The 57671-nt window shown below is 70.3% G+C and carries 50 protein-coding genes (2 of these 50 cut by a window edge); 21 read left to right on the plus strand and 29 right to left on the minus strand.

The window, feature by feature from the left end; genetic code table 11:
• Positions 1 to 1384: the 3' portion of a Xaa-Pro dipeptidyl-peptidase gene (locus OHA25_RS27520; RefSeq protein ID WP_327590346.1), read on the plus strand. Its footprint begins 539 nt before the window's first position; the window shows 1384 of its 1923 coding nt (coding positions 540-1923); its start codon lies beyond the left edge, outside the window; the stop codon is at positions 1382 to 1384.
• A gap of 39 nt (positions 1385 to 1423) precedes the next feature.
• Here the strand turns inward: OHA25_RS27520 and OHA25_RS27525 are convergent, their stop codons facing one another.
• Genes OHA25_RS27525 through OHA25_RS27550 form a run of 6 tightly spaced genes read right to left on the minus strand, consistent with a single transcriptional unit; the run spans position 1424 to position 6334 of the window.
• Positions 1424 to 2839 (minus strand): RNA polymerase sigma factor, encoded by a 1416-nt coding sequence (locus tag OHA25_RS27525; RefSeq protein WP_327590347.1) that lies wholly within the window; start codon positions 2837 to 2839, stop codon positions 1424 to 1426.
• A 15-nt stretch (positions 2840 to 2854) separates the two neighbouring features.
• Complete coding sequence (locus OHA25_RS27530) at positions 2855 to 4024, minus strand: FAD-dependent oxidoreductase (RefSeq protein ID WP_305922267.1); 1170 nt, start codon at positions 4022 to 4024, stop codon at positions 2855 to 2857.
• A complete protein-coding gene (locus tag OHA25_RS27535) occupies positions 4021 to 4773 on the minus strand; it encodes a maleate cis-trans isomerase family protein (RefSeq protein WP_327590348.1) in 753 nt (250 codons plus the stop codon). Before OHA25_RS27535 ends, OHA25_RS27530 begins: the two co-directional genes overlap by 4 nt.
• Positions 4774 to 4796: 23 nt before the next feature.
• Positions 4797 to 4985, minus strand: coding sequence for a hypothetical protein (locus tag OHA25_RS27540; RefSeq protein ID WP_327590349.1), 189 nt, complete (start codon positions 4983 to 4985; stop codon positions 4797 to 4799).
• A gap of 12 nt (positions 4986 to 4997) precedes the next feature.
• Positions 4998 to 5630, minus strand: a complete 633-nt coding sequence (locus OHA25_RS27545) for a hypothetical protein (protein WP_327590350.1) — start codon at positions 5628 to 5630, stop codon at positions 4998 to 5000.
• On the minus strand, positions 5627 to 6334 hold the full coding sequence (locus OHA25_RS27550) for a hypothetical protein (RefSeq protein WP_327590351.1): 708 nt from the start codon (positions 6332 to 6334) through the stop codon (positions 5627 to 5629). The genes OHA25_RS27545 and OHA25_RS27550 overlap by 4 nt, the downstream gene beginning before the upstream one ends.
• 220 nt (positions 6335 to 6554) lie before the next feature.
• Here OHA25_RS27550 and OHA25_RS27555 point away from each other — a divergent pair, with 220 nt between their 5' ends.
• Together OHA25_RS27555 and OHA25_RS27560 are read left to right on the plus strand one after the other, a co-directional pair.
• Positions 6555 to 7811 carry a Scr1 family TA system antitoxin-like transcriptional regulator gene (locus tag OHA25_RS27555; RefSeq protein ID WP_327590352.1) on the plus strand — a complete coding sequence of 419 codons (1257 nt, stop codon included), beginning with the start codon at positions 6555 to 6557 and terminating at the stop codon, positions 7809 to 7811.
• Between the two features lie 183 nt (positions 7812 to 7994).
• On the plus strand, positions 7995 to 8840 hold the full coding sequence (locus OHA25_RS27560) for an SAM-dependent methyltransferase (RefSeq protein ID WP_327590353.1): 846 nt from the start codon (positions 7995 to 7997) through the stop codon (positions 8838 to 8840).
• Between the two features lie 302 nt (positions 8841 to 9142).
• Here OHA25_RS27560 and OHA25_RS27565 read toward each other — a convergent pair whose 3' ends face one another.
• From OHA25_RS27565 to OHA25_RS27575, 3 genes are read right to left on the minus strand one after another with little or no spacing between them, the layout of a single operon-like run.
• Positions 9143 to 9562, minus strand: a complete 420-nt coding sequence (locus OHA25_RS27565; protein WP_305922276.1) for a hypothetical protein — start codon at positions 9560 to 9562, stop codon at positions 9143 to 9145.
• Positions 9559 to 11076, minus strand: coding sequence for a hypothetical protein (locus OHA25_RS27570; RefSeq protein WP_327590354.1), 1518 nt, complete (start codon positions 11074 to 11076; stop codon positions 9559 to 9561). Before OHA25_RS27570 ends, OHA25_RS27565 begins: the two co-directional genes overlap by 4 nt.
• A 30-nt stretch (positions 11077 to 11106) precedes the next feature.
• On the minus strand, positions 11107 to 11925 hold the full coding sequence (locus OHA25_RS27575; RefSeq protein WP_327590355.1) for a DUF4253 domain-containing protein: 819 nt from the start codon (positions 11923 to 11925) through the stop codon (positions 11107 to 11109).
• 108 nt (positions 11926 to 12033) lie between these two features.
• On the opposite strand from OHA25_RS27575, the gene OHA25_RS27580 reads away from it, so the two are divergent.
• Positions 12034 to 12612, plus strand: coding sequence for an HAD family hydrolase (locus OHA25_RS27580; protein WP_327590356.1), 579 nt, complete (start codon positions 12034 to 12036; stop codon positions 12610 to 12612).
• Between the two features lie 136 nt (positions 12613 to 12748).
• Here OHA25_RS27580 and OHA25_RS27585 read toward each other — a convergent pair whose 3' ends face one another.
• Positions 12749 to 13903: a TIGR03118 family protein gene (locus OHA25_RS27585; RefSeq protein WP_327590357.1), complete on the minus strand. Its 1155-nt coding sequence runs from the start codon at positions 13901 to 13903 to the stop codon at positions 12749 to 12751.
• Positions 13904 to 14025: 122 nt separating this feature from the next.
• Between OHA25_RS27585 and ppgK the strand changes: the two genes are divergently transcribed.
• Positions 14026 to 14742 (plus strand): polyphosphate--glucose phosphotransferase, encoded by a 717-nt coding sequence (gene ppgK / locus OHA25_RS27590; protein ID WP_327590358.1) that lies wholly within the window; start codon positions 14026 to 14028, stop codon positions 14740 to 14742.
• A gap of 5 nt (positions 14743 to 14747) precedes the next feature.
• Here the strand turns inward: ppgK and OHA25_RS27595 are convergent, their stop codons facing one another.
• Both OHA25_RS27595 and OHA25_RS27600 read right to left on the minus strand, forming a co-directional pair.
• Positions 14748 to 15434, minus strand: coding sequence for a hypothetical protein (locus OHA25_RS27595; RefSeq protein WP_327590359.1), 687 nt, complete (start codon positions 15432 to 15434; stop codon positions 14748 to 14750).
• 77 nt (positions 15435 to 15511) lie between these two features.
• The gene (locus OHA25_RS27600) at positions 15512 to 15817 is read right to left on the minus strand and encodes a hypothetical protein (RefSeq protein ID WP_327590360.1); all 306 of its coding nucleotides are present in this window, start codon (positions 15815 to 15817) and stop codon (positions 15512 to 15514) included.
• Between the two features lie 164 nt (positions 15818 to 15981).
• On the opposite strand from OHA25_RS27600, the gene OHA25_RS27605 reads away from it, so the two are divergent.
• Together OHA25_RS27605 and hrpA are read left to right on the plus strand one after the other, a co-directional pair.
• Entirely contained in the window at positions 15982 to 16386 is a 405-nt protein-coding gene (locus OHA25_RS27605) for a YbaB/EbfC family nucleoid-associated protein (protein ID WP_327590361.1), read from the plus strand.
• A 127-nt stretch (positions 16387 to 16513) separates the two neighbouring features.
• Complete coding sequence (gene hrpA / locus OHA25_RS27610) at positions 16514 to 20389, plus strand: ATP-dependent RNA helicase HrpA (protein ID WP_327590362.1); 3876 nt, start codon at positions 16514 to 16516, stop codon at positions 20387 to 20389.
• A gap of 94 nt (positions 20390 to 20483) precedes the next feature.
• Here hrpA and OHA25_RS27615 read toward each other — a convergent pair whose 3' ends face one another.
• A complete protein-coding gene (locus OHA25_RS27615) occupies positions 20484 to 22493 on the minus strand; it encodes a catalase (protein ID WP_327590363.1) in 2010 nt (669 codons plus the stop codon).
• A gap of 85 nt (positions 22494 to 22578) precedes the next feature.
• On the opposite strand from OHA25_RS27615, the gene OHA25_RS27620 reads away from it, so the two are divergent.
• Positions 22579 to 23232, plus strand: coding sequence for an HAD family hydrolase (locus OHA25_RS27620; RefSeq protein ID WP_327590364.1), 654 nt, complete (start codon positions 22579 to 22581; stop codon positions 23230 to 23232).
• Here the strand turns inward: OHA25_RS27620 and OHA25_RS27625 are convergent.
• The 3 genes from OHA25_RS27625 to OHA25_RS27635 form a co-directional block, all read right to left on the minus strand.
• Entirely contained in the window at positions 23225 to 23548 is a 324-nt protein-coding gene (locus OHA25_RS27625; protein ID WP_305922288.1) for a DUF5709 domain-containing protein, read from the minus strand. The genes OHA25_RS27620 and OHA25_RS27625 overlap by 8 nt on opposite strands.
• 107 nt (positions 23549 to 23655) lie before the next feature.
• Complete coding sequence (locus tag OHA25_RS27630; protein WP_327590365.1) at positions 23656 to 24924, minus strand: MFS transporter; 1269 nt, start codon at positions 24922 to 24924, stop codon at positions 23656 to 23658.
• 104 nt (positions 24925 to 25028) lie between these two features.
• Positions 25029 to 26762, minus strand: coding sequence for an ABC transporter ATP-binding protein (locus OHA25_RS27635; RefSeq protein ID WP_327590366.1), 1734 nt, complete (start codon positions 26760 to 26762; stop codon positions 25029 to 25031).
• Between the two features lie 68 nt (positions 26763 to 26830).
• On the opposite strand from OHA25_RS27635, the gene OHA25_RS27640 reads away from it, so the two are divergent.
• Positions 26831 to 27256 carry a MarR family winged helix-turn-helix transcriptional regulator gene (locus OHA25_RS27640; protein WP_327590367.1) on the plus strand — a complete coding sequence of 142 codons (426 nt, stop codon included), beginning with the start codon at positions 26831 to 26833 and terminating at the stop codon, positions 27254 to 27256.
• Positions 27257 to 27279: 23 nt separating this feature from the next.
• On the opposite strand, the gene OHA25_RS27645 is transcribed toward OHA25_RS27640, so the two are convergent.
• Together OHA25_RS27645 and OHA25_RS27650 are read right to left on the minus strand one after the other, a co-directional pair.
• Positions 27280 to 28245 carry an amidohydrolase family protein gene (locus OHA25_RS27645; protein ID WP_327590368.1) on the minus strand — a complete coding sequence of 322 codons (966 nt, stop codon included), beginning with the start codon at positions 28243 to 28245 and terminating at the stop codon, positions 27280 to 27282.
• A gap of 139 nt (positions 28246 to 28384) precedes the next feature.
• Positions 28385 to 29542, minus strand: a complete 1158-nt coding sequence (locus OHA25_RS27650; RefSeq protein WP_327590369.1) for a PucR family transcriptional regulator — start codon at positions 29540 to 29542, stop codon at positions 28385 to 28387.
• A 106-nt stretch (positions 29543 to 29648) separates the two neighbouring features.
• On the opposite strand from OHA25_RS27650, the gene OHA25_RS27655 reads away from it, so the two are divergent.
• Both OHA25_RS27655 and OHA25_RS27660 read left to right on the plus strand, forming a co-directional pair.
• A complete protein-coding gene (locus OHA25_RS27655; protein WP_327590370.1) occupies positions 29649 to 31745 on the plus strand; it encodes a M6 family metalloprotease domain-containing protein in 2097 nt (698 codons plus the stop codon).
• Positions 31746 to 31885: 140 nt separating this feature from the next.
• On the plus strand, positions 31886 to 34372 hold the full coding sequence (locus tag OHA25_RS27660; RefSeq protein WP_327590371.1) for an ATP-binding protein: 2487 nt from the start codon (positions 31886 to 31888) through the stop codon (positions 34370 to 34372).
• A 6-nt stretch (positions 34373 to 34378) separates the two neighbouring features.
• On the opposite strand, the gene OHA25_RS27665 is transcribed toward OHA25_RS27660, so the two are convergent.
• Positions 34379 to 35251, minus strand: a complete 873-nt coding sequence (locus tag OHA25_RS27665) for a hypothetical protein (RefSeq protein WP_327590372.1) — start codon at positions 35249 to 35251, stop codon at positions 34379 to 34381.
• Between the two features lie 73 nt (positions 35252 to 35324).
• On the opposite strand from OHA25_RS27665, the gene OHA25_RS27670 reads away from it, so the two are divergent.
• Entirely contained in the window at positions 35325 to 36119 is a 795-nt protein-coding gene (locus OHA25_RS27670; protein WP_327590373.1) for a tyrosine-protein phosphatase, read from the plus strand.
• A 37-nt stretch (positions 36120 to 36156) separates the two neighbouring features.
• Here OHA25_RS27670 and OHA25_RS27675 read toward each other — a convergent pair whose 3' ends face one another.
• Together OHA25_RS27675 and OHA25_RS27680 are read right to left on the minus strand one after the other, a co-directional pair.
• A complete protein-coding gene (locus OHA25_RS27675) occupies positions 36157 to 37197 on the minus strand; it encodes a Gfo/Idh/MocA family oxidoreductase (RefSeq protein ID WP_327590374.1) in 1041 nt (346 codons plus the stop codon).
• Positions 37198 to 37648: 451 nt separating this feature from the next.
• Positions 37649 to 38557, minus strand: a complete 909-nt coding sequence (locus OHA25_RS27680; protein ID WP_327590375.1) for a proteasome assembly chaperone family protein — start codon at positions 38555 to 38557, stop codon at positions 37649 to 37651.
• A gap of 114 nt (positions 38558 to 38671) precedes the next feature.
• Between OHA25_RS27680 and OHA25_RS27685 the strand changes: the two genes are divergently transcribed.
• Positions 38672 to 39052, plus strand: a complete 381-nt coding sequence (locus OHA25_RS27685) for an ankyrin repeat domain-containing protein (protein WP_442942143.1) — start codon at positions 38672 to 38674, stop codon at positions 39050 to 39052.
• Positions 39053 to 39066: 14 nt separating this feature from the next.
• Here OHA25_RS27685 and OHA25_RS27690 read toward each other — a convergent pair whose 3' ends face one another.
• Together OHA25_RS27690 and OHA25_RS27695 are read right to left on the minus strand one after the other, a co-directional pair.
• Positions 39067 to 40083, minus strand: a complete 1017-nt coding sequence (locus OHA25_RS27690; RefSeq protein WP_327590377.1) for a terpene synthase family protein — start codon at positions 40081 to 40083, stop codon at positions 39067 to 39069.
• Between the two features lie 116 nt (positions 40084 to 40199).
• Positions 40200 to 42212 (minus strand): ATP-binding protein, encoded by a 2013-nt coding sequence (locus OHA25_RS27695; RefSeq protein WP_327590378.1) that lies wholly within the window; start codon positions 42210 to 42212, stop codon positions 40200 to 40202.
• A gap of 362 nt (positions 42213 to 42574) precedes the next feature.
• Between OHA25_RS27695 and OHA25_RS27700 the strand changes: the two genes are divergently transcribed.
• A complete protein-coding gene (locus OHA25_RS27700) occupies positions 42575 to 43024 on the plus strand; it encodes a GNAT family N-acetyltransferase (protein ID WP_327590379.1) in 450 nt (149 codons plus the stop codon).
• 73 nt (positions 43025 to 43097) lie between these two features.
• Here the strand turns inward: OHA25_RS27700 and OHA25_RS27705 are convergent, their stop codons facing one another.
• A complete protein-coding gene (locus OHA25_RS27705) occupies positions 43098 to 43790 on the minus strand; it encodes a hypothetical protein (RefSeq protein ID WP_327590380.1) in 693 nt (230 codons plus the stop codon).
• A gap of 185 nt (positions 43791 to 43975) precedes the next feature.
• Between OHA25_RS27705 and OHA25_RS27710 the strand changes: the two genes are divergently transcribed.
• The 3 genes from OHA25_RS27710 to OHA25_RS27720 are packed head-to-tail and all read left to right on the plus strand — an operon-like array spanning position 43976 to position 47743.
• Positions 43976 to 45943 (plus strand): sensor histidine kinase, encoded by a 1968-nt coding sequence (locus OHA25_RS27710; protein ID WP_327590381.1) that lies wholly within the window; start codon positions 43976 to 43978, stop codon positions 45941 to 45943.
• Complete coding sequence (locus OHA25_RS27715) at positions 45940 to 46584, plus strand: response regulator transcription factor (protein WP_327590382.1); 645 nt, start codon at positions 45940 to 45942, stop codon at positions 46582 to 46584. The genes OHA25_RS27710 and OHA25_RS27715 overlap by 4 nt, the downstream gene beginning before the upstream one ends.
• Positions 46585 to 46639: 55 nt before the next feature.
• Positions 46640 to 47743: a serine hydrolase domain-containing protein gene (locus OHA25_RS27720; RefSeq protein WP_327590383.1), complete on the plus strand. Its 1104-nt coding sequence runs from the start codon at positions 46640 to 46642 to the stop codon at positions 47741 to 47743.
• Here the strand turns inward: OHA25_RS27720 and OHA25_RS27725 are convergent.
• Together OHA25_RS27725 and OHA25_RS27730 are read right to left on the minus strand one after the other, a co-directional pair.
• Positions 47736 to 48584, minus strand: coding sequence for an ABC transporter permease (locus OHA25_RS27725; protein ID WP_327590384.1), 849 nt, complete (start codon positions 48582 to 48584; stop codon positions 47736 to 47738). The genes OHA25_RS27720 and OHA25_RS27725 overlap by 8 nt on opposite strands.
• Entirely contained in the window at positions 48581 to 51283 is a 2703-nt protein-coding gene (locus tag OHA25_RS27730) for an alpha/beta fold hydrolase (RefSeq protein WP_327590385.1), read from the minus strand. Before OHA25_RS27730 ends, OHA25_RS27725 begins: the two co-directional genes overlap by 4 nt.
• 171 nt (positions 51284 to 51454) lie before the next feature.
• On the opposite strand from OHA25_RS27730, the gene OHA25_RS27735 reads away from it, so the two are divergent.
• Genes OHA25_RS27735 through OHA25_RS27745 form a run of 3 tightly spaced genes read left to right on the plus strand, consistent with a single transcriptional unit; the run spans position 51455 to position 54819 of the window.
• The gene (locus OHA25_RS27735; RefSeq protein WP_327590386.1) at positions 51455 to 52738 is read left to right on the plus strand and encodes a cytochrome P450; all 1284 of its coding nucleotides are present in this window, start codon (positions 51455 to 51457) and stop codon (positions 52736 to 52738) included.
• Positions 52739 to 52797: 59 nt separating this feature from the next.
• Positions 52798 to 53592: a class I SAM-dependent methyltransferase gene (locus tag OHA25_RS27740; protein WP_327590387.1), complete on the plus strand. Its 795-nt coding sequence runs from the start codon at positions 52798 to 52800 to the stop codon at positions 53590 to 53592.
• A gap of 48 nt (positions 53593 to 53640) precedes the next feature.
• Entirely contained in the window at positions 53641 to 54819 is a 1179-nt protein-coding gene (locus OHA25_RS27745; RefSeq protein WP_327590388.1) for a hypothetical protein, read from the plus strand.
• On the opposite strand, the gene OHA25_RS27750 is transcribed toward OHA25_RS27745, so the two are convergent.
• Positions 54777 to 55808, minus strand: coding sequence for a copper resistance D family protein (locus OHA25_RS27750; protein ID WP_327590389.1), 1032 nt, complete (start codon positions 55806 to 55808; stop codon positions 54777 to 54779). The two genes, OHA25_RS27745 and OHA25_RS27750, sit on opposite strands and share 43 nt — an antisense overlap.
• The gene (locus OHA25_RS27755; protein ID WP_327590390.1) at positions 55805 to 56518 is read right to left on the minus strand and encodes a copper resistance CopC family protein; all 714 of its coding nucleotides are present in this window, start codon (positions 56516 to 56518) and stop codon (positions 55805 to 55807) included. Before OHA25_RS27755 ends, OHA25_RS27750 begins: the two co-directional genes overlap by 4 nt.
• 83 nt (positions 56519 to 56601) lie before the next feature.
• On the opposite strand from OHA25_RS27755, the gene OHA25_RS27760 reads away from it, so the two are divergent.
• On the plus strand, positions 56602 to 57366 hold the full coding sequence (locus OHA25_RS27760; protein WP_327590391.1) for a class I SAM-dependent methyltransferase: 765 nt from the start codon (positions 56602 to 56604) through the stop codon (positions 57364 to 57366).
• A 6-nt stretch (positions 57367 to 57372) separates the two neighbouring features.
• Here OHA25_RS27760 and OHA25_RS27765 read toward each other — a convergent pair whose 3' ends face one another.
• Positions 57373 to 57671 carry the end of an AurF N-oxygenase family protein gene (locus OHA25_RS27765; protein ID WP_327590392.1) on the minus strand. Its footprint extends 676 nt past the window's final position, so the window shows 299 of its 975 coding nt (coding positions 677-975); its start codon lies beyond the right edge, outside the window — the gene reads right to left on this strand; its stop codon occupies positions 57373 to 57375.

Below are 57671 nucleotides of genomic sequence, written 5' to 3' on the forward strand. Positions count from 1 at the left end.
CGACTGGACGACCGGCAACGCCGCCATGATCGGCAAGTCGTACGACGGCACCCTGGCCAACGCCGTCGCCGCCACCGGCGTCGAGGGCCTGAAGACCATCGTGCCGATCTCGGCGATCAGCTCCTGGTACAAGTACCAGCGCTCGAACGGCGTGATCTACAACTACGACTACGCCTCCTGGCTGGCCAACTACGTCGACACCGACCCCGAGGCCAAGTGCAAGCCGGTCCGCGACAAGATGGACGCCGAGGACGGCGACGACACGGGCAACTACAACCCGTTCTGGGCCGAGCGCGACTACATCAAGGGCCTGCTCGGCGACGCCTCCAAGGTCAAGGCCAGCGTCTTCGTCATCCACACCGTCAACGACCTCAACGTCAAGCCGGACAACTTCTCCGCCTGGTGGAAGGCCCTGGCCGACCGGGACGTGCCGCGCAAGATCTGGGTCGGCCAGACCCAGCACGTGGACCCGTTCGACTTCGAAGGCCGCAGAGGGCTCTGGGTGGACACCCTGCACCGCTGGTTCGACCGCTGGCTGCACGGCGTCGACAACGGGATCATGAGGGAGTCCCGCGCCGACGTCGAGGTCGGGCCGGCGAAGTGGATCACTCAGCGCGACTGGCCGGCGCCGTTCGCGATGAAGGCGACGCTGCGTCCCGCGCCCGACGGCTCGCTCGGGCTCAAGCCCGCCGCCAAGAACAGCACCGCCTCGTTCACCGACGTCGCCATGAGCGAGACCGCCATGGTGGCCGACGTGGGCACCCCGAATCCGGGACGGGTGGCGTTCACCACCGGCGCGCTCCCGCTCGACCTGCGCCTGTCCGGCACACCCACCGCCGACCTGCGGGTCAAGCTGGACAAGCCCACCTCTAACCTGACCGCCCTGCTCGTCGACTTCGGCGAGGACACCCGCGTCGACTGGCGCCGCGGCCAGGGCATCACCACGCTCACCGAGGAGGACTGCCACGGCGAGAGCACCGCGGCCGACGACGCCTGCTACAAGAAGGTCGTCACGAACGTGGCCACCCGTCCGCTGGAGATCGTCGCCCGCGGCTGGATAGACGTGCAGAACCGCTTCTCGCTCAGCCAGGCCGCGCCGCTGCCCGTCGGCACGTACGGCACGGTGAAGTGGCTGACGTTGCCGCAGGACTACATCTTCAAGAAGGGCCACAGGATCGGCCTGGTGATCGCGGGCACCGACTCCACCTACAGCGGTGAGACCGGAACCGGCGCCGGCGTCACCGTCGACCTGGCCCAGAGCAGTGTCGTCGTGCCGTTCGCGCTGACCACGCCGCTGGCCGACGTGCCGCAGGACAAGGCCAGGTTCCACGGACCCGACCGGATCGAGCTGCCCAAGCCCGAATCCGCGTTCCAGTTCTTCTAAACCGCTCGCGGCCCCGGGCTCTGCGGAGCCCGGGGCCCCTTACCGCCAGTTGCTCCAACGCACGCTCGTCAGGCTGGACTGCGCGGCGGTGGTGACCTGGGGCACCCCCGGAGCTCGGGGGTCCTCGAGCAGCACGCTCGGCTGCGAGGCGGCCCTGGTGATCGTGGCCGGGTGCTCGCGGGCGTTCAGCATCGCCCACACCAGCCCGGCCGCCAGCAGACCCACGCCCAGGATCAGCGCGAGCCTGGCCACCGCCCTGATGGGCGCCCCGGCCTCGGGGTCGTCGTCGCCGGAGCGGTCACGCCAGTATTCCTGCCACTGCCGGCTCTGGAGATCGGCCAGCTCGTCGCTCAGGGTGATCCCGCCGTACCGGATGATCTCGCCCTCAGGCTTGTGGAACCCGTTGCTCTCGCCCTTCAGCGCGGCGCTGTAGACCAGCTTGTCGCCGTTGACACCGCCGCGGAAGGCCCGCGTGCGGCTGGGCGGCGTGAACGGGTGCCGGCCGCGCACGGGGGGTGCGGCGGGTTGCTCCTGGTCGGCGGCAGCCGCGCCCGCCGCCGACCAGGGCTCTCCCGGAGTCGCCGTCGTGGGGTCGGCGACCGGGACGTGCGAGGTGGAGCCGGGAACCGGGACGTGCGGCGTGGAGCCGGGAACCGGTGGGACCGCCGCCGCGCCCGTCTGCATGGGGCCGGGCTCCTTGGGACCGGTCTCCACCAGCGTGCGGGCCTGCACAGGAAAGCCGTCCCTCCGCCAGACAGGCCCCTCGCCAGGCAGCGGCTGGGCCGAGGCCAGCCGGTTGGGAAGCGTGCCGGGCAACGTCGTGATCGGCAGCCGGCGCAGGAGCGCGCCCGCCGTCATGGTCCTGGGCGCGGCCCGGCAGATCGCGCAGGACTGGATGTGGCGGCCGATCCTGGCCCTGGCCCGTCGCCCGGGCGCCGCGACCCACTCCGCCATCCGCGCCGTCAGATCCGGGCAGCCGCCACTGCCGCGGGCGGCCATGATCGCGGCGAACCACCCCTCGAGGCCGGCCGCGGCCTGCGTCACGACGGCCCGTACGTCGGCCGCGCCGAGCTCGAAGATCACGGCCAGCTCGGCGTCGGACAGGCCGTGCCGCACCGACAGGTCGAGCAGCTCCCGCTGCGGGCGGTCCAGGGACAGCAGGGCCTCGGGGAGCAACTCCGACATGCGTCCTGGGCGTGACCAGGAGCCGATGCTCGCGGGCTTGGCCACGATCGCGCGGTGTGCCCTGGCCACCCCGTACAACCAGGGCCGGCGCAGGGCCGGGTCCATGACGCGGTCGGCGTACAGGTGCGCCGTCAGCAGCGCGCCGGCGACGGCCTGCTCGGCGTCGCCCGCGGCGAGCTCGGTGCGGCAGTAGTCATAGAGCCGGGCTCCATGTTTGTCGCACAGGTCGCGAATGGCCTGGCGAGCGTCGTCCGACAGGGTTCGCCACATCCGGCGCACCTCCTCTCACGTCTTCCCCGGCACCGTCATGTCCAGGAGGGATGCCTGCGCCAGATAGGCCCGGGTCGCGTCGGGGTCGCCGGCGATCGCCCGCAATCCCGCCATGGCCGCGGCCAGCCTGGCGCTGTCGTGCTCGCGCACGCCTGCCAGCCGCGTCTCCCCGCGCGGCACCACTCGCTGCATCAGCACCGAGCGCCGCCGCCAGGCCCACGCCTCCAGCGCCGCGGGCGGGGCGAAGCCGCCCAGCACCGCCGCGATCACCTGACCGACCTCGGCCGCGTCGTGGATTCCCGCGTTCATGTTCAGGCCGCCGACGGTGGAGGTCAGGTGCGCGGCGTCGCCGACGAACATGACCCGCCCGCACCGGTACGAGGTCAGCACGCCCCTCGACAGGCCGAACCGGTCCGCGCCCGTCACATGGATCGGCCCACTGGCCCCCGGCAGGGACCGGCGCACCAGCAGCGACAGGTTCGCCGGGGACAGCGGCTCGTGCGAGTCGACGGGGATCTTGAAGATGATCCGCCAGTGGTCCGGCAGCGCGAGCAGCGTGCACGACTGCTGCACGTCCCGCACGTACGTCAACGGCGCCAAGCTGGGCAGCAGCCGGTCCAGCGGCGAGTCGGTGAACACCCGCAACGCCTGCGTCGGGTACCCGGACCTGGGAAACGGCAGCCCCAGGGACCCGCGCACCGTGCTGTGCGCGCCGTCGGCGGCGATCATGTACCGGGCCCGCGCCCAGGTGTGGCCGACGCGGACCCGGATCCCTGTGCCGCCTTCCGCCACACCGTCCACGCGGGTGCCGAACCGCACGTCGACGCCGGGGTAGACGTTGAGCGCCGCCAGGAGCAGCGGCGTGAGCGCGGTCTGGTCGGCGTGGATCCTGAACGGATGCCTGGTCAGCCCGTCCAGCCGGTTCATGCCCATCTCGGCCAGCACGATCCCCGACCGGTCCCGCCACTGCACCCGGTCGACCACGCGGCCCTTGGCGACGAGCTGCGCGGCCACGCCGAGCTCGTCGAGCAGGTCCAAAGTGGCCGGATGGAAGGTGCAGGCCCGCGGCTGCCGGATCGGCTCGCTCTCGCGTTCCAGGACGGTGACCGGGATCCCCGCCCTGGCCAGGGAGAGCGCCGCGGTCAGCCCCGCCGGCCCCGCTCCCACCACGATGACGCCGTTCATGCCGGCCGCCTCCCTTGCGCCGCCATCGGGCGGCGGTAAGGCACGCGGCCGAGCTTCACGTGCTGCCCGACGGCGTGGGACAGGGCCCACCAGGCCGTGCAGAGGTTGGAGGTGAGCAGCAGCCGGTCGTTGCCGGCGCTGAGCGGGCCGAGCACGGGCAGCGTGGCCATGCCGGTGCCGGTGAACAGCAGCACCGCGTCCCCCGGCACCTCGGCCAGCTCGACCTGGTTGATCAGCTCGGCCGGGGTGACCGCGTACGAGGAGTAGCCGTCCTTGGCCCGTACCTGGACCACCCGGGTGACGTTCAGGCCGGCGGACTTCCAGAACCGCTCGGCCAGCTCGGTCAGCCACGGCTGGTACGGCGACACCAGCACGATGTCGCCCACCACGACGTGATCCAGCGCCTCACGCGTGGCCAGCGTGGCCGAGGCGAACGGCACCCCGGCCATGGCGCTCAGCTCGGCGCACTGATCGCGGTCCGCGTCGGGGCCGAGCAGGTAGCGAGGTTCGCTGCAGGCCATGACCATGGCGCTGAGCGGCAGGCCGTCGAACGCGGAGACCATGAGGGGCAGGTCGTCGTTGTAACCCTCCAGCCGTTCGGCCAGGGGCAGCCTGCGCCGTACGGGAAGGCGGGCGACATGCATGTCGGCCCGCGACCCGAGCAGGCGGGTCAGCTCTGGCTCCGCCGACGGGTTCGCGGGCGCGACGATCACGCCCACCCGGCCGCGGCGCGCCGAACCGGTGCGCATAGGGGTGTCCTCCAGAGGGGGTATCAGGAGGCGCGGTGCCGCAGCGCCTGGTCGATCTCGGTGATGGCCTGGACGGACACTTGGCGGATGCGGCGCAGCCGATGCACGGTACGCGCTGATGTCTGCTCGTCCCGGTCCTGCGGCGTGCCGGCCCGGGCACCGCGCGTGGGGACTTCGTGTGGTTGTGACCTGTGCATCTCGTCGGCGAGCATCTTCGCTCCTGTCTATCGCGGGTTGACGACTCGGGAGTCGCTTGCGGATCGTCCGCACTGCCCGGCGAGGAGCCGGCCGGACATCGCCGGCTCCTCTTCCGCCGCGCGTTGAGATCGATGACCGGTCTCACGTCCCGACGCCCCGGCGACCCGCACCAGCGCCGTGGCGGCGAGCAGAACGGCGGCCGGGAAGGCCACCAGCACAGCGGCGTGCACAGGCGCCGGCCCCTTAAGGAGCCGGCCGATCAGCACCGTGGCGCCTGTCACGCCGATCGCCCCACCTAGCACCACCCCTGTGCCGATGGCTCCGATCGTGGAGGCGCGCCGAGCCGGCGGCACGCCTCCACCCAGGGCATAAAGCCGGCCCCAGGCGCTACCCCTCGAGTTGGCCAGCACGCCAGCCGCTACCGCGCTGGCCAACAGCACCGCACCGACTAGGTCGGGCACGTGCCGCACGGTGCCGGGGGGGCGGGGAAGCGCCGGGGCCAGCGCCAAGGGCGCCGCCGCCAGTCCCGCGCAGGGGACGAGCAGACCGCGCCGGCCATGGTCAGCCGGCGGCGGCGCGTACATCATCGCGGCACCCTGAACCGGCCGCGGCGGCCGTGCCGCCGAGGTCGAGTGCTCGCGAAGGAGGGTCGGCGTCATGGCGCCGTTCCCGCGCTCATGGCCATGTTGGGCACGCTGACGCAGACCATGCGCTCCGTCAGCCCGGCTCGTGGTCCGCTCGCGCGTGACCTGGCCGGCACCGCACCGCCGGCGACCGTCCGCGCGACCTTCGACGCGAGTGCGAGATGCGCGCCGCAGCAGCGGCCCACCTTGGCCTCCAGTCCGGCCACCTGGGCCAGCCTGAGCCTCAGCGGTTCCAGCGACGACCTGCGTTCGAGGCCGTCGAGGTCGGCCAGCCGGGCAGGCCAGCGCAACGCGTCGCCGCAGCGGGCTTCCACCTCGGCCGGGAGCTCCTCCACCGGGAACCCCTGGTGACGCAGCCGGGTGGCGATCATGACGGCCATGAACGCCGTCTTGTCGAAATGGGCCAGCCGTCCCGCGAGGGCCGCGCCCAGCATTCTGGCGCGGTGGCTCAGGCACACCGAGCTCCACCCGAGCAACAGCAGCCGATCCGGGCCCGTCTCCGTGTGCCAGCCGGCCAGCCGCAACTCGCGGGCCATCCGGTGGTAGAAGCGCCAACGGTGACGGGGGCTCTCCAGCCAGACCTGGACTCCGCCCAGCGGCAGGCTCGCGACGTGCACATCCGGTCCGATCACCGGACCGGCCACGCGGGAGCAGATGCGCTGGACCACTTGCTCCTGTCCGGGGACCGGATCGCTGAGGAACCAGGAATCCATGGTCATGTCCGGCCACCTCCTCGACGGGAACTCTCCAGAACCGCCATGCTGTTAAGCCTCAGTTACCACACGCTCCGATAGTCCCCTTCTCCATGGGACTATGTCAACTGACAGTTTCCGCATAAGTTGATAGCTGCCCGCGTGGCAGAGCTTGCCCGCATGGCAGGGGACAGTGGGGCTCGCGTCCCTTACGCTGGAAAAGTTCACGGGCAGTAGGAGGTGTGCCGTGGCGAACTTCGCCGAGCGGCTCGATCTCGCGCTGACCAAGCGCGGCTTCACCGGCGCGCAGGTCGCCTCCGCCCTGACGGAGGCAGGCATCCCCATCACCCGTGCCTACGTCAGCCAGTTGCGCACCGGCAAGCAGACCAACCCGACGCTCCAAGTGCTCCGCGCGCTGGCCTCCTGCCTGCAGGTGAGCGTCGGCTGGCTGGTCGGCGACGACCACCTGGAGTCGGGCGCCGTTGAGGACCTGCAGCTGCGGGCGGCGACCATCGGATTGTCCGCCTCCGGCCTGTCGGAGAGCTCCCTGGCCGTCCTGCGCGGTGTGGTCGAGCTCGCCCGCAAGGCCGAGGGCCTTCCCGACGAGCCCGAGCCCACCCCCGACATCCCCGACGCCGCCACGCCGCTGAGCGGGCCGCAGCGCCGGGCGCTCGGCCGTCGGCTGCACGGCCTGCGCCTGTCCGCGCAGCTGTCGGAGGAGCAGGTCGAGACCGCGATCGGCAAGGGCGCGGCGGCCATCCCCGCCGTCGAGGAAGGCCGCATCGCCCCCGCGCCGATCACCGTGGAGCGCCTGCTCACCCTCTATGGCATCGCCTCGCCGCCCATCCGCGAATACGTGTTGTCGCTGGCCAGGGGCGAACGCGAGGCCGCCTGGTACGATGCGCAGTCCATCCCGGTGTGGCTGGCCACCACCTACGCGCTGGAGCAGCGGGCCACGCTCATCCGCACCTTCCACACCCAGTTCGTCCCTCCGCTGCTGCAGACCGAGGACTACGCCAGGGCCGCGATCACAGCGGCCGGACCCGCGACTTTGGGACAGCCGACGGTCGAGGAGGCGCTGGCCCTCGTGCTGGCCCGGCAGGAGGCCGTGGCCAGGGACACCGGAGTCGTGGTGTGGGCGGTGATCGACGAGAGCGTGCTGATGCGCTCGATCGTCGGCGGGCACGTGCAGCTACGGCAGCTGGAGGTGTTGCTGGAGCACGCCAAGCGGCCCAACGTCTCGCTGCACGTGGTGCCGATGGAAGACCCGGCCTACGTGCCGCGCACCGGCCCGTTCACGCTCTGGCGCTTCGCCGAGGCGTTCGAGCCCGACATCGCGTGCAGGCACGGCATCGAGGGCGACGAGCTGGTCACCGACACCGGCGCGGTGGAGGCCTACCATCAGGCGTTCACGAGATTGTCGGTGACGACGACCACCCGCGAGGAGACCGTCGAGGTCTTGAATTGCCACCGCGAAAGGCTCTCGCGTTCACTCGGAAAGTGATCTCTTTCCCTCGTAAATGATCGTTATGCGCGAACGCCGGTGACGCACATATACCCAAAACTAATGGCTTTTCGTGTTGTCTTCTCGTGAGTAGCGAGGATCATATGGTCTGGGTCATCGAGTGGGGTCCGCAAGGATCAGCTTTTCCCGAGATAGTGGGCGAGGGGAAAGGGGCAACACTCAATGCGTCAGCGTGCCATCCGAAACCTGGCGAAGCTGGAGATGACCCAAGCAAGTGTCACCCGGATTCTCGACGCCGCGGCGGGTGGAAAGAACAACTTCGTAGCGGACAGAGAGGTGATGCGCCGCTACGATCAGGCCGCCCCCATCACGACGACGGCCGCACGGGCCGTGCTCCAATATCTCTGCCGTGTGGTCCGTCACCTGGCGACCGAGGGTGTGGATCAGTTCGTGATCGTCGGCAGTGGCGTCCCCAGCGGCCTGCCCGCGGGCGGGCAACTGCATGACGTGGCCCGTGACGCCCTGGGCGCCTCCGTGCCCCGGGTGGTCCCGCGAGTCGTTTACGTGGAGAGCGACCCCATGGTGCTGGCCGGGGCGCGGGCGACCATCGAGCCCGTCACCGACCTCGTACGCGTCGTAGAGGGCGACGTGCGCGAGATCGACGACGTTCTCGACGACAGGGTCGTCCAGACGTTCCTGGAGTGGGACCGGCCCATGGCGGTGCTGCTGCTGTCGGCCCACAGCCTCAACGACGACGAGTATTTCCATTACGTGATCAAGCGGATCAGGCAGGCGGTGCCGGAAGGAAGCTACCTGTCATTACTGCAGACCACGTTCGACGCCATTCCCCCGGAGTTGTTGCCGGCCATTCACGACCTGCTGGCGATGACGCTGCCCGGGCAGGCGATTCGCACCCGGGAGGAGGTTGAGGCGTTGCTCGAGGGTCTGGTGCTGGTGGATCCGGGATTGGTGTGGGTCCCGGAATGGCAGCCGAACGGCCACGACACCGCATGCCTTGAAGATCCGGGCTCGTCCGGCAATTACGGCGCCGTGGCCTGTATTCCGTGAATCGGGTCAGGTCGCGGCAGGGAGCCTGGCCGGCTCGCCGGCCGGGCTCTGCGCCGGCTCGACGCCGAACGCCAGCACCGCGGGCACGGCCAGCACGAGGGGCACCGCCCCCGCAACGCGGTCGTGCCGATGGAGGGCGCTGCGGCGCCTGCGACCAGCACGCCGGTGACGGCCACGCCGCCGAACTTGCCGACGCCCGCGGACAGCCCCGAGCCGCGCGAGCGGACCCGGGTCGCGTGCCCAGCCAGAAGTACAGCGGCCGGGCTAACGCGACCCCGCCCATGAGTTCCCCCTTCGATCGATCACACCAAGCGACCCCCCCGAAGCCGCCACTTGACGAACAGCACCCGCATGGGCCCGTTCACGAACAGCCACTGGCCCAGCCAGACGAAGGCGAACATCACCGCGAACGCCCACCAGGACACCGGCCCCTGGACGCCCGGGACAAGCCCGCCGTCCAGCAGCATCCACATGACCAGACCCTCCGGCACGGCCGTGAGCAGGCCGAACATCGTCGGCCAGTCCTTGTCCCAGCGGAACTGCATGAGCAGGTGGTAGAGCAGCTCCCAGCCGACCCCGGTGACGGCGACGGCCAGCAGCACGAGATAGGCCTCTGGGAAGGACATCGGCAGCAACGGCGTGATCAGCGCGGTCAGCACCGCGCCCACCGTGGCCAGCACGAACAGGCGGGTCTGCACCCGCCCGGCCAGTGTGGGGATCAAGCAGGCCTCCTGTTCGCCGCCCACTTCACCCACTGGGACACCGACCTGAGCGGGCCGAGCCCCTCGCAGAACCCGCGCCTGGTCAGGTCGTCGGCGATGTCGAGGGCGGCGGTCTGCAGGCCGAGGAAGCTGTCCACGGCCAGGAAGTGGTTGCCGGCGGTGGCCGCGCCCGAGGCGTAGAGCGCGCCGTGACCGCTTTCCGCGCCGAGCACCTCGAAGTTCCGGCCCACGGTCAGCCGCCCCGCCTTGTTGGGCTGCGCGCCGCCGTGCTTGAGCAGGTCGTCGAGCACCCGGTGCTCGGGCATGTCGGCCTCGAGCCCGGTGCAGTCGATGATGAAGTCGGAGACGTACTGCATGCCCGCCGAGTTCGCGCTGCGCGTGTAGGTGACCAGGCGGCCGTCGGGATGCTGGTCGATGCGGTCGACCACGCCTTGCACGGGGTGATACCAGCGGCCCTGTCTGGCGCGGTGCATCTGGTCCTGCCAGCGGGCGAGCTTAGGGGTGGTGGTGCCGGCGACCAGCGCGGCCAGCTTGGCCCGCCGCTCGGGGGACGCCTTGCGGAACTGGGCCTTCAGCTGCCCGCCGAACGCCGACTTCGGCATGGTGAACGCCTGGTAGGCCCACCCGTCGCCGCCCTTGCGCCGCATGAACACATGCGGCCCGTGCGGCCCGGTGACGTAGGTGCGGAGGAGGTGGACGATCTGCGTCCCCAGGTTGTAGCGCTCCCTGTCGTCCATGAGCCGCTGCAGCACGCGCGAGGCCACGATCCCGGCGCCGCGCACGACCACCACGCCGGGCCGCTTCCGCAGCTGGTCATAGACGTGCTCGTGCGGCTCGTAGGCGTTGACGACGCGATAGCGCTCCCCCTGCCGCTGCCGGAACTCCTGCAGGTCGTCCAGGAACTTCAACCCCGGATAGCCGACGGCCAGGTGCACGTAATGGGAGCGCAGCACCACCCTCTTCGTCTGCGCGGTGCCCGACGGCGGCGTCAGCACGGTGAAATAGCCGCCGCCCAGCCGCTTCCTGACCATGCGTACCTGGCCCTTGGCCACCATCTCCCAGTAGCCGATGCGGTCGGCCTCACGCCGCACGCTCGCTATGACCGTCCCGGCCTTCGGCGCGTAGAAGTCGGCCAGGACCGGCTCGGTGAGGACCTGGAGCAACGGCTTGACCGAGCGCTCTGTCCACGCCTCCTGCACCGCGTACGACGGGAAGCCCCAGACGTTGTCGGGCCGCGCGCCCGCGTCGGATCGGATGCGCTCGTGGGCCGGCAGCTGCGAGACGCGGGTGAGGTATTCCCAGGTCTGCCAGGGCGCGTCGCTGGTCGACAACACCCGCATGGCCGCCGCCGCGACACCGCGGATGCGCAGCACGTCCACCAGTGTGAACGAGCCCAGCCCACCGCCTACGGACACCAGCGGCATGTCATAGACGGGGATGCCCGCCGACTCCACCAGCCCGTCGGCCCAGACGGAGGAGTGGAGTAACTCGGGCGTCAGATCTCCCCAGGACACGAAAGCTAAAGGTAGCGTAAAACACGATATTCAGTCCCACCAGAAGGACCAGGCGTGTCCGCCGATGATCTGCTCGGCGTAGCCTTGGAGATCGCCGGGTCCCTGGACGACGTTGTCGGGGCAGAACGCCCAGTGCTCGGCCGCCACGTGTAACGCGTGCTCGAGGTCGACCGGCGGCGCGGCCACGCTCATTTCCAGTGTGTTGAACCCGACGCACACCACGCGCGCCCCGAACCTGTCCTCCCAGCTGCGCACCACGGCGGCCATCGGCACCATCCACTCGTTGTGGTGCAGCGCGCCCTGCCAGCCCATGACCGCCAGCGCGTCGGCGCCCCTGGCGGCCGCGACCAGGCCGAGCGGCATGCCTCTGGCGGCCAGCTCGCCCGCGTACCAGTCGGAGACCGCCGCAGGGTCGGCCTTCGGCACGCCGGGTGGCGCGAGGCCCGGGCAGATCGCGCCGTACGGCTCCAGTTCGGCCAGCGCGTCCTGCGGCATCCGCGCCACCCACTCCTGCCACACCTCGGTCATGAAACCCTCGGCGGTGAAGTGGTCGATCTGGCGTGGATCGTCCGGCACGACCTGCCCGACCGCCCAGGGCTGCGCCGACTCGTCCAGCAGCACCGGCCACAACCCGCTGTGCGGATGCCACTCCCGCAGGCGTGCCCAGTCGGCGCCGCCGACCGGCTCAGCGCTCATCCAGAACGCCGGCCTGGGCGCCTCGCCCTGCCGCGCGTACCCGGGATCGGGCCAGACCACGTCGCCCGCGGGCAGGGCGGCGGGCAGGACGCGGTCCCTGCCGCCGTCGGGGAACAGCTGGCACAGCTCACGTGGCAGCCGGTGATCGTTCATGCCCTACCGTTCCGATACCGAATCCTGTCTCGGAGATGGTAGTGCGGCCGATCGCCCCGGCACCGTCAGCAGTACACGAAACATTCGTTGCTGCGAGAATGTGGGGCTGTGATCCCCTTTGCCGCGGTTCTGACTGACCTCGATGGCGTGCTGCGCCACTTCGACCACGCCGTCCAGGCCGACATCGAGGCTCGCTACGGACTGCCTCTCATGAAAACCGCTTTCGACCCCGAGCTGATCCTGCCTCCCACCCTCGGCCAGGCCACCGAGGCGCAGTGGGCGGAGGCGATCGTCGCCGCCCTCGGCGGGGACGATCGCGCACGTCAGGCCGTCGCCGAGTTCATGGAGGTGCCGTTCTGGGTGGACGAGCAGGTCAAGGAACTGCTGGCCAGGGCCCAGCAGCACGTGCCCGTGATCATCGTGACGAACGCCATGGACACGGTGGAGGAGCACCTCGACCGGCTGGGGCTCACCTACTTCGCCGACGACCTGGTCAGCAGCGCCAGGGTCGGCGTGGCCAAGCCGGACCGGCGGATCTACGAGATCGCCGCGGAGCGCGCCGGGGTTGCGGCCGAGCGCTGCCTGTTCGTCGACGACCGGCTCCCGAACGTGGAGGCGGCCAGGGCGCTCGGCATGACCGGCGTCCACTACCGGACGATTCAGGACCTGGCGGCGGTGCTGGGCTGACGTGATGCGCACGTGGTTGTTTCCGGCGCGGCTCGCGCCAACCGCGCCGGAAACGTCGGGTGGACCGCCGCCCCCGGCCTGCTGTCGGCGAGCTGCGCTCCTCGCCTGGCCGGGGGCGGCGGCGCGAGAGCGCCGGTCAGTACCCGCCGTACGGATTGTTCTGGGAGGGCGGCTGAGTAGCTGGGGCGCTCGACTTGTGGCCGGCCGGGTGCGTCGGCGAGGCCGACGGGCTGGCTCCGGTTCCCGTCCCGGTGGACGTCGGCTTCGTGCCCTGCGGGGCGATGACGCCGATCAGGCCGTGCTTGGTGCCGTCGATGCCGGCGGAGAACCACAGGGCCTTCTCGCCGCCGGTGGCCGCGGTGCCCGGCTCCAGGTCCCACAGGCCCGGCAGCACGATCGGCTTGCCGCTGGAGTCGCGCAACGAGCCCAGGTGCCGGCCCTGCTTGTACGCGTGCACGGTGCCGTCGCCGAAGTTGCCGACCAGCAGCGAGCCGGCGTACGGGCCCCAGCCCTGCGGCGCGGCCGTCAGGCCCCAAGGGGCGTTGAGCCCGGTGCGGGAGATGCGGCCCGTCAGGCGGCCGGAGGCGTTGAAGCGGCTGACGAAGCCCTTGCCCCTGCCGAAGACCGGCTTGCCGGTGGCCGGGTCACGCAGCGCGTAGGACACCCAAATGTTGCCGTTGGCCACCGCGACGTTGTACGGGTGGTAGCCGTCGGGGAGGGCCCCGTCCTGGAACTGCCAGCGGGCCAGGCGGATGCGCCGGAAGTCCTCGTCGAAGGCGTGGATGCGGCCGCCGGCGAAGTCGGGGGCCAGCAGGAATGCCTCGTCCTCGGTCTGGACGAGCTCCAGGCCCTTGTAGTCGGCCCCGCGGGTGAACGCCGCTATGATCGCGTTCTTCGGGTCGACCTCGGCGTTCCATCCGGTGATGGCGCCGCTCGGGCTGGAGAAGATGAATGTGGCGGGCTTGCCCTTCACGGTGAAGCCCTCGCCGGGGTTGAACACCTGGCCGGTGGGGGCTCCGCCGGGGATCCACACCTCGGTCTGCTCCTTCTTGCCGGTGCCGGAGTAGACGGTGGCGGTGCCGGTGCCCGTGTTGGAGACCCACAGAGTCTTGCCCATGGCCAGGCCCCACGGGTTGACGACCTTGGGGTCGGTGACCGGGGCTTTGCCCTGAACGTCCGACACAAGGTTGATGACGTCGAAACGAGTCCTGGTGGTGGCGTGTGCGGGAGTGGTGAGAGTCGCTCCCAAGACGACCGCAACAGCGCAGAGTGTGATGATGCGTGGCCGCATCCGTTGCCTCCTAGTTAGCGCTTGTGACGCGAGATACGCGGAGGGCGGGAGGCCGGTTCAGCCGGGTGTCGGAAATATCGGTACACGAGTTTCCCCGCGACATGCGGGGGAGAGGGAAAAGCATGAACGTGTTGGGCATCGACATCGGCGGTTCGGGCATCAAGGGCGCCCCTGTGGACACCGAGGCGGGCCGGCTGGCCGAGGAGCGTCTGCGCATCCCCACGCCGCAGCCGTCCAAGCCCGATGACGTGGCTCATGTGGTGTCGTCGATCGTCGAGCATTTCCACTGGAGCGGTCCTGTCGGCGTGACGTTCCCCGGCGTCGTCGTGGACGGCGTCGTGCGTTCGGCCGCCAACGTGGCCCGTTCCTGGATCGGCGTGGACGCGGCCGCGTTGTTCGGCGGCGCGACCGTGCTCAACGACGCCGACGCGGCCGGCATGGCCGAGATGACCTTCGGCGAGGGCCGCGGGAGGCGGGGGACCGTGCTCGTGCTGACGTTCGGCACGGGGATCGGCAGCGCGCTGTTCACCGACGGGACGCTGGTGCGCAACACCGAGCTGGGGCACCTGGAGCTGCACGGCAAGGACGCCGAGCACCGGGCCTCGGACCGGGCCCGCCAGGAGCACGACCTGAGCTGGGAGCATTGGGCCGAGCGGGTGCAGCAATACCTGGAGCACGTCGAGATGCTCTTTTCGCCCTCGCTGATCGTGATCGGCGGGGGAGCGAGCAAGAAGGCGGACAGGTTCCTGCCGCACATCACGCTCGACACGCCCGTGGTGCCCGCCGCGCTCCAGAACGAGGCGGGCATCATCGGGGCGGCTCTCGCGGCGGCCTCCTGACCGGTTCAGTCCTCGGACGGCTCGGCAGCCGGCTTGGCCGGGGCGACCCACGCGAAGTCCTTCGCCGCGTCAGGCAGCTCGTCGCCTCGGTCAGGGGGCTGGAAGGTGGGGAACTTCCTGGCGTCGATCTTCACGTGGGCGAAGTCCACGTCCTGCAGCCTCGAGCTGGGCACGCCGTCGGGGAAGTGGAAGTCGGCCAGCTGGTCCAGCTGCCGCTGCTCCCACTTCATGATGCCGATCGCGGCCAGCTGCGCCGCGACGGACGCCCAGAGCGCCCCGATCATCACGGTCACCGCCTTGTCCGCGGCGTACGCCAGCCACCTCAGCGACGCATGGGCCTGCGCGGCGGTCGCGGGCACCAGCGCCATCGGGACAAGGGCTGTGATCGGCGGGATGAGCACAGCGCCGAGGGTCACCATCGCCCCCTTGAAGAGCCGGAAGGCGAACACCACGGCTTCGAGGCTGTCTCCCACCTTGTCGAGCGAGTCGCGCAGGGCCTCGGTGCCGGCGTGCATCTCGCCCGTCACCCGGGAGAACTCCCGCTGGTCGTCGGCGATCCAGCCCTGCCTCGACGCGGCGGGAATGCGGTCAAGCAGCTCGACGGGGGTGTCGAGGTCCCTGGCCAGTTGCTTCCAGATCTTGGCGACCTCCGAGACCTTGTCGTCGTCCATCCCGAGGGTCAACAGGTACATGAGCCCCACCATGGGAACGCCCCCCAACACCTCCAGGTGCCTGAGTGTCATGAGGGTCTGCGGGGGCACGCCGGCCATTACCGGTAGTCCACGATGCTGGCCTGCTCGGCCGTGCGCCAGTTATGGGCGCAGGTGGCCAGGCTCTCGGAGATGCCATGAGAGGCGATGGCGCCGTCCCGAAGGGCATCCTGGCAGCCCATCTGCGCCTTGTAGTAAGTCTGGGAGAGTATGTCCCGGAACATCTCGCCGAACGCTTCGATGAGGTCGGTGTCCCAGGCGCGGTCAGCGCTCCTCTTGAAGTCGTCCCCGATGTCCTTGTAGCGCTCGCTCATCGTGTCGATGGTGCGAGAGGTGATGAACCTTGTGTCCTGCGGGCTGGACATGTCGCTCCTTCAGCAATATTGCGTCGAAAGCCATCTTTGTCGCCGAAGAGGCGATGATCGTCGGGTTCATCGGATGTTCACCGGCGAGAAACCGTTCGCTGGCGGCCGGTTCAGTGAGTCTTGATCGACTCCCAGGTCATATCGACGAACAGGGAGGTCATGGCATGTCCGACTTCGATCCGGCCGCTGTCACGCCAGAGGAGCTGGAGAAGATCGCCCGGCGCGCGGACGAGGCCATGGCGACGTTGGTGCAGGCGATGAACGGGCTCGAAGAGGTCACTGGGGAGGGAACGTCCGCCGGCGGGAAGATCCGGGCCGCGGTGGAGTCCGACGGTCTCCTGCGCGAGATCCGCCTGGATCCGCGCCTGCTGCGCTCGATGGGCAGCGACGAGCTGGCCGAGGCGGTCGTGGCGGCGGTGCGTGCGGCCCAGCTCTCGGCCCGCGGGCAACTGGAGGAGCGGCTCGCGGCGGCCCAGGGCGGGGTGCGGCCCTCCTTCGACATCCGCGACGTCGGCCGTGGCCTGGACGCCATCCAGTCGGCGTTCCTCTCCTCCCTCCCGCCGCGCTGATCCAGGGGAGGTCCCCGACCGGCTGATCGGCGCTCCGACGGGATATTGGGATGCGCGCGGGCGGCGCGATCGGGCACCATGGGCGGTTGGCTCCGGGGAAGCCGGGCTCAAATATCCTGAAAGCAGTATGGGAACGCCTTCCTTGTCCTCGTCCTCTTCACTCGCCGAGCTTCAGTCCCGCCTGCCCGAGCTCATGCCGCGCGACCAGCGGCGGCTGCGGCGCAGGCTCGACGGCATGCGCCGGGTGCGCTCCCGCGACGCCCGCGACAAGATCGCTGCGGAGATCCTCGCCGACGTGGAGCGGGCCGAGCAGCGACTGATACGCCGCCGCGAAGCCGTGCCGCAGGTGAGATATCCGGAAAACCTGCCGGTCTCACAGCGTAAGGACGACATCCTCGCGGCCATCCGCGACCACCAGGTCGTGATCATCGCCGGTGAGACGGGGTCCGGCAAGACCACCCAGATCCCCAAGATCTGCCTGGAGCTGGGCCGGGGCGTACGCGGGCTGATCGGCCACACGCAGCCCCGCCGCATCGCCGCCCGCACGGTCGCCGAGCGCATCGCCGAAGAGCTCGGCACCGGCCTGGGCGAGGTGGTCGGCTACAAGGTCCGCTTCACCGACCAGGCGAGCGAGCGCACCCTGGTCAAGCTGATGACCGACGGCATCCTGCTGGCCGAGCTGCAGAACGACCGCATGCTCGACCAATATGACACGCTGATCATCGACGAGGCCCACGAGCGCAGCCTCAACATCGACTTCATCCTCGGCTACCTGAAACAGCTCCTGCCCCAACGGCCGGACCTCAAGGTCATCATCACCAGCGCCACGATCGACCCCGAGCGGTTCTCCCGCCACTTCGGCGACGCGCCGATCGTCGAGGTCTCCGGCCGCACCTATCCCGTCGAGGTGCGTTACCGGCCGCTCGACGAGGACGACGACCAGACGCAGGGCATCGTGAACGCCTGTCAGGAGCTCATCTCCGAGGGCCCCGGCGACATCCTCGTGTTCCTCTCCGGCGAGCGGGAGATCCGAGACGCCGCCGACGCCCTGACCAAGGCCGACTTCCGCAACACCGAGATCCTCCCGCTCTACGCCCGCCTCAGCGCCGCCGAGCAGCACCGCGTCTTCCAGCGCCACACCGGCCGGCGCATCGTCCTGGCCACCAACGTGGCCGAGACCTCGCTCACGGTGCCTGGCATCAAATACGTCGTCGATCCGGGTTACGCGCGCATCTCCCGCTACAGTCACCGCACCAAGGTGCAGCGCCTCCCCATCGAGGCCATCTCCCAGGCCAGCGCCAACCAGCGCAAGGGCCGCTCCGGGCGCACCTCCGACGGCATCTGCATCCGGCTCTACGAGGAGGAGGACTTCCTCAGCCGGCCCGAGTTCACCGACCCGGAGATCCTGCGAACCAACCTGGCCTCCGTCATCCTGCAGATGACCTCCATCGGGCTCGGCGACATCGAGGCGTTCCCGTTCGTCGAGCCGCCGGACCGCCGCCAGGTCAAGGACGGCGTCAGCCTGCTGCATGAGCTGGGCGCCTTCGACGCGCACAGCAAGCTCACCCCCGTCGGCCGCAAGCTGGCGAACCTGCCGGTGGACCCCCGCCTGGGCCGCATGGTGCTGGAGGCGGAGAAGAACGGCTGCCTGCGCGAGGTCATGGTGATCGCCGCCGCCCTGTCCATCCAGGACCCGCGCGAGCGCCCTGCCGACAAGCAGCAGCAGGCCGACGAGAAGCACCGCCGCTTCGCCGACCCCGAGTCGGACTTCCTGGCCTACCTCAACCTGTGGAACTACCTGCGCGACAAGCAGGAGGAGCTGTCCTCCAGCGCCTTCAGGCGGCTCTGCAAGGCGGAGTTCCTCAACTACCTGCGCGTGCGCGAGTGGCAGGACATCTACAGCCAGCTGCGCCAGACGCTGGGCGCCCAGCTCAACAGCGGCCCGGCCGACCCTCGCCACGTGCACGCGTCCCTGCTGGTCGGGCTGCTGTCGCACATCGGCGTCAAGGACGTCATGGAAAAGCGCGGCGCCGACGGCCGCCGGCCGATCCAGGAATACATCGGCGCCCGCAACGCCCGCTTCGCCATCTTCCCCGGCTCCACGCTGGCCAAGAAGCAGCCGCAGTGGGTCATGTCGGCCGAGCTGGTCGAGACCTCCCGCCTCTGGGCCCGGGTCAACGCCAAGATCGAGCCCGACTGGGTCGAGCCGCTCGCCCAGCACCTGGTCAAACGCACCTACTCCGAGCCGCACTGGGAGAAGAACCAGGGCGCGGTGATCGCGCTGGAGAAGGTCACTCTCTACGGCGTGCCGCTCGTCGTCGGCCGCAAGGTCAACTACGGCCGCATCGACCCCGACCTGTCGCGCGAGCTGTTCATCCGGCACGCGCTGGTCGAGGGCGACTGGGACACCCACCACCGCTTCCTCAAGGACAACCGCAGGCTCCTGGAGGAGGTCGAGGAGCTGGAAAACCGCGCCCGCCGCCGGGACATCCTGGTGGACGACGAGGCGCTGTTCGACTTCTACGACCAGCGGGTGCCCGCCGACGTGGTCTCCGCCCGGCACTTCGACTCCTGGTGGAAGAAGGCCGGGCGGGAGACGCCGGACCTGCTGACGTTCTCGCCGGAGATGCTGGTCAACGAGGGCGCCGACATCAGCGCCCGCGACTACCCCGACACCTGGAAACAACTGGGCCAGCGGATGAAGCTGACCTACCAGTTCGAGCCGGGAGCAAACGCCGACGGCGTGACCGTGCACGTGCCGCTCCAGGTGCTCAACCAGGTCAACTCCGACGGCTTCGACTGGCAGATCCCGGGACTGCGCGAAGAGCTGATCACCGCGCTGATCCGGTCGCTGCCGAAAAACCTGCGCCGCAACTTCGTGCCTGCCCCCAACTACGCCAAGCAGGTGCTGGCCGGGGTCCAGCAGGGCGGGGAGCCGCTGCTGGCGGCCGTGGAGCGCGAGCTGCTGCGGCTCACGGGCGTACGCGTGCCGCGCGAGGCCTGGCAGCTGGACCAGGTGCCGGACCACCTGCGCATCACGTACCGGGTGATCGACGAGCGCAAGCGCACGGTGGCCGAGGACAAGGACCTCGACGCGCTCAAGCGCCGCCTCGCGCCGCGCCTGCGCCAGACGTTGTCCCAGGCCGGCGACGACCTGGAGCAGACGGGACTGCACACGTGGAGCTTCGGCCGCCTGCCGAAGGTCTTCGAGCAGGGCCGGATGAAGGGCTATCCGGCGCTGGTGGACGCGGGCGACTCGGTCTCGATCAAGATCTTCGAGACGGAGGCCGAGCAGCGCCGCTCCCACTGGCCCGGCGTCCGCCGCCTGCTGCTCCTCAACGTCACCAACCCGGCCAAGTCCCTGCTCGGCGGCCTGTCCAACCAGGCCAAGCTGGCCCTGTCACGCAGCCCGCACGGCGGGGCGGTGGCGCTGTTCGACGACGTGATCAACGCGGCCGTGGACAAGCTCATGCTCGACGTCGGCGGTCCCGCCTGGGACCCGGTCGCCTTCGACCGCCTCTACCAGCATGTGCGCGCTCATGTGTACGACGCGGCAGCGGACGTGCTCGGCAGGGTGGAGCAGATCCTGGCGGTCTGGCACGAGGCCGGCGCCCGCCTCGACGCGTTGCGCGCGAGCGCCTCCACCGACGACATCCGGGACCAGTTGGGCAAGCTCGTCTACCCGGGTTTCGTCACGGCCACCGGCTACCGGCGGCTCTCCGACCTCCTTCGCTACATCCGAGCGATCGACCGCCGCCTGACCAAGCTCCCCGAGGAGCCCTGGCGTGACCAGGAATGGATGGACCGGGTGCACAAGGTCGAGGACGACTACCACGACCTGCTGGAGAAGCTGCATCCGGCGCGGCGGGGGGATCCGGACGTGGTGGAGATCCGGTGGATGATCGAGGAGCTGAGGGTGAGCTTCTTCGCGCAGACGCTGGGGACGCCTACGCCGGTGTCGGAGAAGCGGATCACTAAGGCGATGGAGAAGCTCACACCATGAAGATCGAGGTGTCGAGCTCGAAGTCGGCGGCCATCGACGATCGCCTCCGATAGATCGCGTGCCGTGCGCGGGCCGTGAGCCCGCGCCACGGATTTCACGCCGGCACGCTGAACACGTCCCGCGTGTAGAAGCGATGCCCCGCCACCGCCTCCGCGAACTCCTTCGCGATGTCGTTCCCGTCCCCCATCACGACCCCGACCTCGTTGGGCAGGTGCGCCGCCTCGATGAGCAGGCGGCCCGAGCCCACCGCCCCGATGGCCTTCTTGTGCCTGAACGCCTCCTTGACGAAGAACTGCGCCCGCCCGACCGTGGCCAGGTTCGCCCCGTCGGCGGCCACCACCGCGTCGTACAGCACCGAGTTCGCCGCGCTGAGCTGCCGGTCCACCGGCAGGCCGCCGACGCTGCCCTCGAAGGGGGCCACCACCTCGCAGATCGCCCCCTGATCCTCGAGCTCCCGCCGCAGGCTCGTGACCGCCGCCGCGTCCGTGCCGTCGGCCATAAGGATGGCGATCTTGCGGGTGGCGACGCTGCGCGGCTGGTTCGTCATGCTGAGGGCGGGGGAGGCGTTGGCATGGACCGCGGACACGGCGGGCGCGGGGAGGCCGAGGCCGTCGGCGACCTGGGTGGCCAGGTCCGGGTGGATCTTGCCCAGATGGTTCACCACGGCTTCCTTGATGGGGGAGCGCTCCACGTGGCCCAGCTCGAACAGGAAGGCCGCCACGATGTGCTGCTTCTCCCAGCCGGCCATGCTGTTCCAGAACAGGGTGGCCTGGCTGTAGTGGTCCTGGAAGCTGGGGCTGCGCATCCGGATCTTGCTGCCTTCCACCTTCTCCTGGTAGTGCCGGTAACCGTCGGCGGCGCCCGGGTGGCCGCCGCTGATGGAGTTGGGCGCGTAGCTCGTCTGGGACTCGTGGATCATGTGCTGGTGGAAGCCGTCGCGCTGGTCGTTGCGGACCGCGGCCAGAGGACGGTTGATGGGGATCTGCGGGAAGTTGGGACCGGCCAGCCGCAGGAGCTGGGTGTCGAGGTAGGAGAAGTTCCTGGCCTGCAGCAGCGGGTCGTTGCTGAAGTCGATGCCGGGCACGACGTTGGCGGTGTGGAAGGCGACCTGCTCGGTCTCGGCGAAGAAGTTCTGCGGGTTGCGGTTGAGCGTCATCTTGCCGATGGGCCGCAGCGGCACCACCTCCTCAGGAATGATCTTGGTGGGGTCGAGCAGGTCGAAGTCGAAGTCGTGCTCGCGCGACTCGGGGACGAGCTGCACGCACAGCTCGTACTCGGGATAGGCGCCGCGCTCGATCGCCTCCCACAGGTCGCGGCGGTTGTAGTCGGGGTCGTTGCCCTGGATGCGCAGCACCTCGTCCCACACCAGCGAGTACGTCCCCAGCACCGGCCGCCAGTGAAACTTGACGAACGTGCCCTGCCCCGAGGCGTTCACCAGCCGGAACGTATGCACCCCGAACCCCTGCATCATCCGGAAGCTGCGCGGGATCGCCCGATCGGACATCAGCCACATGACCATGTGCAGCGACTCGGGCTGGAGCTGCACGAAGTCCCAGAACGTGTCGTGCGCCGACTGCGCCTGCGGGATCTCGTTGTGCGGCTCGGGCTTGACCGCGTGCACGAAGTCGGGGAACTTGACGCCGTCCTGGATGAAGAAGACCGGGAAGTTGTTGCCGACGAGGTCGTAGTTGCCCTGTGTGGTGTAGAACTTGGTGGCGAACCCGCGCACGTCCCTGACGGTGTCGGCCGAGCCGCGCGAGCCGGCCACGGTGGAGAAGCGCACGAAGGTCGGCGTCTTGGCCGAGGTGTCGTTGAGGAATGCGGCCGTGGTCAGGTCGCCGAGCGGCTCGTACAGCTCGAAGATCCCATACGCGCCGGCGCCCCTGGCGTGGACCACGCGCTCGGGGATGCGCTCGTGGTCGAAGCGGGTGATCTTCTCGCGGAAGTGGAAGTCCTCCATGAGCGTGGGACCGCGGGTGCCCGCCTTCAGCGAGTTGTCGGTGTCGTCGACCGGGATGCCCTGGTCCGTGGTCAGATTGCGGTCGTCCAGCGGCACACGGGTGGCGTCGAGCTGGCGGTCCTTCGCGTCACGCTCCGGTTGCATGAAAAATCCCCCTTAAGGTTGTTTTGTCGGGCCTTCACCAAGTGCCCGGATGACTGAGCTGAAACAGGGTCGAGCGGGGGGATTGATGATCAAGGCTGTGGTGTTCGACGTCGGGGAGACGCTCATCGACGAGACGCGCATCTGGTCGCGCTGGGCCGAGCGGCTGGGTGTGAGCAGCTTTGTGCTCATGGGCGCGCTCGGCGGCATGGCCGCGCTCGACCGCCCGCACGCCGAGGCGTTCCAGCTCATCCGGCCCGGCTTCGACCTGGACGCGGAGGAGGCCGCCTGGGAGCGTGACGACCCCGACGGCCTGCGTAACCACTTCGACGCCGACGACCTCTATCCCGACGTGCGCGGGGCGCTGGCCGCTCTTCAGGCGGCCGGTTACCAGGTGATCATCGCGGGCAACCAGCCGCGCCGGGCTTACGGGGCGCTGCTCGCGATGGACCTGCCGGCCGACTCCGTGCACACCTCTGAGGGCTGGGGCGTGGAGAAGCCCCAGCCGGAGTTCTTCGCCAAGGTGGCCGCGGTCGCGGGCAGGGAGCCCGGTGAGATCCTGTACGTGGGGGACCGCATCGACAACGACGTGCTCCCGGCGGCGCAGGCGGGCATGCGCACCGCGTTGCTGCGCCGCGGCCCGTGGGGCTATCTGCACGCCGCGCGCCCGGAAGCGGCGGCCGCCGACCTGGTCGTCGATGACCTGCACGCCGTCCTGCCCGCCGCGCGCCGGCTCACCTGAGGCCTTCGCCGGGATCGATGCGGACCGCCCGCTCCTCGGCCGACAGGTCCGAGTCGTCATCGCCCCAGTCCTCGCCGAGCTCCTCGTCCTCCGTGTCCGGCTCCAAGCCCTCGTCCGGCTGGGTCAGCCGGTGTTTGGGACGGGGCTCATGGAGCCGTTCGGGGGCCTCCCTGCGCAGCCGCTCGTCGAGGGTGTCCCTGCGCCGCGGGTCGTCCTCCACGACCTCGTGATGGAGCCCGAGATCGTCGGTCCACTCACTGACCTCGATCGCCTGCTCATCGCTCATGCCGTGCCGGTTCGGAGGTTTTTCGGTCATACGCGCCCCCTACCCAAGGAGCGGCCCGGAATCCTCTGACTTGGCGGGCCTTAGGGTGTCGGCCAACTCTTCCTTGACGGGATGCGCCGAGGCGCGCACGCCTGAGGTCAGGCCTGCTCGAGGCGGGGGCGCAGCCGGGCGGCCTGCCTGATCGTCCGGCCGGAGAGCCTGGCCAGCGCCATGGCCGCGAGCAGCGCCGCCGCCACGCAGGCCACGCCGCCGAGCTCCAGCGCGAGCCGCGGACTGAGCGTGTCGCTGAGCCAGCCCAGCAGCGGCCCGCCGAGCGCGCCCGAGCCCGCGCTGACGATGGACAGCGCGGCGATGACCCGGCCGCGCATCGGCTCTGGGCTGTCGAGTTGCGCGCGGGCCGAGACGGTGGTGTCGACGGCCACCGCGCCCGCCGCGATCGGCACCATCAACGCCGCGAACGACCACAGCTCCGGCATCAGCCCGCTCAGCGCCTGCGCCACCCCGATCGCGAACGCGGTGATCAGCAGCAGCCGGATCGTCAGCTCCGGCCGGGCGGCGACCAGGAAGCCGCCGAGCACCGTGCCGACGGCGAACGCCGTGGACAGCAGGCCGTACCCGCCGGCGCCCGCCTCCAGGGGGCCGGCGCTCATGGCGGCCATGGTGACCTGGTAGTTGCGGCCTACGCTGCCCGAGACGAACCACAAGGCCAGTACGACGAGCAGCCAGGGGGTGCGCATGACGTACCGCAGCCCTTCGAGCACGGCGCCCCGCTGCCGCTCGGCGGCGGCGAGCCGGTGGAACTCCGAGCGCCGCATGGCCGCCACCGCCGCGATCACGACGAAGAAGCTGGCCGCGTTGATGACGAACAGGCCGGCGTTCCCCGTGACCGGCAGCAGCACGCCCGCCAGGCTCATGCCCAGGATGCGCCCGGCCGAGCTCAGGAGGGAGCCGAGCGCCATCGCGTTCGACAGGTCGGCGGGGGGCACGACCTGGGCTCCGAACCGGCCGAGCGCCGGGCCGCCCAGCGCGGTCACCACGCCGCCGGCCAGCGCCACTGCGTAGATCGGCAGCACGGAGTCGACGCCCGTCACGACGATGGCCGCGAGCACGGCCGCCAGCGCCGCCTGCGCGAGCTGCGCGGCGACCACGACAGGCCGGCTGGGCAGCCGGTCCGCCAGCGCCCCGCCCCACATGCCCAGCAGCAACGTCGGCAGTGCCTGCATGACGAGGCTCAGTCCCACGCTCGCGGCCGAGCCCGTCATCTCGAGGATGAGCCAGTTGAGACCGAGCACCTGCATCCAGGTGCCGGTCACCGAGATGATGTCCGCTCCTGCCCAAAGCCGGTAATTGTGATGACGCAGGGCTCTGATCCCAGAGGAGATCAACGCAGGGGAAGTCAGAGACAAAACATGTCCTTGCCTTGAAGATTCGCCGGAGAATCCAACAGGGCCTTCCGGCGAAGCGATTCCGGTCTGGCCGGAATGTGAGGCAACACACGTTTAAAATGACATCAAACCACTTCTACTGGATGGTCCCTGCTCACCAGCGCCGCGTAGTGGCCTCCACGCGCCATCAGCTCGTCGTGAGTGCCGCGCTCGACGATGCTCCCGTGGTCGAGCACCACGATCTGGTCCGCATCGCGCACGGTGGACAGGCGGTGCGCGATCGTGATCGTCGTACGGCCCCGCGCCAGCGCGTCGAGCGCCTCCTGCACGGCCCGCTCCGTCTGCGTGTCCAGCGCGCTGGTGGCCTCGTCGAGGATCAGCACCGGCGGGTCGCGCAGCAGCGTGCGCGCGATGGCCAGGCGTTGCTTCTCGCCGCCGGAGAACCGGTAGCCGCGCTCGCCCACCACCGTGTCATAGCCGTCGGGCAGGGCGGCGATGTGATCGTGGATGCGCGCGGCCCGCGCCGCCGCCTCCAGTTCCTCGTCCGTGGCCTCGGGGCGGGCGAAGCGCAGGTTGTCCGCGATCGAGGCGTGGAACAGGTACGTCTCCTGCGAGACCACGCCGACCGTCGCGCTCAGCGTCTCGAACGTCAGCTCCCGCACGTCCACGCCGTCGATCGTCACCCGCCCGCCCGTGACGTCGTAGAGCCGGGGCGGCAGGTAGCTGAGCGTGGTCTTGCCCGCGCCCGTCTCGCCCACGACGGCCAGGCTGGTGCCCGCGGGGACCATGAGGTCGACGCCGGTCAGCGTGGGAGTCTCGCCGTAGGAGAAGCCGACCTCCTCGAAGCGCACCTCGCCACGGACGCGCTCGAGCGTACGGGTGCCGGGGTGGATGTCGACCGGCAGGTCGAGATACTCGAAGATGCGGCCGAACAAGGCCAGCGAGGTCTGCACCTCGACGCCGAGCCGCAGCAGCGACACCGCCGGCCGGAACAGGCTCGTCTGCAACGTCGTGAACGCCACCAGCGTGCCGACCGAGATCGTGCCCGTGTACCCGACGGCCCAGTAGATCATCGCGGGCATCGCGGCCATGACGATCTGGATGGACGACTGCCGCCAGCGCCCCGCCATGCTCATGCGCACTCCGAGGTCGGCCAGCTCGTCCGAGGCCCGGCCGAAGCGCTCGGTCAGGCCGGCGGCCTGGCCCATCGTCCGGCCCAGCAGGATGCCGCTGATCGACAGCGACTCCTGCACAATCGAAGCGATCTTCGCCAGCTTGCGTTGCCGCTCGGTGGTGATGCGCTTGCGTTCCGTGCCCACCTTGCGGCTGATCCACACGAACACCGGCAGCAGCAGGAGCGAGATCACGGTCAGCCGCCAGTCGAGCGCGACCATGGCGGCGATCGTGGCGATCACGGTGGTGAGGTTGGAGACGAGAGAGGAGGCGGTCGAGGTGACCACCTGCTGCATGCCGCCGATGTCGTTGGCGATGCGCGACTGCACCTCGCCGGTCTTGGTGTGGGTGAAGAAGGCCAGTGACATGCGCTGCAGGTGCGTGTACACCGAGATGCGCAGATCGTGCATGACCCGCTGGCCGATCGTGGTGGAGATCAGGGTCTGCACCACGTCGAAGACGCTGGTCGTGACCGCGACCGCGATCATGCCGAGGGCGAGCAGCGCCAGCAGCCCGGCGTCCCTGGCCGGGATCGCCACGTCCAGCACCTCGCGCAGCAGGAACGGCTGGGCGAGCGACACGAGCGAGGCGAGCAGGATGAGCGAGCCCACGAGAGCCAGACGGCCACGGTAGGCGCGGAACAGCGTGATGATGCGCCGCAGCGGCGCCCGTGGTTCCTCCGCCAAATGGTGCTCCTCTCAGATGTCCACTCAAACAGAGGTTAACTCATATTTGTTCCGGCTAAGCTTAAGGCATGGCGGAAAAGGAGCTCGCGGAGCTCTTGCACCAGGTCAGCCGGCGGCTGCGGCATGGATACGTGCGGCGGCTGGTCCCGCTCGGACTCAGCCCGAGCCAGGCGCGGGCCTTGCGTGTGCTCGCCGACGCCGACCCCGAGCGGCCGCTGCGGATGGTCCAACTGGCCGAGGAGCTGCGGATCGTGCCGCGCTCGCTCACGCCCGTCGTGGACGCGCTGGAGGAGGCGGGGCTGGTGCGCAGGCAGGTCGATCCCGGCAACCGCCGCTCGACGCTGGTCGTCATCACCCACCAGGGGCGCGCCGCTGCCGGGCAGGCGCGCGAGGCTCGCCGGCAGGCCGGTGAGGAGCTGTTCGCGGTGTTGTCGGAGGAGCAGCGCGAGCAGTTGGGGGAGCTGCTGGGCGTCGTGGACGGTCAGTTCAGGTGACAGCGGCGGCGTGGGGGCCGCCTTCAGCGTTCCACGCCGCCGACGACCGTCCCGACGCAGGGCGGCGCGGCGAGGAGCGCGGCGTACGGATAGCGGCCGCGCGCGTCGAAGACCGCGAAATCGGCGCGGGCGCCGGGGCTCAGAGACCCGATCCGGCCCGGCCCGCGATCCATGCCCAGCGCCCTGGCGCCGCCGAGCGTGGCCGCCTCGACCAGCTTGCGATCCAGCCCCCGGGGCCGCAGTCCGAGCTCACGCGCGTGCCGCTTGATGGCCGTCGCCAGCCCGAGCGGCCCGGCGGCGGACGCCTCGCGGCCGGTGCCGAGGGCGAGGGAGTTGCCCTCGTCCAGCAGGGCGAGCACGTCGGTCACGGGCGGCGGCACCGACGGGCACAGGGCGACCGTGGTCTCGCGCAGCCGCAGCAGCTTGCGCTCGCCGGGATCGAGCGACCGCGTGCAGGTGACGTGGCACAGCGGCCCCAGCACCCCGGCCTCATCGAGTGCGGCGGGTGAATGCCGGTCCAGGTCGGCCAGCAGCCGCAGCCCGAAGGTCCTGGCCAGCACGGCCACGTCCTCCAGCACCTGAGGGTTCCTGGTGCGTGCCGCGATCCCCACCGCGAACGGCCTGTCGATCTCCCGGATCGCCGTGATGACGGCGTCGCGCTCACGTTCCTCCCAGTCTTCCTCGCTGTCGGCGTTCACCTCGATGTAGGTGATGCCGGGCATCCCCGCGGGTTCGGCCAGGTGGCACACCACGCTCGCCCGCGCGGTCACCCCACGTGCCGCCGACGGCGGGATCGAGCAGGCGTCGACCGGCCCTGCCACGATCATCCCCGGCCACCGGCGCTCCTCGCTGACGGGAAAACACGAGAGCAGCTCGGCCCGCGAGCCCACCTGGAGCACCCGATCGCCCCTGATCACCACGGCGCCGTCGCGGAGGGGATCGTCGCAGACGGGCAGGACCAGCGGCGCGGAGTGGAGCACGATCGGCACGGGGGAGCGCCGTCCTGGGATCGGCCGGGCAGGCCGTCTTGCCGTCGGTCCAGCACGCGTCGCAGCAGAGGGCATCAGCACTCCCGTCGGATTTACCTTTCAGGGAATTAAACGTGAGCTACGCTAGGGAATCAATCAATCAGGTCGAACCAGGCAAATCCCTAGGTAAGTAGCGTCCGGAGAGCCGGGCCAGCTTCAGGCTCAGGTGCAGGGCGAGCCGCTCGCCGCCGTCCTTCAGGTCCGTACGGGCGAGTTCCTCCACCCGCTGCAACCGGTAGTACAACGACGTGCGGTGCAGTCTCAGCGCCCGGGACGTGGCCACCGCGCTCCCGGCCAGGTCCAGATACGTCTCCAGCGTTTCCAGCAGCGGCAGGTACTGCGCGTCCCCGAGCAGGTCCTCGAGCCCCGGATGCAGCTCCTGATCGGGCAGGTGGGTGAGCAGGCGGTACACGCCCAGCCGCGCCCACTCGGCGGTTCCCCCGAGCCCCGGCACGCGGGCGGCCACCTCGGCCGCGTGCCTGGCCTCCTGGTACGACCCCACCGCCGCCGCCAGGGTGGGCTTGGCCCGCCCCACCCCGACCACCACTGGGACCGGCATGGCCGCGTGCAGCTCGTCCGGCGAGACCGGCGCCCCGGCCGTGAGCAGCACGGCGTGGTCGTAGCGGACCAGGTGCAGCGGATGATGCCCGCTGAGCCGCCGCCGCAGCGCCAGCAGCCCCTGCTCCAGCGCCAGCCGGAGCGGGTCGGACGGCTCGGTCGCCAGCGGCCTGGCCACCTGCACGGTCACCGCCTCCGCCTGCGGGAATGCGCCTGCCTCGATCAGCTGCCTGGCCGCGTCCGGCTCGCCGAGCAGCACCCCGGTGACCGCCTCCAGCTCACGGTGCGAGGCGAGACCGCTGGCCAGGCTCTCGTGGAACAACGCCAGCGCCAGGCCCGGGGCGGCGGCCTCGGCCTCGGCGACCTGCGCCTCCGACATGGCCGGCTCGGCGTCGATGAACCACAGGAAGCCGAGCAGCCCGTCGGCGTGCCGCACCGGCACGCACACGCGCGGCAGCAGCCCCAGGTGCGGCGCGCCCAGGGTGCGGATGGGACCCGGCGCCTCGTGCACGCCGGCCGCGCGTAACCACTGGCGCACCTCGGGCGTGGTGTGCCTGCGCAGGATCGAGTCGCGGCGGATGTCGTCCATGGCGCCGTTCTGCTCGCTGTAGGCCACGACACGTTGCACGCGGTCCTCGAGCAACAGGGGGCGGCCGAGACGGGCGGCGAGCTCGTCAACGGTCCGCTGAAGATCCGCCACAACCACCCCCTTACATGCATATTTCAACATTTGTAGGACACGCCGCTACAGGTCTTCCCTACAACTGTTCGGTGATCTCCGTCAACAACGTCTATACCGTCGATCCGTGAACCTCCCGAAGAAGCTGCTGAAGGGGTTACTCGCGGCCATCGTGCTCATCCCGGTGAGCCTCGTGGCGACCCCCGCTTCCGCAGCACCCCCCACCGATCCGGAACACCCATGGCGGCGCGATCACTGGCCGCGAACGCAGCCCTGGCAGAGCGACACACCCCTCGACGCCCAGACGCTGCGCGGCCGCCCCGCCGGCGGCACCCAGCCCATCGACCCCCAGAACTGGGAAAATCCCGACAACATGACGTGGGCGGACTACAAGAAGCCGCCCGGCACCAAGTGGAACGACCCCGCGGTGAAGGGGTCGAAGCGCACCTTCAAGGGCGCTCTCATCCTGCTCGACTACCCCAACCAGCAGTTCGTCGTCACCCAGCCCAAGGGCTCGACGATCTACGCCAACCCGAGCGCCGAGGCCCACGACATCCCGCGTGACCAGGTCGCGAAGTTCTACGAGGACTTCCTCAACACCCCGAACGACCTCAACAAGGGCCACACCATCCATGAGTACTGGATGGAGGATTCGGGCGGCCGCTTCGGCGTGGAGCTCACGGGATTCGGCCCGTACACGATGCCGGGCAAGGACCACGAGTACGCCATGGAGTACCAGCGGGACGCCTGCCCGGCCGGCGACACCTGCACCAGGAACCTGCGGACCGACGGCAACGCCGCCTGGCTGGCCGCCGTCGGCCCGGACGTGGCCGCGCAGTTCGACTTCGTCTTCTACCTGAGCGCCGGCCAGGACGAGTCGTCCACGTGGCAGGAGTTCGGGATGATGAAGTTCCCGACGAAGGAGTCCGTGACCGACGAGTGGGGCCCGCCCGACCCCAACCTCACCAACTGGTCCAGGACCCGCTACGTCGAGTGGACCTCCTGGCAGGCCGGCTCCAACTTCTGGCCCAACGCCCGCTTCGGCGTCGACTCGGTCCAGGCGGAGAGCTCCGGCATGGCGGTCTACGCCCACGAGCTGAGTCACATCATGGGCGTCGCCGACAACTACAACAATCCGTACGCCGTGCCGCCCAAACGGGCGTACACCGGCATCTGGGAGATGCTCAGCCGCGGCAGCTTCAACGGCCCCGGCGGCCCGCACTCGCGCTGGCTGATCCCGCCCACCGCGGGCGCGTCCATGGGCGCCCAGCACATGCTGCGCAACAAGATCGTGCTGGGGATGGTCGACGAGCAGAACGTCCTGCGGCTGTCGCGCGAGGCGCTGGACGAGTCGGGCCTGGTCACCGCAAAGGTCCTCGCCCGAGCCGTGCAGCCGGGCCAGGACGAGCTGGCCGGGATCAACATCTCCTTCGACACCGGGGACAAGAGCTCGTGCAGCACGGCCGATCCGCTGTGCGACGGCGGCGGCTACGAGAACTACACGGTCGAGGTCGTCGACCGCATGGGCACCGACTCCTTCACCCCCGACTCCGGCGTGCTCCTGGCCAAGACCAAGAACCAGGACCGGGCCCCCTTCGAGTGGGTGGTCGACGCCAACCCGCAGGACATCGGCATGACCGACTACGTGCTGCCGGACGGCACCAAGGTGCCGATCACGATCGGCGACTACCGGCAGTTGTCCGACGCCCTCTTCCACGCGGGCACCGACTCGGGCAGCGAGTACGAGTTCGTCGACGAGGCCAACCGCCTGCACTTCTACGTCACCGACCTGAAGCGCAACCGTGAGGGCGAGCTGTCCTACACGGTCGCCGTGCGCTCGCTCGACGGCGCGGGACCGCAGCAGCGCGGCGTCAAACTGCTCCCCGGGGCCGGCGTCCCGGCCGGCAAGAACATCTCCTCCTGCACCTTCCCGCTGTTCAACACCGGCAAGGCGGCCCCGGCACAGGGCCAGCACCCAGAGGACGTCAGCGCCTACCTGGGCTCCGACGTCTACCGGCTCAAGGCCGAGGTCCAGGGGAAGGGCTGGACCACTCAGGTGCCGAACGCCCTCGCCTCCGTCGCGTTCGGCAAGCAGGCGCTCGTGACCGTGAACGCGGTCCGCGAGGCCGGCGGCGACCGGCTGGCCAGGGTCAAGCTCACCGCCACCTCGGAGAGCGACCCGGCCAAGACCATGACCGCCACCTGCCACGTGATCGGCTTGTAGCGGAAAGCCGTGGGGTACGGCTGGCGCGGGCCGTACCCCATTCGGTTGAATCACCCCCGTAGAGGGGGTGTTCATTGACCGGGGACCTGCCCGACAAGACAGACAATCTTCCAGAAAAGCCGCGAAGACGTCGAAGAAGGGTGCCATGGGCGGCATCCGTCTCCGCGGGTTTGGCGGCGGCCGCGGCGAGCGTCCTGGCGGCATCGGTGGAGTGGGAGATCCCGCCGCTCGCCAAGGTCGGCGTGACCCTGGGGGCGGCCATCCTCGTCGGGCTCACCACGTGGGCCACCACCGAGTCGCGGTCCAGACGTCCGGAGATCAGCGGCAGCGCCGGCGGCGTCGCGCCCGACCAGTGGCCGCCCGTCCCCGAGCACTTCACCGGCCGTGCCGAAGCCCTGGCCGAGCTGCGTGACGTCTTCGCCTCTCGCCGCAAGGCCACGGACCTCTCGCCGCCCCTCGTCGTCTCCGTGTACGGCCGCGGCGGCGTCGGCAAATCGGCGCTCATGACCCGGTTCGGGCAGGAGGTCGCGGACTGGTTCCCCGACGGCCGGCTCTACGCCGACCTGCGCGGCGGCGTCGACGCCCCCGTACGCCCCGACGAGGTCCTCATCGGCTTCCTGCGCGCGCTGGACGTGCGCCTGACCACCGACCCCGGCGGCCTAGACGAATTACGCAAACTCTGGCTGACCTGGACCAAGGGCCGCAGGATCCTCATCGGCCTGGACAACGCCCACGACGCCGACCAGGTCAAACCGCTGATCCCGGCCGAGCCGGGGTGCGCGGTGCTGGTGACGTCGCGCGCGCCGCTGTTCCTGAACGGCACCCACGACACGCGGCTCGGCGTCTTCAGCGAGGCACACGGCGTGGAGCTGCTGGCCAGGCTCAGCGGCGGCGCCAGGATCGTCGACGACCTCGACTCCGCCAAGGAGATCGTCCGGCTGTGCGACTACCTGCCGCTGGCGATCAACATCTGCGGCGGCCGGCTCGCCACCCGCGAGCAGTGGACGCTGCGCGAGATGGCCGGCCGGCTGGCCGACACGCGCCGCATCCTCGACCAGCTGGAGCTGGCCCCGACCGTCGACAAGAGCGTGCGCGCCTCGGTGCAGCTCAGCTACGACGACTGCACCGGCATGCAGCGCCGGCTACTGCGCCTGCTCAGCGCGCTGCCCGCGCCCGACGTGCCGGGCTGGGTGGCCGGCGAGCTGCTCGACATCTCCGGCCTCGACGGCGCCGACCAGCTGGAGGCGCTCATCGACGCCCAGCTCGCCGAGTGCTCGGGCACCGACCAGACCGGCGCCATGCGCTACCGGCTGCACGACCTGGTCCGGGTCTTCGCCGCGGAGCTGACCGAGCAGGACGAGGGCGAGCGGCGCAGGGCCGCGATCGAGCGGGTGCTCTACGGTTACCGCCGCCGCGCCGAGGAGGCCGCGCAGAACCGCTGGCCGCAGGACTGGAGCCGGGGCGGCCGCCGCGCCAGTGCCGACGGGCAGCTGCGGGCCGGCGACTGGCTCAACGCCGAGCGCCTCTCGCTGCTCGCCATGATCAACCTGGCCAGGCAGCTGGAGCTGTGGGAACTGACGTGGGGCCTGGCCAGGGCGTTCTGCTCGCTGTGCCACTCGCTGCGCGCCTACTGGGCCGACTGGAAGGCGGTCGCGGAGATCGGCTGCGCGGCCGCCGAGCGGAGCGGGGACCGGCGCTCCCTGGCCATCGCCCTGCTCGACAGCGCTTCCGTGCACGGCGGCCTCGGGCTGCGCGAGCGGGCTTTGGAGGAGGCCGAGCAGGCCCTGGAGATCTTCACCGAGCTGGGCGAGTCGTGGTGGGCGGCCAGGTGCATGCGCGGAATCGGGATGACGTTGTACAGCGACGGCCACCTGGATCGGGCGCAGGACTACCTGATCGGGGCGATCACCGCGTTCAAGGGCGAGGAGGACCTGTGGTGGATGGCCCGCACCCAGCGCAACCTCGCCGAGATGCGGATGGCCGAGCGGCGGCCCGAGGAGGCCAGGGAGCTGCTGGAGGGCGCGCTGGAGATCTTCAAGCGCGAAGGCAACCGTTACTCCGAGGCCCAGACGCTGCGGGTCTACGGTGAGGTGCTGGCCGCGCAGGCGCGGGGCGAGCTGGCGGCGGACGACCACCGGGCCGCGACCCACCTCTTCACCCGGGCGGGGTTCAGCCTGGACCGGGCGGCCGAGATGTTCCGGCAGCGCGGTGAGCTGTGGGAAGAGGCCCGCTGTCTGCGGGCGGCCGGCGAGGTCGGCGACCCGGCCAACGGGCTGCGCGAGCTGGAGTATGTCCGGCGGGCCGAGGAGATCCTCGTGGCCCTGGGCGACTCGTGGGGGGTGGCCCGCAACGCCGTGTCGGCCGGCCGGGGGCTGGCCCGGCTGGGCCGGATCGAGGAGTCGGAGGCGGAGCTGCGCCGCGCCGTCCAGGCGTTCGAGGAGCTGGAGGACCGGTGGTGGATGGCGCGGAGCCTGCGTTACCTGGGCGAGGCGCACCTGGAGGCCGGCGGGCGCCAGGCGGCCGTGGCGCCGCTGGAGCAGGCCAGGGAGATCTACCGCAGCCTCGGCAACGAGGCCGGCATGCGCCGCACCCTCGAGTTGCTCAGGCGTGCGGCGTCCTCGGCGTAGTCGCTGCTAGGTGAGCGGGGTCCTGAGCAGCTCCCCGGCCGCCAGCCTGGCCTGGCTGATGCTCTCCTCGAACATCTTGCGCGCGTGCGCCGCCTGGTCGGCCAGCTCCCTGATGTGCTGGCGGGCCAGCTGGTCGTGCACGGTCTCGGCGATCAGCTGCTGGTATTCCGGGGTCTTGGCGGCCAGCGCCTCCAGCCGCTTGTGCGTGTGGTAGACCTTGTCCGCCTTGATCACCTGCTTGGCGTACTTCTCCAGGTGGCGCACCCGCTGCGACAACGACGTCCAGGCGGCGTCCAGCGCGCTCGTGTACGGCTTGAACGCGTCCTCCAGGCCGGGCGGCAGCTCGCGGGGGATGAGCTTGCCGTGCTCGGCGTGCATGGACGACAACTTGCGCAGCCGCTGCGCGATCTGCCAGACCTCCTCCGGCAGCGTCACCTGGTTGTCGATGCTGTCGATCAGTCCCGCCCGGTGCACCTTGGAGTTGAGTATCGCCTCGACCGCGTTCTGCGCGCGGCGCAGCAACATCTGGCAGGGATAGTCGAGGTCCTCGGCCATGATGTAGTGCTCGGCATGGGTCTGCGCCAGCCGGAGTCTTCGTTTGGTCGTGCGATAGGAGCCGTCCAACGCCATCCACCGGATCAGCGCGATCATGCTGATGCCGAGACTCGCCACGAAGACGCCGTACCCACCGGTCACCAAGAAGATCAGCAGGAGGAAGCCGGGGAGCACGAACAGCAGGGCGGGGTTGTACGAGGTGTCCATTCGCTTGCCGGTTCGAGCCATGCGCAGGATGTGCGGGCTCGACCGCAGCTCTACCGAGATCTCCGGGGGCAGCGAGGGATCGATCACCAGCCGTGGAGGCAGAGCTCGTGGATCCATACGTTCATGCTGCGTTATGAACCTCGAATCCGCTCATATTTGGTGGACATATAGGGTCGAGATAATGAGCGAGATGACAAGGTGGATTGATCTTGAAGGCGCGGTCAACGCGCGTGACCTGGGCGGGCTTCCCACGCGTGACGGCGGCGTCACACAGCGCGGGCGGATCTTCCGGGCCGACAATCTCCAGGGGCTCACGCCCCGGGACGTGGGCCTGCTGGTCGGCGAGCTGAAACTGCGGCACGTCGTAGACCTCCGCTCCAACGCGGAGGTCTCCCTTGAGGGCCCCGGCCCGCTGACCCTGGTGCCGGAGGTGCGGCACCACCATTTGACGCTGTTCGCCGAGGGCGGCCGGCACACCGACGTCGAGGCCGATACCGCTCCTGGCGCCATCGACGGCGACCGGGTGCTGCCGTGGGCGGAGCGGGTGCTCGACGAGGAGCTGCGGGTGACCGGCTTCTACTTCGGCTACCTGCGTGACCGCCCGTCCGCGGTGGTGGCGGCCCTGCGCACGATGGCGCTGGACGAGGGGGCGGCGCTGGTGCACTGCGCGGCGGGCAAGGACCGCACGGGCGTGCTGTCGGCGCTGGCGCTCGAGGTGGCCGGCGCCACCAGGGAGGCCATCGTGGAGGACTACGTCGCCACGGGGGAGCGGCTGGAGCTGATTCTCACGCGGCTGCGGGGCAGCGACACCTACCGCGGCGACCTGGACTCCCGGCCGGCCGACGACCACAAGCCCCGGGCGAAATACATCGAGCAGTTCCTGGACGTCCTGGATGACCGCTTCGGCGGCCCGATGGGCTGGCTGATCCAGCACGGCTGGACGACCACCGACACCGAGGCCCTGCGCTCCCGCCTGCGGGACTGACGTTCGGGGCAGCCGGGCGTTCAGGGCGGGCGGGCGTTCAGGGCAGCCGGACGACGATGCGCCGATCGGCCGACAACCGTGCCGCCTCGATGACGGAGAGCGCCTCGACGGCGCTCTCCGGATCCACGGGCGGCGCTGCCCCGTCCCGCACCGCCGCCACGACGCCACGGTAGAAGTCCAGGTACGCCCCCGGCTCGGTACGCACGACCCGGTGCTCGTCATCCGTGCCGAGCACGCCCCAGCGCGCTTCCTCGTCCTCCCCGAACCCCGGCGCATCGGGCGCGACCCCGGCCCGCAACCGCTCCTCCTGCACATCCATCCCGTGCTTCACGAACCCCGCCGCCGACCCCAGCACCCGAAACCGCGGCCCGAGCCGCGCCGCCACGGAGCTGACCCACAGATGCGAGCGCACCCCGCCGGCATGCGTCAACGCCACGAACGTGTCGTCGTCCGAGGCCACCCCGTCGCGCCGCACGTCACTCTCGCAGTAGACCTCGTGGACCGGCCCCAGTAGGTGCAAGGCCTGATCGACGAGATGACTCCCGAGGTCGTACAGCAGCCCGCCGACCTCCTCCGGACCGCCGGCCTCCCGCCACCCGCCCTTGGGCATCGGCCGCCACCGCTCGAAGCGCGACTCGAACCGCCGCACGCCACCCAGCGCCCCCTCACCGACCAGCCGCCGCACCGTGAGAAAGTCACCATCCCACCGCCGGTTCTGGAACACGGTGAGCATGACCCCGCGTTCCTTGGCCAGCCGCACGAGCTCCCGCCCTTCCTCGGCGGTCCTGGCGAGCGGCTTGTCGACGACCACAGGCAACCCCCGCTCAATGGTCGCCGCGGTGAGGGCGACATGCGTCCTGTTGGGCGACGCCACCACAACAAGATCACACCGGCCCCAAAGATCCTCAACCTCCGCCACGCCGGCAGCCCCGTACCGAGCACCGACCTCGGCCTGCCGCTCGGGATTCCGGGTCACGACGGCAGCCAATGACAACCCAGGAGTGGCATGGATCAGTGGCGCATGAAAGACCGCCCCCGCCACGCCGTAACCGACCAGCCCCACCCTGATGTCGCTCATCGGCCCAGGCTATCGAAACCATGTAATCGGCTCAGAGTGCGCTCCGTAACGGCGGCCCGCCGGTGAAGGGCTCAGAGGCCGTGTTCCTGGAGGGCCGTGCTTATGGTCGCGCTCGCACGGGGCTCCGCTGGTCACGCAAGCTGCCGCTCTCCGCCCCGGCTCGCCGCGCTGTGTTTATGGTCGCGCTCGCACGGGGCTCCGCTGGTCACGCAAGCTGCCGCTCTCCGCCCCGGCTCGCCGCGCTGTGTTTATGGTCGCGCTCGCACGGGGCTCCGCTGGTCACGCAAGCTGCCGCTCTCCGCCCCGGCTCGCCGCGCTGTGTTTATGGTCGCGCTCGCACGGGGCTCCGCTGGTCACGCAAGCTGCCGCTCTCCGCCCCGGCTCGCCGCTCCGTCAGCCGAAGTACGTCGAGTGGCGGCCCACTCGGCACCGCCGTACAAGAAAATGGTCTTTATGGGTTTTGCGGATCATCCCGCTCTGCGAGAAACCGCTCAAACTGAGCAGCGAGCTCATCCCCCGTCGGCATCGGGGTCGACTCGGCGATGAGGTTTTCGCGCTCGCTGCCGGTGGCGAACGCGTCATACTGCTGCTCGAGCCCCGTGATGGCGGTGGACAGCTCGGCGGACGCCTGGATCTGCTCTTCGATCTCCACGTTCGTACGCTGGGCCGCATCACGCAGCGTGTCCATCGGGAACACCAGCCCCGTCCCCCGCGTCACGGCCTCCAGCGCGGTCACGGCTGCCGTCGGGTATTCGGCCTGGGACAGGTAGTGCGGCACGTGCACCGCGTATCCCAGCGCGTCGTGCCCCTGCGCCCCCAGCCGGAACTCGATCAGCGCCGCCACGCTCCCCGGCACCTGGACACGCCCGAACGAGCTCGTTTGCGAATTTATTAGCTCAGGCCTGCTCGCGTGCATCGTGAGACCCAGCGGGCGGGTGTGCGGCACCGCCATCGGGATGCCGTGCATCGTCACCAGCTTGCTCACCCCCAGCCGCGCCACCAGCGTCCCCACGGCTTGGGTGAACAGCTCCCACTCCCGATCGGGCTCGGGCCCGCTCATCACCAGGAACTGCGTCCCCGTCGAGTCCCTCATGACATGAACGGCCAGCTCCGGGCTCTCACACTCGACCCAGCGGTCGGTGTCGAAGGTCATGATGGGCCGGCGTGACCGGTAGTCGAGCAACCGGTCCACGTCGAACGTCGCCACGACCCGGTGCTCCAGCTCGGCCAGCAGGTGGCCCAGCGCGAGACGTCCGGTGCCGCCCGCGTCGACGAAGCCGTCGAAGTGGTACAGCAACACCGGATCATGCAGCTCGGGCGCGTCATCTGCGAGCTTGTAGAGATCCTTCGGGTCGAACACGATTGGACAGCCTTTCCGTAGGTACTCTCCTCAGAACCTATGGCGAGCCGGAACGATTCCGTGCCTGTGGCGGGGGGCGGAATCATTCCGTGGGGGGCACCCTATCGGGGCACAATGAGGTCCATGGACGGGGACCCGGAGCTGGAAGAGTTCGCCGCCAGGATGTTCGACCTGGCCCGGGCGGGCGACACCGAGACGCTGCGCGCGTACGTCGAGGCTGGGGTGCCGGTCAATCTGACCAACGGCAAAGGTGACACTTTGCTCATGCTGGCGGCGTATTACGGTCACGCGCCGACGGTGCGGATGCTCATCGAGCTGGGCGCCGATGTCGACCGGCCCAACGACCGCGGTCAGACCCCCTTGGCCGGAGCGGTCTTCAAGAAGGAGCTCGAGGTGGTCACGGCGCTGGTCGACGCGGGCGCCGACCCCCATGCGGGCGAGCCCTCGGCCGTGGACACCGCCCGCATGTTCGGTATGGAGGGATTGTTCTCATGAACAGGGGAGTCGTTCTAGTCGACTAACTCGCGCTGGAAGCCGGTGACCTCGCCCCGCAGCACCGGGTCGGCGAAGCGGCGCGTCTCCTTGGCCCAGTCGAGGTAGCCGCGCATCCAGTTCTCGAGCCCCATGACGCAGCGCAGGGTGCTGTGCCGCCGGTTCTCGTCGATGCCGAGCTGGTCGAAGACGCGCAGGAGGTCCACTTTGGCCGCCTCGAAGATGCCGATGCGCTCCGAGATCTTCTGGTCGACCATCTCGACGGCCTCCTGGAGGGGGCAGCTCAAGGCCTTCCAGTAGACGATGACGAGGTTGTGGAACTCGCCCTGCAGCAGCTCGCGCCGCAGGCCGATGAGATCGTTGGTGCAGACGACCACGTGCCCGGCCTCGTGGACGAGCGTGCGGTACGCGGCCGACGCGCGGATCGCGTCCGGCACCTCGAACTGCTCGGCCAGCTCGATGAGGTCGAACGAGGGCGGGACGTAGGCGATGTTGAGCTTGTGCTCGACATAGCTGTCGGGGTCGGGGATCCGGCCTCTCGTGCGGTTGTCCACTTCCCACTGAGCGGTCTCGAAGCAGTCCTGGAGGTGGGTGGCGAAGCGGTGCCACCATCGCGCGCCGGCGTGCAGCCGCATGCGGTCGCGGATGTCGGCCAGGCCGTGGAGTATCGGCCCCGCGGTGGCCTCGAGCGGCGCGCCGTCCAGCACGGCGCGGAACTTGTCGGCCATGCGCCGCGCGAGGTCCGGGTCTGAGCCCACCTCGGCGAGCTCGAACTGGTCGTCGTAGACGTGGAACCAGCTGTTGAGATCGGCGGCCAGCGCGAGCACCGGCACCGAGGCCTCCGGGTAGAGCCGTGCGACGAGGCGGGAGTAGGACTCACCTGCGAAGCGCGAAGTCGCGGTCTCGTCTTCGATGAGCTTCAACCTCCGTGCCCAGGCGATGGTGTGATCGGCCACCACAGCCTCGAAGGGGTTGAGCTTGGACGGGTACGGGATGAAAGGGTCAGGAAGGGACACGGAGGGAATGTCGGGCATGGGTGCGCAGCCTCCACATGAGAAACTGTGGCAAATGCCCCCTCGTCGGGACAGATGTCGGTTCTCGTGGGGCGTACCCGAAGCAGAATTTTTCCAATCGCTCTCCGATTTACGGGTTATGAGCCGAAAGTATTGCGGTCCTGGTCTTCGGAACTGTCGGGTGCTTCCTGTGCAAGAGTGACCGCTTCGTCCAGATCCAGTTTGGCGCCCGCCTCGAATTCCAGTTTGTAGCCGTCCTCACCCAGGGCCCTCTTGCACTCTTGGACGCACTTCTCGTGCTCCGCCGTGAGGAACGGCGCGCCCAGCATGGGCAGGCCGGAGGTGCGCCAGTTTTGATGCAGCGCCCCGAGCAGCCGCGAGGCACGCTCGATCTGGCCCTGAGACGAGTAGATCTTGGCGACCGTCTCGAGCACCATGAGCGTGCCGACGGTGTCATGGAAGTGACGCTTGATCCGCAAGCCCTCCAGGGCGGTGCGCAACGCCTCCTCCGTCCTGCCCATCGCCAGCATCGGCAACGACAGCGCCCAATGCGCGTATGAGCTCAGCCACAGCTCGCCGCGCTCGCGGCAGACCTGGAGGCAGTCCTGCAGCAGCGACTCGGCCTCAGGGAGCTCCCCTTGGGTGGTGAGGACGATCGACAGCTCCACGATGGCCGGGAGCAGCCCCGGGTTGAGCTCCTTGTTGTCGGTGTTGAACTCGATCGCCACGCCGAGCAGCGCGCTGGCCTTCTGGAGGTCGCCCTGCAACATCGCGGCCGTGCCCTGCATCTTGGAGGCCAGGATCACGGCCTTGGAGTCACCGACCCGGACGGCCTCGTTGCTGCACGTCTCGGCCGCGTCCCGCGCGCCCACGCTGTCGCCCTGGGCGCTCTTCACGTAGGAGAGCACCCACAGCGCCTTGCACCGTTCCCTGCTGAGATCCGGGTTGGCCCCGAGCGCCCGCTCGAGGTAGAGGCGGCCCTCGCGGGCGAAGCCGCAACACACCCACATGAACCACAACGACGACAGCAGGGTCAGCGCCAGGACCTCCATGCCCGGCGTCTTGAGCGCGTGCTCCAGCGCCACGCGCACGTTGTCGTGCTCCTGGCGCATGCGGACGAACCAGTAGATCTGCCGCGGCCCCGACCAGGCGTCCTCGCTACGCTGCGCCAGGCTCAGGTAGTAGTCCAGATGGCGCTGGCGCATCTGCTCCTTCTCGCCGAGCTTGTCCAGCCACTCGTCGCCGTAGTCCGCCAGGGTGTCGATCAACTTGTATCTGACCCCGGCGTGGTTGCTTCTGATCAGCAGGATCGACTTCTCCACCAGGCCGGTGACCAGGTCGGTGATCTGCCCGGACGGCAGGCGCGCGTCCGAGCACACGAAGCGCGCGGCGTCGAGCTCGAAGTCGTTGGCGAACACCGACAACCGGGCCCACAGCAGCCGCTCGGCCGGCTCGCACAACTCGTGGCTCCAGCCGATGGCCGCACGCAGCGTCTGGTGCCGGGGCAGCGCTGTGCGGCTGGCGCCGGCCAGCAGGCTGAACCGGTCCGCCAGCAGCCCCAGGATCTGCTCCACGGACAACGCCCGCAGCCGCACCGCCGCCAGCTCGATCGCCAGCGGGATGCCGTCGAGCCGCCGGCACAACTCGGCTACCGCGTTGATGTTGTCCTCGTCCAGATGGAAGTCGGGCACGCTCGCCCCGGCCCGGGCCGCGAACAGCTGCACGGACTCGTTGACGAAATAGGTCTCGGCCGGGTCCTCTCCCGGCACCTGCAGCGGCGGCACGGGGAGCACGTGCTCGTAGGGCAGATTGAGCGACTGCCGGCTGGTGGCCAGCACCTTGAGGTTGGGCGCGACCTCGAGCAGCTCCTGCACCAGCTCCGCCGCTCCCTGCACCACGCGGTCGCAGGTGTCGACGATGAGCAGCATGTCCCGCTCGCCCACCCACTCCGACAGCGTCTCGGACTCCGCGCGCGTGGACTGGTCGGCGATGCGCAGCGCCGAGGCGATGGTGTGCTTGACCATGCCCGCGTCCTGCAGCCGGGCGAGATCGGCGAACCAGACGCCGTCGGGGTATTGGGCGCGGACCTGGTGGGCCAGCCGAAGCACCGTGCGCGACTTGCCCACACCGCCGATGCCCGTGACGGTCACCAGACGTGATTCGCCGAGGTACCGTCTGAGGTTGGCAAGCAGACGCGTGCGACCGATGAAGCTCGTGAGCTCCGCCGGAAGATTGCCTTCTCGCCGCCAGCCTGTAGGGGTGGCCATGGGCAGCCTCACGGGGGTAGGCGACACCTGCTCCCGCATCGTACCGCCGTAGCCCCGACATGTCCCTGGACCTGCGGACACACCGGGTATTGCTTTGTCCGTCCGGGTAGCATGTCAGCCGTGGAAGATTTCTACCCCGAGCAGACGGCGGACGACAGGGACCTGGGCTGGGGCGACGACCTGCCGGAAGAGGACCCGGACGACTTCTTCGTGGAGAACCGGCCGCCGCACTGGGAGTGACCCCGTTGACCGGACACGTGCTGCGCCCTGCCACGCCTGCCGACTACGACGCCGTGGCGGCCGTGGTCGACGAGTGGTGGGACCGTCCCGTCCTGGCCTCGCTGCCCAGGCTCTTCCTCGACCACTTCCACCGCACGAGCCTGATCGCCGAGGGCCCCGAGGGCATGGCGGGCTTCCTCGTCGGCTTGCTCTCGCCGTCGGCCGAGGATGAGGCGTACATCCATTTCGTCGGCGTCTGTCCCGCCGCACGGGGCGGGGGTGTGGCGCGGGCGATGTACGAGCGTTTCTTCGCTCTGGCCCGCGCCCATGACCGGCACGTGGTCAAGGCCATCACCTCGCCGGTCAACGAGGCGTCCATCGCCTTCCATCGGCGCATGGGCTTCACGGCGAGCGAGCCGGTCCCGGACTACAACGGTCCCGGCACACGCCTGGTCACCTTCGCGCGCGGCATCTGACACGTGCCCCGGTCCAGGAGGTCGTCCTGGAACCGGGGGCCACTCACCGCCGGCGCCTGGAATCGGCGTCCGCTCACCTCTGCGGTTCGTACTCCTCGTCGCTCATCCTGGCCAGCGTGAGCGCCGCGGCGGCGAACCCGAGCGCCGTCAGCCCCCACGCGCCCCCATCCAGGATCTTGGGGGCGCCGGTGAGCACGAACAGCAGGTGGACCGGCTGCGAGGCGACCAGCGCCGCGCCCGCCCAGGTGGGGATCACCCGCGCCCGCCACAGGGCGGCGCCCAGCAGCACGGTGCCGAGGACGTGGCCGAGCACGAAGAGGCCGACGGAGAGCGAGAGGGCGGGCTGGGCGGCCAGCGCCTCCAGCAGCGCCGTGCCCTCCGCAGGACTCAGCCCGGCCGCGACCGCGGCCAGGGCGGCGGCGTCCGAGACGCCCAGGGCGGCCATCCCCAGGTACCCGGGCAGAGCGAGGGTGATCGCCGCGATCGCTAGCACCGGTGCACCGCGCAACGCCAGCCGCGTCAGCACGAACAGGGTCGGCACCAGCGCGAGGACGGCGATCGGAGTGAGCCAGAGCACCGCGCCCTGCGCCCCCTGCCCGGCTGTCACCGCGGTCAGCTGAGCGGCGGCGTCGTCGGTAGTGCCGTAGGGGAGGATGGCGCGGATGACGGCCACGCACAGCGGGCCGATCGGCAGGAGCACGGCGAGAGCGCGGCGGCGGAAGGCACGTGTGTCACGCACGCGCACGGCGGCGGAGCCGATGGTCATGATGTCTCCCATGGAGTAGGGATTGAGCCGTCCGAGGGCTACGGCCGGCCTGGCAGGCTCATGGTCGGCCGCGGACCGGCCGTCGCGGCACGGCGCACGCCCCTGACCGGGCCGGGCGATCTTCCCGGCTGATCTGGGGGTCTGCCCCTATGCGCCGGGCTCCGCGACCGCTCATCATGACCCTTATGAAGGTGCTGGCCTGGGGCCTGTTCGCGGTGGCGGTGACCGAGGCGGTCACCGGTGTCGCGGCCGCCATAGCAGCGGGAATGACCTTCGAGGCGGCCACCGAGAGCTTCATCGTCACGAACTCCGCCATCGGTCTCTCCCTTTCCTGCGCAGGCGTCCTGCTCGCCTGGCAGCGTCCGCGCAACCCCATCGGCTGGCTCCTGCTGGCCGGCGCCGTCGCCCAGGCCGGAACCGCCGCCGGGGTCGGCCTGCTGGTGATCGGTGAGGTCCACGGCTGGCCCGCCGGCGCTCTGCGAACGCTCGCCACGTACGCCGCCTACTCCTGGCCGTGGTCGATCGCGTTGTGCCTGCCGCTCGTCCTTCTGCTCTTCCCCGACGGCCGCCCGCCGGGCCTTCGCTGGACCTGGCTGGTCCCCGTGACGGTGGTGACCGCCCCGCTCTTCGTCCTGGAGATGGGCGCCGCACCGACCGGCCTGTCACCCGGCTCGGACGTCGTCGGCTACCTCACCATCCCCTTCCACGACGACCTGGCCGCGCTCTGGACCGGGACCGAGGTGCGCGGCGCCGCCCTCGTCGTGGCCGCCCTCGCCGGGCTGGGGCTGCGCTACCGCCGGGGCGGCGAGCGGGAGCGGCGCCAGCTGCTGTGGCTTCTGCTCGCCGTCCTGCTGCTCGCCGCGGTCATGGTCGTGTGGGGGGTGTTCCAGACCGGGCCGGCGCTGATGCTGCTGGCCATCCCGCTCGTGCCGATCGCGATCACCGTCGCCATCCTGCGTCACGGCCTGCTCGACATCCGCCTGATCATCTCGCGGACGGTGCTGTACACGCTGCTCACCTCGGGCGTGATCGCCGTCTATGCCCTGCTGGTGGCCGTCCTGGACCGTGCCGGGCCAGGAGACTCGGTGCTCGCCACCGTGCTGATCGCGGTCGGCTTCAACCCGGTGAGGGTACGCCTGCAGCGGATCGTCGACAGGCTCCTGTACGGCGACCGCGACGACCCGGCGCGCGCTCTGTCACGGATCGGCCGCCGACTGGCCGACCCGGCCCCAGGGCTGGCGGGAGCGGTGGCCGCGGTGTGCACGGTCCTGCGCCTGCCCTTCGCTGCGCTGCGCTCGGCCGACGTCGGTGATATCGGGGGAGCGGCGGTGGAACGCACCTCGTATGGCACCGCCCCCGAACGCCTCCACAGCGTCCCCCTCGTCTACGGCGGCGACCGTGTAGGCGAGTTGATCATCGGCCTGCGGCCGGGGGAGAAGGCGATCTCCGTGGCCGACGCCCGGGTCCTGGAGCTGCTGGCCGTGCCACTGGCGGTGGCCGTGCACGCCACCGGCCTGTCCGAGGAACTGCAGCGGATCCGCGAGCACATCGTCGTGGCCCGCGAGGACGAACGCCGCAGGCTCCGCCGCGACCTGCACGACGGGCTCGGCCCCACCCTCACAGGCGTTGTGTACCAGGCCGACGCGGCCGGGAACGTGCTCGCCGACGACCCCGCCCGCGCCAAGGAACTGCTCCTGAGGCTGCGTGCCGAGGTGACGTCGGCCATCGAGGACATCAGGCGGCTGGTGTACGGCCTGCGCCCGCCCGCACTCGACGACCTCGGTCTGGTGGGCGCGCTGCGGCGGCAGGCCGAACGGTTGTCGCTCGACGTCAGCATCCGGGCTTCCCGCGACCTGGCCGCGCTGCCCGCCGCCGTGGAGGTCGCCGCGTACCGCATCGTCACGGAGGCGCTGAACAACGTCGCCCGGCACGCCCGGGCCACGACCGCCCGCGTGGACTTCACACTCGGGGACCGTCTCCGTGTCGAGGTGAGTGACGACGGTGTGGGTGGTGGCGTGTGGCGGCCGGGGGTGGGCCTGCGGTCCATGCGCGAGCGCGCCGAGGAACTCGGCGGCACCTGCCAGGCCGGTCCGCGGGACGGCGGCGGACGGGTGGTGGCACTGCTGCCGCTGGCGCAGGTGGTGGCATCATGAGCGTGCGCGTCTTGATCGCCGACGACCATCCCGTGGTACGCGACGGGCTCGCCGCGCTGCTGTCCACGGTGCCGGGCATGGAGGTGGCGGGGACCGCGTCCAGCGGACGCGAAGCGGTGCGGGCGACGGTCGTGCTGGAACCGGACGTCCTCGTCCTCGACATCCAGATGCCGGAAATGTCAGGCATCGACGCCGCCAGGGAGGTGGCCGCGGCCGCGCCGGGCGTGGCGGTGCTGATGCTGACGATGTATGAGGACGACGAGTCCGTGTTCGCGGCCATGCGCGCGGGGGCCCGCGGATACGTGCTCAAGGGCGCTGAACAGGACGAGATCGTCCGCGCGATCCGTGCCGTCGCCGCCGGCGAAGCGATCTTCGGGCCCGGCGTGGCCCGCCGCGTGCTCGGTCACCTGACGGCTCCCCGGCCCGCGGGCGAGCCTTTCCCTGAGCTCACGCCGCGGGAGCGGGAAGTGCTCGGCCTGATCGCCGCCGGCCACGGCAACGCCTCGATCGGGACCCGGCTGTCGCTGGCGCCCAAGACGGTCGGCAACCACATCTCCAACATCTTCGCCAAGCTCCAGGTCGCCTCCCGCGCCGAGGCCATCATCCGCGCCCGAGACGCGGGCCTGGGCCACACCGACTAGCCGGCGCCGGTAAATGCGTGGCCCCCGCGCGCTCGGCGGGGCTAGGTTCCGTGCCATGGCGGACATCCAGGGCACATGTGAGGACCGGTTCCACGAGGTGCGCGAGATGCTGGCCGCCTCCCTGGACGGCGGCGACGACGTGGGCGCCTCGGCGGCGGTCTACGTGGACGGCGAGCCGGTCGTCGACCTCTGGGGCGGCTACGCCGACGCCGGTCGCACCGTCCCATGGCAGCGTGACACCATCACCAACGTCTGGTCCACCACCAAGACCATGACCGCGTTGTGCGCGCTGATCCTCGCCGACCGCGGCGGGCTCGACCTGACCGCCCCGGTGGCCGCGTACTGGCCCGAATTCGCCGCCGCGGGCAAAGAGCGCGTGCAGGTCCGGCACGTCCTCTCCCACACCGCGGGCCTGCCGGGCTTCGACGCGGGGACGACGGTCGAGGACCTCTACGACTGGGAGAAGACCACGGCACGGCTGGCCGCACAGCCGCCGCTCTGGGAGCCGGGCATCGAGAGCGGCTACCACGCGGTCACGCAGGGATACCTCATCGGAGAGGTGGTCCGCCGCATCACCGGACGCACGCTGGGCACGTTCCTGGCCGAGGAGGTGGCCGGACCGCTGGGCGCCGACTTCCACATCGGCCTGCCCCCGGAGCACGACCACCGCGTCGCCCCGGTCATCCCGCCGTCGGACCCGCCCGGCGCCGCCCGCCCTGACGCACCGCCCGGCCCCGAGATCCGGGCCGCGGACGCGAACACCGCCGCCTGGCGGCGCGCCGAGATCCCGGCGGTCAACGGGCACGGCAACGCCCGCTCGGTCGCCGCCATCCAGTCCGTCCTGGCCTGCGCGGGCACCGTCAACGGCGTGCGCCTGTCGTCCCCGTCCGGCTGTGAGCGCGCCTTGGAGGAGCAGCACTACGGCGTGGACCGGTATCTGGGCGCCCCCATGCGCTACGGCATGGGCTACGGCATCTACGGCGGCCAACGCGCCTGCTTTTGGGGCGGATGGGGCGGCTCTCTGGTCTTCATCGACTTCGACGCCCGGATGACGGTGGCCTACGTGATGAACCAGATGGTCGACCAGGGCGGCCTCGGCGACGAACGCGGCTTGGGCATCGTCCTGGCCGCCTACGGCGGCCTCGCCGCGGCTAACTGACCACGTCCTTGCGGCGGAAGCGGCGGAAGGCCACGGCGATGAGGATGGCCGCGTACGTGATCGACACCGAAGCCCCCTTGGCCATGCCGCTCCAGTCCAGCTCCGGTGCCAGGGCGTCGACCCAGGCGTTGTTCCAGAACGTGGGCAGGAACTCCCGCAGCACCCCGAGCGCCTCGACCGCCTGCAGGATGTTGCAGACGATCCAGAGCCCGACCGCCCCGCCGACCGCGCCCAGCGGGGAGTCGGTGACGGTCGAGATGAAGAACGCCAGCGCGGCCACCACGAGCTGGCTGACCAGCGCGTACCCGATCACGATGCCGAAGCGTGGCAGCACGTCGAACGCCGGGATCGTCTCACCCGTGCCGGGCACCTGGATGTCGTTCCACCCGAACGCCAGCGTGCCCGCCAGCAGCGCCATCAGCGGCAGGCAGATCACCGCCGCCGCCGAGTAGCCCAGCGCCACGATCAGCTTCTGCCGCAGCAGCCGGTCCCGGGGGATCGGGGCGGCCAGCAGATAACGCAGTGACGACCAGTTGGCCTCGCTGGCCACCGTGTCACCGCAGAACAGGGCGACCGCCACCACCAGCAGGAAGCTGGCCGACACCGACAGGGCGAACGCGGAGAAGTTGAGTCCGCTCTCCGTCGCCAGGTCGGAGATGCGCAGCGCCGCCTGCTGCTGCCCGCTGGACTGCGGCCCGAACTGGAACGCGATCACCAGGATCCACGGCAGCGCCAGCAGCAGGCCGAACATCACCATCGTCCGCCGCCGCTTGAACTGCCTGATGATCTCCACCCGCAGCGGCAGCGTGCGGCGGGGCGCGTAGCCCGGCGCGGCGGTCATGACTTGTCTCCAATGAGGTCGAGGAACACGTCTTCCAGCCGCGGCCCGTGCCCGTTGCCGGTGGCGGCCCCGGCGGAGGCCGACGTGAGCAGCTGCGACACCGGCCCGGCCGAGACCAGCCGGCCCCGGTGCATGACGACGACGTGGCTGCAGGTCTGCTCCACCTCGGCGAGCATGTGACTGGAGACGATCACGGTACGGCCGTCGCGCGCGTAGCGCTTGAGCACCTCGCGCATCTCCCTGATCTGGGGCGGGTCGAGACCGTTCGTAGGTTCGTCGAGCACGAGCAGGTCCGGCAGGCCGAGCATGGCCTGCGCGATGGCCAGCCGCTGCCGCATGCCCTGGGAGTAGGTGCGTACGGCACGTTCCAGCGCCTTGCCCAGGCCGGCGATCTCCAGCGCCTCGTCGAAATGGGCGTCGGCGGACGGGCGGCCGGTGGCGGCCCAGTAGAGCTCGATGTTGTCCCGGCCGGACAGGTGCGGCAGGAACCCGGGGCCCTCGACGAACGACCCGAGCCTGGAGAGCACCGGCGCCCCCGGCGTCACCCGGTCGCCGAAGATCCGGATCTCGCCGTCGTCCGGCCGGATGAGGCCCATCATCATCCGCATCGTGGTCGTCTTGCCTGCGCCGTTCGGCCCGAGCAGGCCCAGCACCTGGCCCTTCTCGACCCGGAACGACAGGCCGTCGACGGCCAGCTCCCCGTTCCTGTACGCCTTCGTCAGCCCGCTGATCTCCAGCGGCACCGGCTCGCCGCCCGGTTCGGCCGGGCCGTCGTGGGCGCTCCGGCCGGTGACGGCGGCGGGCACGGCCCTGCGGCGCACCCCGGCGCCCGCCGGCGCGAGGGTCGAGGCGCGGCCGGTCGCCAGCAGCGCGGCGGCGATCACCACGGCGGCCAGCGGCATCGCCCACACCCACCACGCGACCCCGGACGGCGGGGCGGCGAGCGTGCGCACCGTGGGCACGGCGAGGGCGGGGGAGGCCAGCGACACCTGGTAGGTGGCGGGCTCGGCCGGAGTGGCGAACCCCATGTCCGTGGTGGTCACCACCAGGCGGAGCCGGTGGCCGACGGCGAAGCGGTGGTCCACGGCGGGCAGGGTGATCGTGGCCTCCACACTGCCCGCGCCCTCCGGGATCGTCACGCGGATCGGCGCCACCAGCCCGGCGGGCAACGTCGGTGGCTGAGTGGCGGTGTCGGCCACGTCGTACAGCTTCGCGAACAGCGTCGCCTCGCCCTTGCCCGACACCTTGATCTTGGCTGTGGTGGTGCCGGTGAGCTGGAGCGGGGCCGTGAGAGGCCGCGACTCGAAGGCGGCGCTCTGGCCGGGCATGTCGATCGAGACGCCCGCGGTGTTCTGGCCGCCCAGCAGGCCGCCGATGCCCGGCACCGTCGAGATCGAGGCCGGGGCGCCGCCGGGCGGGTTGACGATGCTCTGCTCGGGGCCGCTCAGCTCCACCGTCGTGGTGTCGGTGCCGGCGAGGCCGGGGTAGGAGGCGGCCTCCGGATGCAGCCGGATGCGCTGGCGGGTGCCGGGGTCGCGCCCGCCGTCGCGCGTCACCGTGAACGCGCTGACCGGCGGCGCCGTCTGAGCCGAGACGTCACCCTTCAGATAGCGGGCGAACCAGGCCGAGGACTGCTCGAAGAGCCAGTCGGCCTCGCCGTTGCCGCCGTCGTGCCCGCCGTCGAACCACGCCAGGCTGACCGGGGTGCCCGCGGCGGCGATCGCCTTGGCGTTGGCGTCGGCGTGGCTGAGCGGGAACAACGAGTCGCGCTGGCCCTGCAGGAGCAGCGTCGGCGCCTTGATCTGGCCGGCCACGGTGATCGGGCTCGACTTGCGCAGCAGGGCGACGGCCTCCGGTGTGGCCTTGCCGTCCTTGGCGACCTGCTGGTACATGTCGCAGATCGCCGGCAGGAACCTGCCGCAGCGCGCCTGCTGGGGCGTCAGCGGCCCGGCCTCCTGCCGCTGCCCCTGGCCCTGGAGCGCGAAGCTCTCCAGCGAGACGCCCTGGCCGAAGAAGATGCCTGCCCACATGCGCTTGAACACGCCGCTCTCAGGCTGCCCCAGGCCGTTCGCTGGGGCACCGGCCGGGCTCTGGGCGGAGGCCGCGCCGGAGGTGTCCTGGTCTGTGGCGGCGGGGGGCTGGACGGCTGCGTTGGGGAAGAGGGCGTCGGCCAGGTCGGACCAGGTGATCTGCGGCACGATCGCGTCGACCCGCTGGTCGTGGGCCGCCGTCATCAGGGCGATGGAGCCGCCGTACGAGCCGCCCACGATGCCCACGCGCGGGTCGCCCGAGGCGTCCAGCAGGACCTCCGGACGCTTGGCGAGCCAGTCGATCAGCTGCTTGACGTCCTTGACCTCGTAGTCGGGGGAGTTGAGCGCGATCTCGCCGGTCGAGCGGCCGAATCCGCGTGCCGACCAGGTCAGCACCGCGTAGCCGTCCTGGGCGACCCGCATCGCCTGCTGCCTGACGCTCTGCTTGCTTCCGCCGAAACCGTGGCCGATCAGCACGGCAGGCGCCTTCCCGCCCCCCGGCGGCGGGAAGAACGTCGTATCGAGCTCCACCCGTTGGTCGTCGGCGGGTCCGTCGACGACGGTTATCTTCTGGTCCTGGGCCCGCACCTCAGGAGCCGACGGCCACACCAGCCACGTCGTCACCCCGATGAGGGCGAGTGCCGCTACCAGCGCGGCCACACGCTTCATGACGAGGAGCTTACTTACGGCACCTGAGAGATCCCTGAGACGGGGCTCGCCGCCCTCGGGCCGCGCCGCCTGTGGATGACCCATGGGCGCTTGCCTGAGAGCTACGGAAAGGTCAATATCGTACGCGGAGGACGCGATCTTGGCGTATGCCCGACGAGGTAAGGAGCTCAAGTGACGGTCCAGCCCGCAGTGGAGGCGTTCCTGCCGTCCACCTACGCGAAAGCCGTGCCGTACGACTTGTTAGCCCACCTGAGGCGGGAGACTCCCGTCTGCTGGATCCCCGAGCCCGCCATCGGCCCCTGGCGTGAGGGTCCGGGTTACTGGGCCGTCTTCAGGCACGCCGACGTCAAGCAGGTCCTGCGCAGCACGGAAGACTTCTCCTCCCACCTCGGCGCCACCCAGCTCCGCGACTTCGACACCCCCGCTGACTTGGCCTTCGTTCAGAACATGATGGTCAACATGGACGCGCCCGGCCACGCCAGGCTGCGCAAGATCGTGGCGGCGGCCTTCACGCCGCGCGCCGTGCGAGCGCTGGAGCGGGCGATCGCTGAACGCGCGGCGGCGCTGTTCGCGGAGGGCGAGTGCGACTTCGTGGAGGTGACCGCCGACCTGCCCGTGTGGACGCTGGCCCACGTCATGGGCTTCCCGGAGCAGGACAGGCGACTGCTGTACGACTGGGCGTCGCGGGTCATCGGCTATCAGGACGCCGACCACGCGGACCTCTCGACGGCCGAAGCGGAGTCCCTCACCCCGATGGGCCGCCGCGCCGTCGCGCTGCGTCCCCGGCTCGAGCCTGGGACGAATCCGCGTTCCAAGGCGGCGCTGGCCGACGTGTTCGCCTATGCGCACGACCTGGCCGAGGCCCCCGTCGACGACGAATCCCTCATGGCCGCCATGATGAAGGGCGGCCTGACCGTAGAGGAATTCGAGAACATGTTCTCCCTCTTCGCCGTCGCGGGCAACGAGACCGTCCGCAACGGCATCCCCGGCGGCCTCCTCACGCTCCTCCAGCACCCGGCCGAGCTGGCCCGCCTGCGCGACGACCCCTCCCTGCTCGACTCCGCCATCGAGGAGATGCTCCGCTTCTGGCCGCCGGTCATGCACTTCCGCCGTACGGCCACGCGCGACCTCACCCTCGGCGGCCGCGACATCCGCGCGGGTGACAAGGTGGTCGTCTACCACATCTCCGCGAACCGCGACCCGTCCGTCTTCCCCGACCCCGACCGCTTCGACATCGCCCGCACCCCGAACGACCACGTCAGCTTCGGCTTCGGCCCGCACTTCTGCATCGGCGCCCACCTGGCCCGCGCCCAGATGCGCTCGATCTTCAGGGAACTGCTCGCTTGGGATGTCGAGCTCGCGGGCAGCCCGCAAAGGCTCACGTCGAACTTCCAGAACGGCCTCAAGCACCTCCCCGTACGCCTCACCAGGCGCCCCTCACTGAGCCGCCTATAGAACCTGCCGGCCGAAAAGCGAATGCGGCGCGATCAAGCCCGCCCCTAGGCTCGTGCGCCATGGACTACTTGACGACGAACCGGGCCAACTGGAACGCACGCGTCCCGATCCACGTCGCCAGTGACTTCTACGACGTCGAGGGCTTCAAGGCGAGCGGCCGGAGCGTCCTGAGGCCGTTCGAGGTGGCGGAGGTGGGCGAGGTATCCGGCCGCCGCCTGGTGCATTTGCAGTGCCACCTCGGACTGGACACGCTCTCCTGGGCCAGGCTCGGCGCCGAGGTGACCGGGCTCGACTTCTCGTCCGACGCCATCGACCAGGCCAGGCGGATCGCGGCTGGATGCGGCATCCGGGCGAGGTTCGTCACCGCCGACGTGTACGACGCGGCCGAGGCGCTCGGCGAGACCTACGACATCGTCTACACCGGCATCGGCGCCCTGGTGTGGCTGCCCGACCTCACCCGGTGGGCCGAAACGGTCGCCGCCCTGCTCAACCCGGACGGATTCCTCTATCTCGCCGAATTCCATCCATTCGCCGACATTCTTGACGACGAGACCGGCACCAAAGTCACCCACGACTACTTCGCCAGCGGCCCGCACGTCTGGGACGAGCCATACACCTACACCGGTGGCGAACTGAGCGAGCACCGGACCTCCGTGCAGTTCCAGCACGGCCTCGGCGAGGTCGTCAGCGCGGTGGCGGCGGCCGGCCTGCGCGTGGAGTTCGTGCACGAGCACGACCACACGCTCTTCCGCCGCTACGCCACGCTGTCGAACGACGGCACCGGCTACCGCCTGCCGGAAGGCGCTCCCAAGATCCCGCTGATGTACTCGTTGCGCGCCGCCGCCCCTGTCTGACGCGGGCCTCGCGATCCTGCCCCGCCGATGACCGTAAGATTCCTTCCCGTGAAGTCTCCAGCATCGTTCAAGAAGGCCGCAGAGTGGGCCTTGCCCTATTGGACCCGAGGCCAGGCGGGGCGCGAGACGCCGCAGGATCTGTTCAGGGTGCTCTACTTCGGCTGGCTGGCGGCGTTCACGCTCAAGGTGCTCGGCTCGGCCTGGGACGTCTCGTGGCACTTCAAGTGGCTGCGTGACGACCTCGCCCCGCCGCACCTGCTCAACTCCGCCGGCACGGCCCTCGCCCTCGCGCTGACGATCATCCACGGCTACACCGGCTACGGCGTGGACAAGGTGGCGCTCAGGACGATCCAGTGGGGCACCGGGATCTTCCTCGTCGCGGTCCCCCTCGACCTGATCAATCACCGTGTCAACGGGCTCGACATCACCTCGTGGAGCCCGTCGCACATCATGTTGTACCTTGGAACGTTCTTCATGATCGCCGGCGTGATCCGCGGCTGGTTCATGGGGGCTCCTCCGGGCAGGGAACGCACGGTCGTGCTGGGGGCGTTCTTCGCGTTCTTCCTGGAAAACGTGCACTTCCCCGAGCAGCATCAGGAATACGGCATCCTGTCGATCGGCGCCTGGGACAACAAGGCCGTCTACGCCGAGCCGATCCTGCTCCAGTTCGCCGCCGACCAGATGGGGCGGCCGGTGGACCGGACGATGATGACCGGGTTCGCGCTGCCCGTGCCGGACTTCCTCTACCCGGTCTTCGCGGTGGTGGCCGGGCTGTCGGTGCTGGTGGTGGCGCGGTTACTCATCGGCAGATTCGGCGCGGCCACCCTCGTCGCCGCCGGCTACGTGGGCTTCAGGACGCTGATCTGGCCGCTCCTGACCTTCACCGGGTTCCCGCCGTCGGCGGTGCCGTTCTTCCTGGTCGTGGCCGGTCTCCTGGTGGACCTCGCCTTCCTGGTACGGGTGCCGGTGGCGCGCGCCGTGCTGGGGGCCGCCGGCGCGACCGCGGCCGCGTACGGCGCACTGGCGGCGCAGAGCGCGATCATGGGCCCGGTGTACGGCGCCATCAAGGGCCAGGACGGGCTGCTGGGCGCACCTCCCCTGGCCATGTCGTCCGCCGTCTGGGCCGGGCTCGGCCTGCTCGCCGCCTGGCTGGCGGTCGAGTGGATCGCCGGGAGACGTGGCCGTCAGGCGATGGAGGCCCGCGTGATCGCCACCGCCACCCCGTAAGCCAGACCCATCACCGACACCTCGGCCGCCGCCCACCCCACCAGGGCGGTGGCCCTGCCGTGGCGTACGGCAGGCAGCAGCCGGAAGCGGATGTGCGCGGCCAGTGGCACCAGCGACGCCATCAGCAGCGTCTTGACCACGACCAGCACCCCGTACGGGCTGGTCACGATCGCGCCGGGCAACGTCACGCCCGGCGTCAGCGCCATCGTGCCCAGCCCGGTGATCAGACCCGACAGGCCGACCAGGAGCAGGCACACCGTCGCCATCCTGGAGAACTTCGGCAGCACCGCGGCGAGGAGCTCCTTGTGCGGCGCCACGAACACGGCCGTCGCCACCAGCCCGCCCGTCCACGCCGCCGCACCCATCACGTGGATCTCCATCGAGACCATGAGGGGGTCGTGCCAGACCGAGTTCACGGCGTGTCCGGTGACCGGGATGGGCAGCAGCCCGAACAACGCCACGATCACCCGCAGCTCGGCCGGCACCTTCTCGCCGAACCGCACCGCCATGAGCCCGATGCCCGCCGCCGCCAGGGCGCAGGCCGCGCTGAACAGCAGCCCCTGACCTGTGCCGACATCGCCGACATATGCGGCGATCATCCCGAACGTCGGCACGCCGCCCGGATTGAGCTCGGCCGTCTGGAACACGATCGTGAGCAGTGCGCAGATCGCCCACGCCCAGGCGGCCATCACCGCCAGCGGCCGCACCCTGAGCAGCACCGGCTCCGTGCGCTCCGGGTCATCGAAGCCGAGCAGCTTGGGCAGCAGGCTCAACCCGACCACCGCCACGGCGGCCACATCGAGCAGGACCCGGACGATCGGCAGCCCGAAGGACACGATGGGACCTGGCAGCGGAATGCCGGGCACCGCCTCCTGACCCGTGAACGAGCTCGCCGCCACGGCCGCGACCACCGCGCACACCCCGAACCCGCCGGCAACCAGCCGACCGCCGACGCCTCGCCGGGCGAGCGGGGGAGCGCTGACCGTCACGACCGCGCCCCTTCGTCCCCGGGCACGTGCACGACCTCGCTGCCAGACGCCTCGGCCGCCGGACGCTGCCCGGCCGTCGTCGCTCCGCGAGCGCTCACCGGGCCGGTGAGGGCTGAGGGGGCGCGGCGGAGGGCCACGGCCGTGCCTGCGGCCAGCACCAGCAGCGCGCCCACGATCCACACCACGGCCATCCCGGCCCCGCCGTTCGCCGCCGCCTCGGCGGCGTCCGCGCTGGAGCCTGGGGCGCTCTCCTGGGCGGCGGCTCCGGGCGCGGTTGTGGCGCTGGAGGCTCGGGCCTGCTGACCGGCGGCGTCCGGGCTGGTGCTCTGGGCCGGCTGGCCGGCGGACTCCGCGGCCAGGTTGAAGGTGATCTTCCCGGTCACCGGATGCCCGTCGGCCGACAGGATCCGGTAGCCCACCACGTACGGCCCTCCGCTCGGCAACGGCTTGACCTTCACCGACACCCGCTCGGCGGCGACCACGGCCGCCCCGTCGGCCCACGCGGACCCGTCCGCCCCCGTCACACCGACCTGCGCGTACCCCTGCCGCACCGCCTGGTCGAACACCAGCGTCACCCGCTCGGGCGAGGCCGTCAGCGTGGCCCCGTCCTTGGGATCGCTGCCGATCAGCACGTTGTGCGCCTGCGCCGCCGGCGGGAGGACCCCCACCGCGGCGAAGGCGAGCAGCAGGACCGTAAGTAGCCGCCTCAAGAGCTTGAAGCCTTCCGTCGAACTTCCGAACCGAACGCGTCAAGGACATCGGACATGTCCCGAACCCGTATATGGTGCCATCCATGCCGGACCTGTTCGGCGGCGCGGCGCCGTACTACGCCAGATACCGGGCCGACTACGGCGAGGAGGCCATCAAGCACCTCGCCACCACGTTCGGCCGGGACAGCAGCGTGCTGGACCTCGGCTGCGGTCCAGGAACGGTGGCGATCCCGCTGGCCCGCCACGTCCGCGAGGTCACCGCCGTCGACCCGGACGAGGAGATGCTGGCGGAGGGCAGGCGCCTGGCCGCGAATATCCCCAACATCCGCTGGCTGCGCGGCGACTCGGCGATGCTGCGCGCGTTTCCGCCGTTCGACCACGTCGTCATGGGCAGGTCGTTCCACTGGATGGATCGCCGCACGGTGCTGGCCGAGCTGGACGAGCTGCTCCCGCCGGACGGCGTCGTGGCGCTCGTCGGCCCGACCCGCGACCCCGGCGAGGAGCCGTGGGAGCCTGTGGTGCGGCGGGTCCGCGAGGAGTTCGGCCTGGGCGCGATGACGGCCACGAACTCCTGGGAGGCGACCGGCGAGCACCCCCATGACGTGCTGGCGACCTCGTCCTTCTCAGACCTGAGCTCGATCATGTACGAGCGCCGCCTCATCTACGACCTGGACGCCGTGATCGGCCTGCAGCTGTCCTACTCCTACAGCGCCCCCGCCCGCCTCGGCGACCGGCTGGAGGCGTTCACCGACGCGGCGAGGGAGGCTCTGCTGGCGAGCAACCCCTCAGGCAGGTGGGAGTACGTGACGGAGACAGAGGTTCTCACCGCCAGGCGTGCCCCCGCCTGAGGCCGGTCAGCGCGGGTCCGCCCAGATGCCCATGGCCCGCCAGATCCGCCGGGTGACGGCATTGACCAGCCCGAGCTCGGCGCACAGCTCCCGCGTCTTGCTGACCGAGTCGCGGATCTCGTCCTTGGCGGCCGCGTTGCGCACGTAGACCTCGGACACCACGTTCGAGGGGATCCTGAAGTGCCTGATCATCGCCATCGGAGGCGACAGCATGATGCGGGCCATCACCCCGAGGACGATCGGCGCGGCGATGCCGAGCATGAGACGCCGATAGGCGGGCATCCGGGGCACCCGGTTACGCAGGT

The organism is Nonomuraea sp. NBC_00507 (assembly GCF_036013525.1).
Lineage (GTDB): Bacteria > Actinomycetota > Actinomycetes > Streptosporangiales > Streptosporangiaceae > Nonomuraea.

Coding starts and splice junctions, on each gene's coding strand:
- OHA25_RS27670 (WP_327590373.1), top strand. CDS start 35,325: ATGACAAGGTGGATTGATCTTGAAGGCGCGGTCAACGCGCGTGACCTG.
- OHA25_RS27535 (WP_327590348.1), bottom strand. CDS start 4,773: ATGCGCACCGGTTCGGCGCGCCGCGGCCGGGTGGGCGTGATCGTCGCG.
- OHA25_RS27540 (WP_327590349.1), bottom strand. CDS start 4,985: ATGCTCGCCGACGAGATGCACAGGTCACAACCACACGAAGTCCCCACG.
- OHA25_RS27545 (WP_327590350.1), bottom strand. CDS start 5,630: ATGACGCCGACCCTCCTTCGCGAGCACTCGACCTCGGCGGCACGGCCG.
- OHA25_RS27600 (WP_327590360.1), bottom strand. CDS start 15,817: ATGTCCAGCCCGCAGGACACAAGGTTCATCACCTCTCGCACCATCGAC.
- OHA25_RS27595 (WP_327590359.1), bottom strand. CDS start 15,434: ATGTACCTGTTGACCCTCGGGATGGACGACGACAAGGTCTCGGAGGTC.
- OHA25_RS27665 (WP_327590372.1), bottom strand. CDS start 35,251: ATGGATCCACGAGCTCTGCCTCCACGGCTGGTGATCGATCCCTCGCTG.
- OHA25_RS27730 (WP_327590385.1), bottom strand. CDS start 51,283: ATGAAGCGTGTGGCCGCGCTGGTAGCGGCACTCGCCCTCATCGGGGTG.
- OHA25_RS27620 (WP_327590364.1), top strand. CDS start 22,579: ATGATCAAGGCTGTGGTGTTCGACGTCGGGGAGACGCTCATCGACGAG.
- OHA25_RS27685 (WP_442942143.1), top strand. CDS start 38,672: ATGAGGTCCATGGACGGGGACCCGGAGCTGGAAGAGTTCGCCGCCAGG.
- OHA25_RS27675 (WP_327590374.1), bottom strand. CDS start 37,197: ATGAGCGACATCAGGGTGGGGCTGGTCGGTTACGGCGTGGCGGGGGCG.
- OHA25_RS27715 (WP_327590382.1), top strand. CDS start 45,940: ATGAGCGTGCGCGTCTTGATCGCCGACGACCATCCCGTGGTACGCGAC.
- OHA25_RS27690 (WP_327590377.1), bottom strand. CDS start 40,083: ATGCCCGACATTCCCTCCGTGTCCCTTCCTGACCCTTTCATCCCGTAC.
- OHA25_RS27575 (WP_327590355.1), bottom strand. CDS start 11,925: ATGAACGATCACCGGCTGCCACGTGAGCTGTGCCAGCTGTTCCCCGAC.
- OHA25_RS27560 (WP_327590353.1), top strand. CDS start 7,995: ATGCGTCAGCGTGCCATCCGAAACCTGGCGAAGCTGGAGATGACCCAA.
- OHA25_RS27605 (WP_327590361.1), top strand. CDS start 15,982: ATGTCCGACTTCGATCCGGCCGCTGTCACGCCAGAGGAGCTGGAGAAG.
- OHA25_RS27615 (WP_327590363.1), bottom strand. CDS start 22,493: ATGCAACCGGAGCGTGACGCGAAGGACCGCCAGCTCGACGCCACCCGT.
- OHA25_RS27525 (WP_327590347.1), bottom strand. CDS start 2,839: ATGTGGCGAACCCTGTCGGACGACGCTCGCCAGGCCATTCGCGACCTG.
- OHA25_RS27760 (WP_327590391.1), top strand. CDS start 56,602: ATGCCGGACCTGTTCGGCGGCGCGGCGCCGTACTACGCCAGATACCGG.
- OHA25_RS27640 (WP_327590367.1), top strand. CDS start 26,831: ATGGCGGAAAAGGAGCTCGCGGAGCTCTTGCACCAGGTCAGCCGGCGG.
- OHA25_RS27720 (WP_327590383.1), top strand. CDS start 46,640: ATGGCGGACATCCAGGGCACATGTGAGGACCGGTTCCACGAGGTGCGC.
- OHA25_RS27740 (WP_327590387.1), top strand. CDS start 52,798: ATGGACTACTTGACGACGAACCGGGCCAACTGGAACGCACGCGTCCCG.
- OHA25_RS27705 (WP_327590380.1), bottom strand. CDS start 43,790: ATGACCATCGGCTCCGCCGCCGTGCGCGTGCGTGACACACGTGCCTTC.
- OHA25_RS27625 (WP_305922288.1), bottom strand. CDS start 23,548: ATGACCGAAAAACCTCCGAACCGGCACGGCATGAGCGATGAGCAGGCG.
- OHA25_RS27550 (WP_327590351.1), bottom strand. CDS start 6,334: ATGACCATGGATTCCTGGTTCCTCAGCGATCCGGTCCCCGGACAGGAG.
- ppgK (WP_327590358.1), top strand. CDS start 14,026: ATGAACGTGTTGGGCATCGACATCGGCGGTTCGGGCATCAAGGGCGCC.
- OHA25_RS27530 (WP_305922267.1), bottom strand. CDS start 4,024: ATGAACGGCGTCATCGTGGTGGGAGCGGGGCCGGCGGGGCTGACCGCG.
- hrpA (WP_327590362.1), top strand. CDS start 16,514: ATGGGAACGCCTTCCTTGTCCTCGTCCTCTTCACTCGCCGAGCTTCAG.
- OHA25_RS27725 (WP_327590384.1), bottom strand. CDS start 48,584: ATGACCGCCGCGCCGGGCTACGCGCCCCGCCGCACGCTGCCGCTGCGG.
- OHA25_RS27710 (WP_327590381.1), top strand. CDS start 43,976: ATGAAGGTGCTGGCCTGGGGCCTGTTCGCGGTGGCGGTGACCGAGGCG.
- OHA25_RS27585 (WP_327590357.1), bottom strand. CDS start 13,903: ATGCGGCCACGCATCATCACACTCTGCGCTGTTGCGGTCGTCTTGGGA.